Source organism: Algihabitans albus, assembly GCF_003572205.1.
GTDB lineage: Bacteria > Pseudomonadota > Alphaproteobacteria > Kiloniellales > DSM-21159 > Algihabitans > Algihabitans albus.
Genome location: NZ_QXNY01000002.1, coordinates 844,720 through 901,807, shown reverse-complemented (window position 1 = coordinate 901,807; position 57,088 = coordinate 844,720). Strand labels below are relative to the sequence as shown.

Genomic DNA, 57,088 nt, shown 5'->3' with positions numbered 1-57,088 from the left:
GATATCCGCCGCTACCAGCTCGGCACTTTCGTGATCGGCAGCGGGTTGGCCGGCCTCTCCGGGGTTTTCTACACCGCCTGGGGACAGTACATCACCCCCAGCAGCATGGGCCTGACGGCGGCGGCCCTGCCGATCGTCTGGGTTGCCGTGGGCGGGCGCCGCGACCTGACGGCCACCTTGCTCGGCACCCTGGTGGTCCTCTTCGGCTTTCAGAACCTGACGGTCTACGGCAGCCAGTATGCCCTGGTGGTGATGGGGCTGCTGCTGCTGCTGACCGTTTTGCTTGCGCCGGAGGGCTTCATCCCCGGTCTCGTCCGGGTCTTCGCGAAGCTGACCCGCACCGGTCGGGGCGCCCCAGGGGAGCCGGAAAAAGACCGGGAGAGCCAAGCTTGAGCATCGCCGAGACCAGCGCGAGCATCCTCGAGACGGTCGGCCTGCAGAAGAGCTTCGGCGGCGTCCAGGTAGCGCGCGATCTCAGTTTCGAGATGGAGCGCGGGGAGGTCCATTGCCTGATCGGCCCAAACGGTGCGGGCAAGTCGACCTTCTTCCGCCTCGTTCTCGGCGAACACAAGCCAACGGCCGGGCGCATTCTCTTCAATGGCCAGGACATAACCGACCTGGCCTCCTTCGCGCGGATCCGTAAAGGAATCAGCGTCAAGTTCCAGGTGCCGGGTATCTTCAAGGACCTGAGCGTCTGGCAGAACCTGGAGATCGCCCTACAGCACCATCTCGAGGGCCAGAGTCTGTCTGCGGAGATCGCGCAGATCCTGGCTTTCGTCGATCTCAGCTCGGCTGCGGCCGAGCTGGCCGGCAACCTGTCGCACGGTCAGCAGCAGTGGCTGGAAATCGGCATGGCCGTCAGCGTCAAGCCCCGGCTATTGCTGCTCGACGAACCAACGGCGGGCATGTCGCCGGACGAAACCCGCAAAACCGGAGAGATGGTCAAGACGCTGAAGACCGAAGGCGTGTCGGTGTTGGCGGTCGAGCACGACATGGAGTTCGTCCGTCAGATCGCGGACCGCGTGACCGTCCTTCACATGGGCCGGCTTTTCGCACAGGGCTCCATCGCCGAGATCGAGGCCGACGAGCGGGTGGCCGAAATCTATCTGGGGACACCCCATGACACGTGAGGCCGAAACCCAGCTATCGGCGAGGACCCGGACCGGTATAGGATCGGCGCCGCTTCTGCAGGTCGATGCCCTGCGCGGCGGCTACGGCGGCAAGCCGGTATTGCAAGAGGTCGGTTTCTCCGTCGGCCGAGGGGAGATCGTCGCGATCATCGGGCGCAACGGCGTCGGCAAGACCACGCTGATGCGCAGCCTGATCGGGCTGATGCGCGCGGACGCCGGCAGCATCCGTTTCGAGGGAAAGGAGATCGGCAGCCTGCCTGCGGACCGTAGAGCCCGTCTCGGCCTCGGCTATATTCCCCAAGGCCGCGAAGTCTTTCCGCGCATGACCGTACGCGAGAACCTGCAAGTCGGCGAGACGCTGTCGGCGGCGGGAAGCGACCCCGACTATCAGACGGTCTACGATTTCTTTCCCGTGCTCCGCCAGCGCGCCCGGCAACGCGCCGGCACTCTCAGCGGCGGACAGCAGCAGCAGCTTGCGATCGGGCGGGTGATGGTGGGGCGGCCGAAGCTGATGCTGCTCGACGAACCGTCGGAGGGCATCCAACCGTCGATCGTTCAGGACATCGGCCGTGCCATCAAGAAACTCAACGCGTCGCAGGGTCTGACGGTTCTGTTCGTCGAACAGAACCTCGACATGATCCAGTCGATGGCGCAGCGCGGCTACGTCATGGACAAGGGCCGTATCGTCGCCGAGCTGGACGTCGAGGAGCTGCACGACCGGGAGCGCGTGCGCCGCTACCTCTCGGTTTAACGTTCGGGACCGTTCGGGGGACTCGCCACGGAACCGAAACCAACAAGAGGAGAGTAAGAATGTCCTGGCTATCCCAATCAATCATGGCGACCAAGGGCGTGGCCGGCGGCAAGGCCGGTACGCATCATCAACTGAGTGAGGAGAAGCAGGGCGCCTACCACTACGTCCTCGGCGGCTTCGCAACGCCGGTGCTGGAGGTGGATCCGGGTGACGTCGTCGAGGTCGAGACCCGCGATGCCTTCGAGGGAAAGATCACATCAGAAAGCGACAAGCCGACCGAGAAGCTCAAACTGCCCTATCTGAATCCGCAGAACGGCCCGATCTACGTACGCGGGGCCAAGAAGGGCGACGTGCTGGCGGTCCACATCAAATCGGTGCTGCCACGCGGGCCGCAACCGGCCGGGACGACCTGTCTGATTCCCGAGTTCGGCGGCTTGGTCGGCACCGCCAACACGGCGATGCTGAACGCGCCCTTGCCCGAGAAGGTGCGCAAGGTCAGGGTCGACGAGAGCGGTGTCTACTGGAGCGAGCGCGTCACCCTGCCGTTCGAGCCCTTCATCGGCACCATCGGAGTCGCACCGGAAATTGAGGCGATCTCCTCGCTGCAGCCGGACTACTACGGCGGTAACATGGATCTCCCCGACGTGGCGCCGGGGTCCGTAGTCTACTTCCCCGTGCAACACGAGGGGGCCTATCTGCACCTGGGCGACTGCCACGGTGTTCAGGGCGATGGCGAGCTCTGCGGCGTTGCCATCGAGATTCCCTCGACAACCACGGTGCAGATCGATCTGATCAAGGACATGCAGATCGCCTGGCCGCGCTTGGAAACGGACGACAAGATCATGACGATCGGCAGTGCCCGTCCGCTCGAGGACGCGGCGCGAATCGCCTATCGCGAATTGACGCGTTGGATGGCGGCGGACTACGGCTACGAAGAGCTGGAGGCCTATATGCTATTGACTCAGTGCGGGAAGCTACGCCTCGGCAACATGGTGGATCCGAAGTACACCGTCGGCGCCTCGGTGTCGAAACAGTACCTGGCCTGACGTCCGGGTTGCTGGGTTTCTGGAGTTGGGAACGGGCGCTGCGCAGCCGGTCGTGTAAGGGCCGGTCGCGTTCTGCCCGTCTCTTTCGTTCGAACATCACATGGAAACTGGCGGAGGAGGACATCATGGATCTCGGTTTGGCAGGCAAGAAGGCGCTGGTGACTGGCGCGACCAAGGGAATTGGCCGGGCGATCGCCGAAACTCTGGTGGCTGAGGGCGCGCAGGTCGCGGTCTGCGCGCGCAAGGCGGACGAGGTGGAGGGGACCGTGGCGGCGCTCGGCTCCAGCAGCAGAGGGCAAGCCCTGGACGTCGCCGATGCCTCCGCGCTGCGGACCTGGGTGGCCGAGAGCGGCGAGGCCTTCGGCGGTCTGGACATCGTGGTGGCGAACGTCAGCGCGCTGGCTATCGGCGACGACGAAGACTGCTGGCGGCGCAGTTTCGAGGTCGACCTGCTGCACACGGTGAACCTGGTCGAAGCAGCTATGCCCTTTCTGGAGAAGAGCAAGGCCGGAGCCATCGTCGCCATCTCCAGTGTCTCGGGTCGCGAGATCGACTTCGCCGCCGGGCCCTATGGGACCTTCAAGGCGGCGATCATCCACTACATCCAAGGCCTGGCGCACAAGCTGGCACCGCAGGGTATCCGGGCCAACAGCCTGTCGCCGGGCAATACTTATTTCCCGGGCGGCGTCTGGCAGCAGATCGAGCAGAACCAGCCCGATTTCTTCCAGGAGGCCTTGGCCCTCAATCCGACCGGGCGCATGGGCACGCCACAGGAGATGGCCAACGCCGTCGCCTTCCTGGCCAGTCCGGCGGCCAGCTTCGTCACAGGCACTAATCTCGTGGTTGATGGCGCTCTGACACGCGGCGTGCAGTTCTAGAGCGTGTTGTGATCGTGTGGAATCGCTTCGCGGTTCCGCCGATCACAAGAAACAGACTCTCACACTTTGAATTGAGACTGGATCTAACGTAATCGCCGGACCCAATAGGTGGGTCGGATCGATCACTGTCCGGTCTAGTGCGCGATCGTCCTGGTCGGCGCGAGTTCGCTTCCGTCTGGGACGTGAATCGCTCTCTAACGTAGGAGAGAGCTAGTTCAGCGCAGCAGATTCGGCAGAAACAGGGTCACGGCCGGGACGTAGGTCACCAGCATCAGCACGAGGATCTGAACCAGCAGCATGGGCCACAGCGCCTTCGAGATCGCCTCGACGGAAAGCTTGCTGATGGCCGCCCCGACGAAGAGCGAGTAGCCGAACGGCGGGGTTGCCATGCCGATCGCGAAGTTGATGACGACCAGTGCGCCCAGATGGGTAGGATCGAGTCCCAGTTCGGCGCCGAGTGCCGTCAGCACGCCGCCCAGGATGATCATCGCCGCGATGTTGTCCATGACCGCGCCGATGAACAGCAGAAGCAGGTTGATCATCAGCAGGATGAGGATGGGGTTGTCGGAGATGCCGATGATGCCGGCGGCGAGTGCGGCGGGCAGCTGCTCGATGGCGACCAGCCACCCGAAGACGGACGCGGTGGCGATGATGAAGGCGACGATCGTCGTCGTCTTCATCGACTGCAGAACGATGTGGGGCAGGTCTTTGAAGTGGACCTCCTTATGGACGAACAGGCCGACCAGCAAGCCGTAGGCCACGCCGATGGCCGCGGCCTCGGTCGGGGTGAAGATGCCGCCATAGATCCCGCCCAGGATGATGACTGGTGCGGCCAGAGCCCATTTACCGTCCCAGACGGCCTCGCCAAGCTCCTTGATCGTGGCCCGGCGGGACTTGGCCCGGAGACCCATGGCCCGCGCCGAGAGAGCCGAGACGACCATGAGGCCGATGGCGATCATGAGGCCGGGCACGATGCCAGCGAGGAACAGCCTGGTGATCGACTCCTCCGCCACCACGCCCCAGATTACCATCGGTATGGAGGGCGGGATCATCTGACCGATGGGGCCGGAGGCCGTCGCGAGTGCGGTCGAGAAGTCGCGCCGGTAGCCGTTCTTCTCCATCTCCGGCACCATGATGCGGCCGATGGCGGCGGTGGTGGCCGGCGCTGATCCCGAGATGGCCGCGAAGAAGGTGGCGGAGAGGACGGTCACCATCCCGAGACCGCCGGTCAGGTGCTGAACGAGAGTTTGACAGACGCGCACGAGACGCCGGGACAGTCCGCCCGCGGCCATCAGGTCGCCGGCCAGAACGAAACCGGGAATGGCGAGCAGGCTGAAGATCTGCGTGCCGGAGATGGTCCGCTGGGCCAGTACGATCAGATCGATATCGGCGATCAGCAGGCCGATCACCGCCGCCAGGCCGAGCACGAAGACGATGGGGACGCCGCCCAGCAGAAACGCGAGGAAGGCGACGACCAGGGCCAGGCCGACTTCACTCACGGTCGTTGCCGGCGGCGGTCTGCGGGCTGGGGCCGAGTAACAGCGCCAGCGCGTGCAGGACGATCAAGACGCCGCTGACCGGCGCGGCGAGATGAAGGGTTTCGATGGGATAGCGCACGGCGGCCGAGACTTGGCCAAGCGTGGCGTCGACGTAGCTGGCGCCCGAGTAGGCGAGAAGAGCGCCGAAGACCAGTACCGCCGTGATCAGAAGTTTCTCGATCGCAGCCCGCGGTGCGGACGGCAGGAGATCGAGCAGGAAGGTAAGGCGCACGTGAAAGCCTTCGCGCACACCGAGGCTGCCCGTCAGCAGGACCACCCAGGTAAAGAGAAACAACGCGAGCTCCTCCGACCAGATCAGCGCCTGTCCGAGGAGGTAGCGGAACAGAACCTGGAGGATCAGGCTGCCGAGCATGACGCTCGCCATGCCCACCACCAGCCATCCGGTCGTCTGCGCGGCGAGGGCGCTCGCCTTGTCGATGGTCGCTCGCATCCGCGTTGAGACTCCCTTGGCGAGAGACGGCCTGGCGGTAAGGGGACCGGCAGCTGTCCACCGGCCCGCAATTATCCACCGGGCTCTGGGGCCGCGATGTCTCCGTGACGGCGTTACTGAACCGCGGCCAAGGCCTCGTCCATCAGTTCGGCGCCGATTTTGTCTCTGAACATGTCATAGACACCGGTCACCTTGCTGCGGAACGCTGAGGCGTCCGAGATCTGATTGACCTCCATGCCTTGGGCGCGCAGTTCGCTCAGCAGCTCCTCCATATTGACGGCATTCTGCTCACGCTGTGCCGCAATCGCCATCGCGGCGGCCTCGCGCACCGCCTCCTGTTGCGCCTCGGACAGGTCGTCGTAGGTCTTCTTCGAGATCAGGACACCAAGGGCCGAGTAGGTGTGTTTGGTGAGAGACAGGTACTTCGTGACTTCGGAGAACTTGTTGTTGGCGACAACCGCGACCGGGATTTCCAGGCCGTCGATGGTGCCTTGCTGCACGGCGGTGAAGACCTCGCCCCAGGCCATGGGCACGGCATTGCCGCCCAGCGACTGGAACATCTCGATGAACACGGGGTTCTGCATTACCCGGTACTTGACGCCTTCGACGTCCGAGGGCGTGGACACTGGCTTGGCGTTGTTGACCATGTTGCGAAAGCCGCCTTCGGCGAACCCCAGGCCGACGATGCCTCTGTCTTCGAGCTTGGCCAGCAGGGTCTGGCCGACCGGGCCGTCCAGGACGTCATGGGCCTGCGCCTCGTCGCCGTAGAGGAACGGCATGTCGTTGAGTTGGAAGGCCGGCTCGATATTGGCAATGACGGCATTGGTGATGATCGCAACGTCGAGGGTACCGAAGGAAAGACCTTCGAGCATCTCTTTCTCGTCGCCAAGCTGGCGGTTGGGAAAGAGCTGTGTCTCGAAGTCGCCGGGTGCCAGCCTATCGAGAGCCGCCGCGAACTCGCGGGCGGCGATCGCGTAGGGATCCTTGGCACCGTCGGAGGTGGTCCAGCCGAGTTTCAAGGACGTTTGCGCGGACACTCCGCCCGCGATGGCCGTCGCGGCGAGCAGCGCGGCGGCGCCGATCGACGCGGTTTTCAGCAGTTTCGATAGTCCGGACATTGGTTTCCTCCCAGTCTTTTTGATGAATTGCTTGGTCGATCAGAGGGGCCGGCCCGCCTGTTCGAGTGCGGGGAACCCGTAAAGGCGGGCCGGGTTGTCGACGAGGATTCTCTGGCGGTCGTCCGCGTCGGGCGCCCAATCGGTCAGAAGGTCGAGAAGATCTCCGTCGTTGGGCATCGGAATGTTGACGTAGGGGTGCGGCCAGTCGGTGGCCCAGAGCGTCTGCCGAGGGTTCGCCTCGACGATGGCCTGGGCGAAGGGGATCACGTCGACGTAGGGAACGCTGCTTCCGCCGGTGATGCGGTAGGCGCCGGACAGCTTGACCCAACAGCCGCCGTCGCGCAGCAGTGCCAGCATCTCCTGGAAGCCGGGGTGACCGACACCCACGGAGGTCGGCATGTGACCCATGTGATCGATCACGACTTCGACGGGCAAGTCGCCGAGGTTGCGCCGAATGTCCGAGAATTCAGAGACGTCGATCAGAAGCTGCAGATGCCAATCGAAGGGCTTTATCTTCTCCGCCAGCTTGCGGACATCGGACACTTCGATGCCGCTCTTGAAGATGAGGTTGATCCGCACGCCGCGCACGCCGGCTTCGTGCATGCGCTCCATTTCCGCGGTGTCGATGTTTTCGTCGACCACCACGACGCCGCGAAAGTTCGGACCGCCGGCGCTAATCGCATCGAGGGTCGCTCTGTTGTCGGTTCCGTAGACGCTCGGCTGCACGATAACGGCCCGCTCCAGCCCCAGTGTAGAGAGCATGGTCTGATAGGCCTCCAGCGGCGCATCGGGCGGCGTGTAGGTGCGGTGGCGGGTGTAGGGATAGCGTTCGACGGGCCCAAAGACATGCGCGTGACAGTCACAGGCACCCGGGGGAACGGCGAGTATCGGCTTGCGAGGAGTCGGGTCCGCCGGCGCGCAGGCCGGGATGTAACTCTCACCGATCAATGTCATCCTGCTCTCTTCCCATCCTTGGAGTCCTCGCAGCCCGAGCCGATCCGCCGCACGCAGCAGGTGATACCAGGCCGCCCGGCGCGCGAGGTCCGGGTCGCCTTGCTTGATGGCGTCGTAGATGGCTTCGTATTCGCGCAGCACCTTGTCGCCCGCCGTAGCGTTCCGCGACCGTTCCATCGCCAGGCTGACGCCGATGCGTGCCGCCAGGAACTGCATGAAATCGCGGTAGTAGGGATTGTTGGAGGCCTCGGCCACGGCCCTGTGAAAGGCGTGTTCGTCAGCGACGGGGTCTTCGCCCTGGTCCAACGATCCGCGCAGACGGTCGAGCGCGGCGCGCATGCCTTGCAACTGCTTGTGCGAACGCCGCCGGGCGGCCATGGCGGCGCCGCTGACCTCCATTTCCATCCGCAGTTCCAGGACGTGGCGCAGATCCTGGACGGTCCGCAGGGCCTCGGAGTTGATCTGAAAGGCGCGGTCCTGGGGCGAGGTTGAAACGAACGCACCGACGCCTTGACGTGTTTCGACAAGGCCGTCCTGGCGCAACTTGGCGATCGCCTCCCGCACGGCGCTTCGACCGACGCCGAACTCCTCGGTCAGGCGGGCTTCCGTCGGCAGTCGCTCCCCGGGTTTGAAGTCGCCGTCGAGGATTCTGCGCGCAATGCGCTGCGCGATCTCGTCGGACAGACGATAGGGCCGCGACAGCGCTTCGAAACGCGACGCCTCGCCAGGCCCGGTCCGCGACCTGCGCTCGATCATCTCAAATCACCTTTCCGGGGTTCATCAGGCCCAACGGATCGAGGGCGGACTTCAGCCGTCGCATGAGATCGATCTCGATCTCCGGCTTCCGCCGGAGGTTCTCGGCGCGCTTTAGCTGCCCGATGCCGTGTTCGGCCGAAATGCTGCCGCCGAATTCGCTCGCCACGTCGTGAACGCTTCCGGTCAGGGCTTCGGCCTGGGACGCCGTGAGGTCGGCTGCGCCATCGGCCGGGACGCTGAGATTGAAGTGAATATTGCCATCTCCGAGGTGGCCGAAAGCCATGATCTCCACATCGGGACGCAGTGCCGAGACCCGGGTCCCCGCTTCCGCCAGGAACGCCGGCAGGCAACTGACGGGGACGGAGATGTCATGCTTGAGCTGTTGGCCATGGAGACGCTGACCTTCGACGATGGCTTCGCGCAGGAACCAGAGCCGCTGCGCCTGCGCCTCGCTCGTCGCGATGCTGGCATCCAGCAGGTCGCCGGCCTCGTAGGCCTCCGCCAGTGTTGTCTCCAGGCCTTCGCGCAGGCCTGTTTCACGCCGTGCGCTCGCCAGTTCCGCGAGGACGTAGGCAGGGTAGGGCGACGCCAGGGGATCGAAGCTGCCCTCGACATACTTGAGTGCCAGATCGATCCCGAGCCTCGGCACGAGTTCGCAGGCGTTCAGTGTCTCGCCGAATTCTCTTTTCAAGCGCGATAGAAGACGCACCGCGGCTTCAGGGTCTGCCACGGCTGCGAAGCAGGTGACCGTCTCGCCGTGTCGTGGGAACAATTTCAGTGTGGCCGCGGTGATGACCCCAAGCGTCCCTTCCGCGCCGAGGAAAAGTTGTTTCAGGTCGTAACCGGTATTGTCCTTGCGCAGTCGTCTCAGCCCGTTCCAGACAGTCCCGTCCGGCAGAACCACCTCCAGGCCCAGAACGAGATCCCGCGCATTGCCGTAGCGCAGTACGTGAATGCCGCCTGCGTTGGTCGAGAGATTGCCGCCGATCTGGCAGGAGCCTTCGGCGCCCAGGCTGAGCGGAAAGAGCAGCCCGGCCTCGGCCGCGGCCTCCTGAAGACGCGCCAGAACGCAGCCTGCTTCGACGGTGACGGTCTGATCCTCGGGATCGAGGTCGCGGACCCGATCGAGCCGTTTCAGGTTGAGGACGACGGCCTCGCCTGCGCTCGCGGGTGTCGCGGCGCCCACCAGACCGGTGTTGCCGCCTTGGGGGACGATCGGCACGCCGGCTGCGACGCAGGCACGGACGGTTTCCGCCACCTCCTCCGTCGTGCGCGGCAGGACCACGGCCCGCGCGGTGCCTTTATAGAGCCCGCGCCAGTCGACGAGATAGGGAGCCATGTCGTCCGGCACCGTCACCAGGCCTTGGTCGCCGAGACGGCCCGTCAGGTGCTTCAAAAGGCGCTCGGACGCTGCAGGTGCGCTGTTGGCGGAAACAGTGGCGGAACGGGTCACGCAGTCGCCCTTCGATTCAGAGCAGATGCTCTCTGCATAGCGAGACGTCAGTTGTCTGACAACAGGTGTCTGATGATTTTCTTTCCGAGGGATCCTGCTGGTTTCGCCTTGCGGTCGTTCCGACCAAAGCCTTGCCGATAGCGGTGGTTGCAACGCGATGCTCGGTCAAGCCGTGGCCGTCCGAGGCCGCCTGAGAGTTTCGATCTCGGTCGGCATCAGGATCCAAGGCACATCGGTCCCGACGGACGTTGCCGAGGGGGTGTCTACATCAACACCTTCGTCTATTTCGCCGATCCGAAGATGATCGAACGGCTGCGCGGGTGAGGAAGGGCGGAGTGGACCGCCGCGCCCTTGTGGAGATCAGTAACCGGCCAGCCATTCGGCGCGCCGTCGCCACACCGTCCGCCAGGTCCGCCGCCGCTCGGCGGTTCGCGCCGAGGCGCGGAGCATCGGCAGCGACGCGGCTGCGACGCGCAGTGCCGCCCATAGCCAGCCGAGCGGAACGATCGTGAAGTGCCAGCGCTTGGGCCAGTGTCGCCGCATCAGCGTCATCCGCGCCCGGGCGATCTGTACGAGAGGATCGGCCGGTGTTTCGGCCGAGGCTTCGCCGAGGTGCAGGATGGTTGCGAAGGGGACGGCGACGGACCGAAGCCCCAGTCTCGCCGCGCGCAGGCAGAGGTCGGCCTCTTCGCCGTACATAAAGAAGCGTCGGTCGAACCCGCCGAGGCGCCGCCAGTCCGCGGTGGAAATCAGAAACAGGCAGCCGACCACGATATCGACCTCGCGCGGTTGGTCGTCCTGGCTCAGCCGGACGGCTTCCGGATTGAACCAGACCGACCTGCGGAACAGAAAGGTGAGACCGGTCGCAAGGCAGAAGTGGCTCCAGACGCTCGGTCGTCCAAGACAGGAGATGCCGCTGCTGCGCCCGTCGCGCTCCAGGACACGCCCGCCATAGATGCCCGGCGCCGGTTGGGCCTGGGCATAGGCCAGCAAGCGGTCGATGGCTCGATCCCGAACCTCGGCATCGGAATTGAGGAGCAGCAGCCAGGGCGCGGCAAGCTGCCCGCTTGCCAGATTGATGGCTCCGGCAAATCCTAGGTTCTTCGCCGAGCGAAGTAGCAGCACGCTGGGAAAGGCTTCGGCGATCGCATCGGCCGAGCCGTCGCGAGACCCGTTGTCGACCACGATGACGCGATGAGCGACGCTCGTTTCTCTCTCGACGGTCCGCAAACAGGCAAGCGTCAGGTCCCGGGTGTTGTAGCTCACGATCACGATATCGACGACGGCCCGCAGCGGGCTGTCGCCATCGGCTCCAGCGCTTTCCCTCTTGTTTCGGACTACCCTCATCGTGCGCGCAGGGTAAGGTATTCTCCGCGGGTGGCAACGCCCCTCATATTTGCCGGAGCGTTCCGCCGGAGTTCCGTTCTGCAATGCGGCTTGTCTTTTTGGTGCATGAGATTCCCTGGCCGATCAGGGGCGGCCATATGCGCCGCTGGTTCGAGCTGTTGCAGGCCATGCCGGCCGGCTGCGACGTGCATCTGGCGGGATTCGGTGAGTCGGTCGAGGACGAGGACTACCGCGAGCTTCGCCGCCTCGCGCCCTGCCTGGCCTCGGTCGAGGTCTGGCCCTGGTCGATCCGGCTGCGCCGGCGGCCGGTCGCGCTGCTTCGGACGCTCGCGACCGCCGTTGCGAAGGCGGAGCCCTATAGTCTGGCCAAGTTTTCAAGTCCCGGGGTCGCGGAGCGCATAAGGCGCTTCGTTGCGGCGCATCGGCCCGACGCCGTGATCGCCGGCATCCAGATGGCGCAGCATCTGCCGACGTCCGGGCCGCCGTTGCTGCTCGACACCCACAATATCGAGCACGACCTCTGGGTCGCGGCCGCAAAGCTGGGGCCAGCCTTGCTGCGCCCCTTCGCGCGGCATGAGAGCCGCCTTCTGCGCCAAGCCGAACAACGCCTCTGGAGACGTGCCAAGGCGATCATCGCCATTTGTGAGGAAGACGCGGCGGCCATCCGGCTGAATCGCGGCGACGCAGGCGTCTTCACCGTCCCGGTCGCCATCGAAGATCGTCGGGATCCGGCGGCGATAAGGGGAAAGGGCCGCCGTTGGAACGTCGGGTTGTTCGGCTCCTGGTCTTGGGCGCCGAACGAAGTGGCCCTGGACGGCTTTGTACGAGAAATGCTGGTCCCGCTCAGGGAGGCCGGCTTGACGATACGGATTGCCGGCCCCGGTCTGCGGGCCGGAATGGCCGAGCGCCTGCGTGCGGCAGGCGTCGAGGTTTCCGGCTACCTCGAGGATCCCACCGACTTCTATCGCACGGTCGATTGCATCGCTGCACCCTATCCGGTCGGCGGCGGTGTGCGCATGAAGGTGGCGGAGGCGCTGTGCCATGGCGTGCCGGTTATCGGTACGGCCCTGGCTTTTCGCGGTCTCGATCTGCCGATCCCCGTCGCCTGGATCCGCGAGGAGTCCGACGCGGCTCTTGCCGAATTGATCTCCGTCGCGCGCAATCCCGCGCCGGCCCGCGCGCAGGCGGAGTATCTTTTGAGGCAAGCCTCCGAGACGCACGCGCCGCAGTACGCGGCACAGCAGGTCGCCCGCGTCCTTGCCACGGTGCCGCCGGCCCGCGCCTCTGCGGGTTCTTCCTCCTCGCGGGAGGCCGCTGTTGCGCCGGCCAAGCTCCTCAACTTATAGTAAGTTTCTCTGTTCGAGCGACACTCGACTCAACACAGAAAAGCGATGCAAGATCGAGCCAAAGTACTGGTCACCGGCAGCAGCGGAAACCTGGGACGGTTCGTACTCTCCGCGCTCGATTTCACACCTTATGCGAGAAATTTTTGTATCGCAACGCTATCCCGTCGTGCGGCTGCCGCGCGCCGGGACCGCCACTATCGTATCGACTTGACGGACCGCGAGGCCCTGACTGAATGCCTCGCCACCTTCCGGCCGACAAAGATCATACATCTCGCTGCGCTCTCCAGCCCGTCCGAGGCGCACAAGCATCCGCAACTGGCTCGGGCCGTGAACGTGGATGCGGTCGAGACGATCGCCGCTTATGCCGAGAGGGCGGGCGCGCGTTTGATGATGACCTCGTCGGACTATGTCTTCGACGGGACGCTCGGCCGGCCCTACCGGGAGACAGATGCGGCGGAGCCTCAGACCGTCTATGGGCGCTCGAAACTGGCGGCGGAGGCGGCGGTGCTTCGCTCGGGCGGCGTCGTCGCGCGGCTGTCGTTGCTTCACGAGGAGGGCGTTTGCGCCACGACGTTGCAATCGCTTATCCATGACGCACGGCTCGCGCGGCGGCCTGTCTCCATTGCCGCCGACGAGACGCGCTCGCCGTTGCGCTTCTCCGATGCCGCCTCGGCGCTCGTGAGGTTGGCCTTCCTGCCCGACCGTGGGGTGTTTCACGTGTCGGGTCCGGAAAGGCTGTCCCCTTTCGATATCGTGACGCGGGAGCTACGGGCGACGGCGCATGTCCTGCCGGTCTGCAGAATCGGCCGCGACCGCCTGATGCCGCCCGCGCGGCCGGCGGATGTCAGTCTGGATTCATCGAAGCTTCGCGCGGCCTGCCCGGATCTGCACTTCGCGCGCGTGGCACCGCCCGTTGCGGAGCGGGCCATCGGCCAGACTGCGCTCGACGGGGTCGCGGATTGACCGGCCGAGCGCCGCTCCTCGTCGCCATCCCGGTTCACAACGGTGAGGCCCCGTTGGCCGCAACCCTGCGCGCGCTGTCGCAGCAGCGAGATCTCGCGGAGGTCTCGGTCCTCGTTGTCTGCAACGGCTGCCACGACCGCTCGGCCGAGATCGCGCGCGAGGCGGCCCGCCTGTTCGACCGCTGTGCCGGTTACGAGGTGCTGGAGCTTCCGGCGGTCGGACGCGGCGGCGCGCTGCAGCTTGCCCTGAGGCGCCGTCGCGGCGGCTTGGCCGTGCTGGACCAAGACGCGGTGCTGTCGCCCGGAGCGCTCGCCGCCATCCGCGCTGCCTTCGACGCGGGGCGGCACTTCGCGACTCTGCGCCCGCGGCCGCGGCGCAGCGGCTCGCGGCTGGTACGGGCCTACTACCGCTTCTGGCTGGCGCTCGACTACGTCCGCCGCTCCCCCGCGACGATCGGCTTCTATGCCGTCTCGGTGCAGGGCCTCGGAAGGGTGACTGGTCTGCCTCCGGTCCACTCCGACGACAAGTATGTGCGCTTGAAGTTCGCGCCGGCGGAGCGGGTCCGGATCGAAAGCGAATGGTATCGGGTCGACCCGCAGCGCAGCTTCTGCGCCTTGGTGCGCGATCGGGCGCGCTACAACCGGGGCAACCTTGAACTGGCTCGGCTGTTGCCGGTCCGGGAGAGCGAGGACGCGCCGCGCCATGTGCGTGCCGACTGTCTGGCGGCCCTGCGGCAGCCCGGCGATGGCCTGGCCTTCGCCGCCACCGTCCTCCTGTCCCGACTCTACGGCGCGTTCCCGCGCCCCTGAGCCGGCGGCGGGCAAGGCCAGCCTCGGCACGCAGTCGCTCTGCCCGACGTTCACCCCTTGTCGTGCGCCAGGAACCCGCCCGACTGGCGCGTCCAGAGCTGGGCGTAGAGGCCGTTGTGGCGCAGCAGGCTGGCGTGGTCGCCGTCCTCGATGATGCGGCCCTGGTCCATCACGATCAGGCGGTCCATCGCCGCGATGGTCGAAAGACGGTGGGCGATGGCGATCACGGTCTTGCCGGTCATCAGGTGGGCGAGCTGCTCCTGCACCGCCGCCTCGACTTCGGAGTCCAGGGCCGAGGTCGCCTCGTCGAGGATCAGGATGGGAGCATCCTTCAACAACACACGGGCGAGGGCGACACGCTGGCGCTGTCCGCCGGACAGCTTGACGCCGCGCTCGCCGACGCGGGCGGCGTAGCCCCGGTGACCGTGGCCGTCCCGCAGGTCCTGCACGAAGCTGTGGGCGTGGGCCTGATCGGCGGCGGAGATCACCTGCTCCTGACTGGCCTCGGGCCGTCCGTAGCGGATGTTCTCCAGAACCGAGCGGTGCAGCAGGGACGGGTCCTGAGTGACCACGCCGATCTGGGCGCGCAGGCTCTCCTGCGTGACCTCGGCGATGTCCTGGCCGTCGATCAGGATGCGTCCGGCCTCCAGGTCGTGGAAGCGCAGCAGCAGGTTGACCAGGGTCGACTTACCGGCACCGGAGCGCCCGACCAGCCCGACCTTCTGGCCTGGGCGGATGGTCAGCGAGAGATCGTCGATCACCCCACCGCCTTTGCCGTAATGAAAGCGGATGCCCTCGTAGCGAATCTCGCCGCTGGTGACGGCCAGCGGCCGGGCGGCGGGGCGGTCCGTGACATGCTGCGGCTTGGCGATGGTCTCCATGCCTTCCTGCACGGTCCCCAGGTTCTCGAAGATCCCGGTCACGACCCACATGATCCAGCCGGCCATGTTGTTGATCCGCAGCACCAGTCCGGTCGCCAGGGCGATGGCGCCGAGGGTGATCTGGCCCTGGCTCCAGAGCAGCAGCGCCAGGCCGCAGGTGCTGACGATCAAGGCACCGCCGATCACCCAGATGGTGAACTCCATCAGTGTGATCATGCGCATCTCGGCACGGAAGACCTCGGTGTGCTCGGTCAGGGCCTCGCGCGCGAAAGCCTCTTCCCGCTCGGCATGCGCGAAGAGCTTGACCGTCAGGATGTTGGTGTAGCCGTCGACGATCCGGCCGGTCAGGGCCGAGCGCGCCTCCGAGACCAGGAACGAGCGCTGCTTGATGCGCGGCACGAAATAGGACAGCGCGCCGACGAAGGCGATCACCCAGAGCAGCAGCGGCAGGATGAGCTGCGGATCGATCTCCAGGAACAGCAGCAGCGCGCTGACGGTGTAGATCGCCACGAACCAGAGGGCGTCCACGGTCTGCACCACCGACTCGCGCAGGGAAGGGCCGGTCTGCATGATCTTGTTGGCGATGCGTCCGGCGAAGTCGTCCTGAAAGAAGGAGAGGCTCTGGCGCAGCACGTAGCGGTGCGTCTGCCAGCGTACCAGGTTCGTCAGGCTGGGCACGATGGCCTGGTTGACCAGCAGGGTATGCAGGCCGAACACCAGCGGGCGCAGGATCAGGGCGACGAAGGCCATCACGGCCAGCATGGCGCCGTGCTCCGCGAAAAAGGCCGAAGGGGTCTCGGCCGCCCGCACCAGATCGACGATTTCGCCAAGGAAAGCGAAGAGCGCGACCTCGACCAGCGCGGCGCAGAAACCGACCAGCATGACGGCGGCGAGCAGCGGCCAGACCTGCCGGGCGTAATGCCAATAAAAGGCGGCCAGCCGGGCAGGCGGCTGTTCGTCGGACGTGGGAGCAAAGTGGTCGACTAGATGCTCGAACCGGCGAAACATCGCTCGCTCCTAACCGCAGGGGACTCGTCGAGGCCGAAAGGCCTTCGGAGATCGCGCGGCGGCGCGAGCGGAGCTGGCTTTGGGTCTGTAGGGGCTGGGTTGGGCCTAGACCGGTCGAGGCTGCTCGCTCAAAGGGCGCGGACGCGCGTCAATGATTTCGATAAAATTCGAGATGCATCTGTAAGGCCCCCTTACGTTGCCTGAGGGTCGGTCCAATCGACCGTGGCAACCTATAACGCAGGCCGCCCCGAGAGTAAATCCTTCAAGACCGAAGAGCCAGGCTTGCGGAAGCTCCAGGCGGGAGGAGCTCTTCGCCGGAAGCCAAAAACAGGGTCTGTAACACGCCGTTTGGATGCCGTTCACATCGAGTTCGGTGCAAGCGGCGACACTTGGAAACCACAACACGCCAAGCGTTCAAGACAGGACTTTGGAGACTTCGATGCAGACCTCGGCCACAGGAACCCGGACGAGGTGGCTCGCCCGCGCAGCAGACAGGTCTTGGGCCGGCCTCGATGACCGGTCGCGTGATCGGTCGCAGCCGAGTTCCGCCGTGGGTTCGAACGGAGTGAATCCGAGCGGGACGGGTTTGGAGGCTACGGGGCTTCCGAAGGGCGACTTCGCACGGCTTTACGACAGTTGGCTCCACCCGCTTGGCCGACTGTCGGATGAGCAACCTCCGCAGGAAAGGGCAACAGGGGGGGCGACGATATCGGATGGATTGGCTTCGGACGGAGTGGCGCAAGGGTTGGCGGCGTCGCAGCAGGCAGACCGGCTCCTCCAGCGCTTGTCGGCTTGCACCTCCATCGTTGCCCATCTGTCTCTTATCGAACGACGGGGCGACGCTGGAGAGCGTCTCTTCTACCGCTTCGCCGGGAGCGAGGCCGAACGGGCGGCGGGCCGCACCATGGCCGGGCGCAGCCTCGCCCTCCTGCCGACCCGCAATGGCTGGATCGAGCAGGTGATGCGCAACGTCGCCATCGTCCAGCACACAGGGCGGCCGCTCTACAGCGAAGGGGCCTTTCTAACCTTCCGCAACGGGGGTGCCGGCGTTCGGGCGAGCTGCGAGCTGCTGCTGCCGCTGTTCGACGCGGCGGCTGCGCCGTCCTCTACTCTGATGCTTCAAAAGGTCTGTCTGCTGGACCGTGCGCACAGCGAGCCCTTTCTCTTCGCCGACGATTTTCGGCCTGGCCGCCGGGTCCTGGTCGGACAGCGGAGCGCGAAACAGCCTGGAGCGCGAGCATTCGAGGGGCAAGCGGGTTCGCTTCCGCCTCGAACGTGAATTGCACTCTGACCCTTATGAGAGAGCAGGGCGTCGCCGCCGAGCCGTGAGCGCTGGAAACCCGGAATGCCTGTAGTCTTGCGGCCGTCGCCGGTCGCCAAATCGCAAGGGGACGCTGTCAGGCCTTCAGTAGATGCTGAAGGGAAAGTACTTTTGATTGATCTCTTGATAGGTCCCGTTGATGATCAGGAGCGTGATGGCCCGGTTGATGCTTTGCCTGAGATCCTCGTCGCCCTTGCGGACGGCGATCGCAATCTCGGTGTCCGTGTAGATCGGGTCGCCCACGAAGGAGAAGGCCTGTCCCGGTTCGGACTTCAGGAAATCCCAGGCAACGAGGCTATCCGTCAGAACTGCCTCGACCTCGCCGGTGAGCAGGGCGGCATAGGCCTCTTCCATGGTCTCGAAGGCGTACAGACCCTGGCCGAAGGGATAGCCATCCTTGAGATAGTCGAACGACGTCGTCTCCGCCTGGGCGCCGACGGCCCGTCCCTTCACCTCGGTTTTGCCGACAAAGCTGTCCCGTTTCGCGACGAAGCGCATCGGCGTGCTGTAGTACTTGTCAGTGAAGGCGACCCGGCTCTTGCGTTCCTCGGTGACCGACATGCTGGCGACGATGGCGTCGTAGCGATTCTCGACGAGGCCGTCGATGATGCTGTTCCAGGGCTCGGCGACCAGGATGCACTCGACCTCCATCACGGCGCAGAGCGCCCAGGTAAAGTCGACGTCGAAGCCGCCGAGGTCGCCGCTCTCGTCGACATAGTTGAAGGGCGGATAGGCGCCTTCGGTCGCAATACGCAGAACACGGACGTCTTCCGACGTTTCCGCCGCACGGCCAGGGGCCGTCGTGCCGACGACGGCAGCAAGCGCGATCACCAGCGCTGCAGTGCAAAAAAGAACCCTGTGTGCCAGACGTCCAAGCGGTTTCGTCTGCCGCCTCGGGTCTCGTGCGATCCTCTCAGGGGCGTGGAGGTGTTGTCGTGATTGCATTGCTCAATCGCATCCGCTTCCGCACAAAGCTGCCTCTGTTGATCGCTTTCGCAGCCTTGCTCGGAGGAACTGCGGTTGGCTTGATCTCCGACCGGGCGGCCACAGAACAGATCAAGTCGTCGATCGACGGTCAGCTTCGTGCACACACTAGCACACGCATCGAAGCCTTGCGTACCCTCTCCGAAAGCATTGCCCGGGATCTTCAAGTCTTCAAGTCGTCGCCCGCCGTCAGTCAGGCCCTGACCAGTTTCGTCGCGGGCTGGACGGACCTGGGGGCGGATGCCGAGGGTCAGCTCCGGACGCTCTACGTCGAGAGCAACCCTCATGCTCCGCGCCAGCGCGATCACCTGGAGCACGCCGAAGACGCCTCGCTCTACTCGGTCGCGCACAGTTTCTATCACCCCCGGCTGCGGCGTCATCGCAACATCATGGGCTATGCCGACCTGCTCCTGCTCTCGCCCGAAGGCCTGGTGCTCTACAGCGTGGCAAAGGCCAACGACTTCGCTCATCGCATCGACGACGAGAGCTTCGCGGGCGAGCCGGTTCAGGCCGCCTTTCTGGCCGCGCGGAAGCAGGACGACGCGCCCTACGTCTTCACGGATCTTGCCGAGACCTATCGCCTCGGCGACCGATCGATCATCGGCGGTGTCGCAAGCGCGCTCAAGCGGCCGGACGGCGCGCTGCTGGGCTTCCTGGTCTTTGTCATCGATGTCGAGCGGGTGAACGACACACTGGCCGACGGCCAAGGCTTCGGCGAGACCGGCCAGACCCTTCTCGTCGGGGCGGACGGTTTGCTGCGCAGCCGCTTGCGCTCGCCGCAGGAACCGCGAGTCCTGCAGCAGGCGGTCGAGATCGATCCGGTCGGCTGGGCGATCGGCGGTGCATCCGGTGTCGAGCAGATCGATTGGCAGCCTCCGGGCGCCGCCGCGGGACGCGACACCATCGTGGCCTACGGGCCGGCGGACCTGTTGGGCGTTCGCTATGCCGTGATTGCCGAGACGCCGGCTTCGGAAGTTTTCGCACCGCTGACCTCGATGCGCCATGTCGGCCTGGCCGCGGGCTTCGGCGTGCTGCTCGTGCTTGCCGTTCTCGCCTTCGTGCTGGCGCGTGCCATTACGCAGCCGCTCGACCGCAGCACCTCCGCCCTGCGCCGGTTGATGAACGGCGATCTGTCGGTGGAGACGCCGATGGCGAACCGGACCGACGAGATCGGCGATCTGGAAAGCGCCGTTGCCGCCTTCAAATCGGCGATTGCCACGCGCGAGATGGCGGAGCGCAGGCTCCGGCGCGCGAAGGAGGAGGCGGACGATGCCAATCGGGCGAAATCCGATTTTCTCGCCGTCATGAGCCATGAGGTGCGAACGCCGCTGCATGGCGTGCTGGGGCTCCTGGACCTTATCGAGGAGGACTCTCTGACCCGCCGGCAAAGCGATGCGCTGGACCGCGCGAAGCGCTCCTCCCAAACCCTCCTGGGTATCCTGAACGACATCCTCGATCTTTCGAAGATCGAAGCCGGCGAATTGCTGGTCGCCAACGAAGCCGTCGATCTCCGCGAGTTGGCGCGCAGCGTGACGGATGCCTATTCAGGTGTCGCCCTGCAGAAAGGTTTGGATCTCTCCTGCAAGGTTGAGCCCGATGTTCCGGCACGCCTTCTGACCGATCCTCTCCGGCTGCGGCAGATTCTCTGGAACCTGGTCAACAACGCGATCAAGTTCACCGATGCCGGCGCGGTGCTGCTGAACGTCCGCCGCAGCGGCGAGCGGGTCGTCTTCTGCGTCAGCGACACCGGCATCGGGATCGCATCGGAGTCGCTGACGCGCCTGTTCGAGCCCTTTCAGCAAGCGGATGCCTCCACCACGCGCCGCTTCGGCGGAACCGGGCTCGGCCTCAGCATCTCGCAGCGCCTCGCCGAGCTTCTGGGCGGTACGATAGAAGCCGAGAGCGAGCTCGGTCGCGGCGCCCGCTTCAGCCTCAGCGTGCCCGCGCTGGCGGCCGAGGAGCAACGCGGTGGGGCGTCGCTCCGCCAAGATGTCAGGCCGGTGGTTTTGGAGGACCTGCAGAGCGGGCTGAAGCTGTCGGCCGAGGGTGAGGCCTCCCCCGGACCCTTGCGTGGGCGCGTCCTGATCGCCGAGGACGATCCGACCGGCGCCTTCGTTCTGCAGCAGGTTCTGACGCGCGAGGGGTACGCCGCGACGGTGGCGCGTGACGGCAAGGATGCGCTGCGGGTTCTCCGTGACGGAATCTACGACCTGCTGATCACCGACTACCATATGCCGGACCTGAACGGGATCGACCTGATGCGGCAGCTTCGGGCGAGCCCTCAAAGCGCGCGCTTGCCGATTATCGCGCTGACGGCGGATGCCCGGGAGAGCGCGACCGCGAAGTGCCGCGCCGCCGGTGCGAGCGTGACCCTGACCAAGCCGGTTGCAAAAGGTCGGCTCGTCCAGACCATCGGCGACCTGATCGGCGGCGCAAAGGCCCGGCCGGTCGCCCCTGCCGAGGAGCGCGGCGATCCGGACGACGAGGAGTTTGCCGTTTTCGACCCGGCCTATCTGCGCGAGATCTTCGCATCTTTCGAGGAAGCGCGCGGGACCATCGACGAGTTTCTGGAAGACATGAGCGGGAAGGTCGAGCGGGCGGCCCAAGCGCTCGCCGCCGAGGCCGAGAGCGAACTCGCGGCCGAGGCGCATCGCGCCGCCAGCGCCTGCTTTTTCATGGGAGCCATGCGCCTCGGCGCCTGTTGGCGCGCCTTGGAAACGGCGGCCTCCGACGGCGATCTGGACGGTGGCGCGTCGCAGCATGCCGAGCTGGTACGGGAGCTGTCCGTCTTGCGTCGCGAGATCGGGCGGGGCCTGCTGAACTGATCGACTGGTTTGTCTGGCCGCTTTGTCCGCGTCCCGACCGCCTGGCTGTGCCGAATCAGCTCACGGCCAAGCGGTAGCCGTAGCGCGGAACCGTGATGATCAAATCCGGCTCCTGAGGGTTCGCTTCGACTTTGCGCCGCAGACGGCTGATCAGAACGTCGACGGATCGTTCGGTCAGGGCATCCTCCGGACTTCCGACGGCATCGATTAGTTGCGCCCGGCTCAGGACGCGACCGTTGGCCATGGCCAGGGCGGACAGCAGATGGAATTCCCCCGCCGTAAGTTGAACTTCCTCGCCCTGCGGATCGGTCAGGCGATGACGTTGAAGGTCCAAGGTATGACCCCGGAAGGCGATCGGCGCGGCGGGATCCTTGTCGTCGGGCTTGGAGGAGCGGTTCAGGATCGCCCGCACGCGCGCCAGCAACTCGTTGGGATTGCAAGGTTTGGTGACATAGTCGTCGGCGCCCAGCTCGAAGCCGACCAAGCGGTTGGTTTCGTCGTCGCGACTTGTCAGCATCAGGATCGGCACGCGCGAGCGAGCACGGAGCTGGCGCGTCAGGACCAGGCCGTCTTCGTCCGGCAGATTGAGGTCGAGAACGATCAGATCGAACGCGGTGTCCCGCGTGCGGGCATGCAGGTCCTTGCCGTCGCCGCCCTCGGTGACGACGAATCCGGACTTCTCCAGAAAGGCGGCCAGCAGACGCCGCGTGAACTCGTCGTCCTCGATGATCAGGATGCGTTGGCTCTTCATGGTCGTCAGCAAACAATCTGTTGCGAAAGGCCGAAGAGGATCGACCTCACCATTGTAGTGAGTTCCCCACAGTAAAAAGCAACATGTAGATTGGATACGAAACGCTACCGCAAAGTGCAGGGAGGGCGAAACGCCCGCTGTCGTAGAGTTCTCAGGCGGCCCGCCCGAGCGCAGCCAAGTCCGGCGATACCCGTTTTGGGCGGCAGTTTCCGTGCGTTTGCGGGTCTAGCGCGTTCGCACGATGGCCATCCGCCCGGACTGGAAGTCGTCGGCTTGCAGGAACGGTGCATGGTTGAGGTTGCGCAGCGTCCCGAAGGTCTGGGCGGTGAGCACGTAGCGGATCGCCCCGGCGTCGTCGGCGAGCGGCAGCATCAGATGGCAGGTCGTCCGCAGGCCGGTCCGGTCGTCGACACAGGTCAGGTAGGCACCTTCCGCGTAGACAGGTGCTTCCAGCTCGGTCAGCAACCGCAGCTGCCGGTGAACCTGTGCTCCGTAGCCCTTGGCCGGCAGGATCTCGTCGAGATAGGCCCAGGTGAGACTGCGACCGGCGGCCTGCTCGATGGCCGTGCCTGCCAGACGGTAACGAAAGCGCTCTCCGTCGACGGAGATCAGCCGTTCGATGATGGAGATGTTTTGCAGCAGCTTGCGCGGCAACAAGGTCGGATCGATGGCCGAGCGCAAGGGCACGGCCCCGAGACCCTTAAAGCCCTGCCAGCAACTGAAGAGGTTGATGAAGTCGGGTTCCGGGAAACAGGCCGGGTGTATTGTCGCCGGGCGGGGCTGGTCCGCTCCGCCGATTTCGGGATCGCCCACGACGGCAAGGTGGTCTCGCGCCGTCGTGTTGCTGCCGAGGGTATTCCAAGTCATCGCCTTCTCCATTCCCTGTGCCTCCAATTCCATGAGCTGCAGTTGCCGTCCGTTCTGCTCCGGGCCTTTTCCGATTGGCGCCGGCGCAGCTTGCCGGGCTGAGCTTCTTATGGCTTCGCATGCCGGTGCGGCGCTGTGTGTGAACGAGAACCTCGCCGCCTGTGAACTAGAGCATCGCCAGTCGCTGCGAACGCAGTGTCAATCGCGCTTGAACGATCTGTTACAGCCCTCGACGGTGCGGCGCAGGGGCAGGTCCTGTTAGAAGGGAGCCTGAGCCGGGACTCGGCGCCTGGCGGTCGGCGGCAGCGAAAATCAGGCCGCTGTCGGCTCGAGGTGCCCAGTCTATGGACGGAGTTGACGGCCGCTCATGACGACCGCCGCTATTGAGTTACCGGCTTTGACTGTGTACTGGCGGTTCCAAGCTCGCGCCGCTGGACGGCGATTCGAATCGATAGGTCGAGGGTTTGCAGTCGACCTGCAGCGCGTTTCACGAAAATAAAAGAGCTGAAGGACCAACGGTGAAGTTCAAAAATCTGGGTAAGACCTTGCGCTTCGGCATCGGCCCCCGGGGACGGGAGCGTGAGAAGGCGGCGAAACGGAAACTGCGCGACGCCAAGTTCCGGGACGACGGCATCTGGTCGCACGAGGGTGATATCGTCCAGCGCAGATATGCCTCCTACGAGGCTTACGTGGAACACCAAGCCTCCAAACTGGAGGGCATCAGGTCCCGCCTCAATGACACGATCGACGAGGACTACCAGGACTTCCTTCGCCGTTTTCGCGACTGTACCGTTTTGAACGAGGCCGCCAACGTGCTGTGCCTCGGCGCGCGCCTGGGTACGGAGGTGCGCGCCCTCCACGCGCTGGGTATCTTCTCCGTCGGCATCGACCTCAATCCCGGCACCGACAATCGCCATGTCTTGCCGGGCGATTTCCATGCCGTTGCCTTTCCCGACCGGTCGGTCCAGGCGATCTATACCAATGCCCTGGACCACGTCTTCACCATCGAACAGTTCATGGCCGAGGTCCGTCGTCTGCTGGTACCCGGCGGTCACTTCGTCGTCGACATGGTGGACGGCTACGCGGAGGGCTTCACGCCCGGTGACTTCGAGGCGACTGCTTGGCGGGACAAGGGCGTCCTCATGGATCGTATCGCTTCCTGCGGCGGTCTGACCCGTCTCGAGGTGCGCGACCTCGGCACATTGCGCATGGAACATTGGATGCAGGCGGTGTTTCAATCTCCCGCCGACTAGCCGACTAGCTGGGAAGTTCCGACGAGCGGAGGATCCGTGCGCCCGCTGCTTCCATGGCCGATACCGCAGCAGCGCGGGAGTCCCCGAGATCGATGGCGCGGCAGGCATCCTCGATCAGGACGGCTTGGAAACCGGCGGCACGCGCATCCTCCACCGACCAGCCTACGCAGAAGTCCGTCGCCAGCCCGGCGAAGAACAGTCTCCGGAAGCCGCGAGCTCGCAAGTAGCCCTCCAGACCGGTCGTCGTACTGCGGTCGTTTTCCGTGAAGGCGGAGTAGGAATCGATGCCCGGACGAAAGCCCTTTCGCAGAATCAGTTCGACCCGCTCGGGATTGAAGTCGCCATGAAAGGCCGCGCCGGACGTGCCTTGAACGCAGTGGTCCGGCCAGAGCGTCTGTTCGCCGTAGGCCGCCTGGATCGTCTCGAAGGGCGACCGGCCCGGGTGCGCGGAAGCGAAAGAGCTGTGGCCGGCCGGATGCCAGTCCTGGGTTGCGATGACATGTTGGAAGCGCGCGGCGATACGGTTGATCACCGGCACCACGGCGTCTCCGTCCGGAACGGCCAGCGCGCCGCCCGGCATGAAGTCGTTCTGCAGGTCGATCACTACCAGGCAGTCGGACTCGCCAAGCGTTACCGTCGTCATGCTCCGCTGTCTCCCGTTCGGCTTTCGGTTCGACCTTGGCGAGACTATAGCGGGTCGAGCCTGGCGTCACGTCGCGTGCTGCGCGCAAGCGGGTCGGGCGCGTTTCAATAAGGCAGGCCGACGTAGTTCTCGGCGAGTGATGTCGCGGCGGCGCGTGAGCCGACCAGATAGTCCAACTCGGCTTCCTGGATCTTCTGGCCGAAGGGGCCGTCGTCGGGGAAGCGGTGCATCATGGTGGTGAACCACCAGGAGAAGCGCTCGGCCTTCCAGACCCGGGCCAGGGCGGCGGCGGAATAGCCGTCGATGCCGGCCTCGGAGCCGTCCCGGTAGTAGGCGGCCAGGGCTTCGTAGAGATAGTGCACGTCGCTGGCGGCGAGGTTCAGGCCCTTGGCGCCGGTCGGCGGTACGATATGTCCGGCATCGCCGCAGAGGAACAGGCGGCCGAAGCGCAGGGGCTCGGCGACGAAGGAACGCAGCGGCGCGATCGATTTCTCGATCGAAGGGCCCGTGGTCACGCACTGGGCGAGCCGATCCGGCAGACGATGACGCAACTCGTCCCAGAAGGCCTCGTCCGACCAGGCTTCGACCGCGTCGTTCAGATCGCACTGGATGTAATAGCGGCTGCGCTCCAGCGACCGCATCGAGCAGAGGGCGAAGCCGCGCGCGCTGTTGGCGTAGACCAGCTCGTGATTTGCCGGCGGCACGTCGGCCAACAGACCCAGCCAGCCGAAAGGATAAATCCGCTCGTAGGTCTTCAGGATGTTCTGCGGCGCGGACTGTCGGCTGATCCCGTGGTAGCCGTCGCAACCGGCGATGAAGTCGCAGTCGAGGCGATGGCTCCGACCGTCCTTCTCGTAGGTCAGGTAAGGGCTCTGCCCGTCGAAGTCGTGCGGCTGGACCTTATCCGCTTCGTAGATCGTCGGGGCCCCCACCTCCGCGCGGGCATCCATCAGGTCGTGGGTGACCTCGGTCTGTCCGTAGACCATGACGGTGTCGCCGCCGGTCAGCTCCTCCAGATCGATCCGGTGCAGCTCGCCGTCGAAGGCGAGGTTGACCCCGGCATGGACCAGCCCTTCGCTGTGCAGGCGCGTGCCGCAGCCGGCCTTGTCCATCAGGCCGACCGCGCCCTGTTCAAGCACGCCGGCCCGGATACGGCCGAGGACGTAGTCCTGGGAGCGGCGCTCCAGGATGACCGTCTCGATGCCGGCCCGATGCAGCAGTTGACCCAACAGGAGACCGGCCGGACCGGACCCGATGATTCCCACTTTGACGCGCTTGCTCATGGTTGCCGCCTGCTCAGAAGAGGGCCGAAACGAGGAAGAGTGTGATACCCGGGAAAAGCACCAGCAGCGCGACCCGAAGGAAGTCGCTGCAGATGAACGGCAGGGCGCCGCGATAGGTTTGCCCGATCGGGACGCCCCCCGACATGGAGTTGATGACGAAGAGGTTCATGCCGACGGGTGGCGTGATCAGTCCGACCTCGACCACGATCAGAACCAGGATGCCGAACCAGAGCGCGGTCTGTTCCGGCGTCATGCCGAAGTCCAGCGCCATGATGATCGGAAAGAAAATCGGAATGGTCAGCAGGATCATCGACAGGGAGTCCATGACGCAGCCGAACACCAGGTAGCAAAGCAGAATGGCGAGCAGGACCAGCCAGGGGCTATAGCCGCTGTCGCCGATGAAGCGGGCCGCCTCCTGCGGAAGCTGGGAGAAGGCGAGGAAGGAGTTGAAGACCGCGGCGCCAAGCAGGATGAAGAAGATCATACCGGTGGAGACCGCGGTCGCCAGGATCGCGTCGCGCAACCCACGCCAGTCGAGGCCGCCATTGACCCAGGCGACGATGCCGGTTCCGGCCGCGCCGACGGCGGCTCCTTCGGTCGGCGTGAACCAGCCCGCGTAGATTCCGCCGATCACCAGCAGGAAGATCGCAAGCACCGGCCAGACTTGGACCAGAGCCCGCCAACGCTCGTCCATCGGGCTCGCTGCGCGTCGCCCGGCGGACTCCGGGAAGACGCGAACATATATGGCGATAGTGAGCATGTAGCCGAGCGCGGCCAGGATGCCGGGCACGAAGGCCGCGACGAAGAGCTTGGCGATGTTCTGTTCGGTCAGGATCGCGTAGATCACCAGAATGACCGAGGGCGGAATCAGAATGCCCAAGGTGCCGCCGGCCGCGAGACTCGCGGTCGAAAGGGCGCCGGAGTAGCCGAAGCGTTTGAGCTCCGGTAGCGCAACCTGTCCCATCGTAGCGGCCGTGGCGAGCGAGGAGCCGCAGATCGCCCCGAAGGCGCCGCAGGCGCCGACCGAGGCCATCGCGATTCCGCCGCGCCGATGTCCCAGCCAGGCGGCGGCGGCCTGAAAGAGCGCGCGGGACATGCCGCCGCGCGTCGCGAACTGTCCCATCAGCAGGAACAGCGGCACGATGGAGAGGGAGTAGTTGGAGAAGGTGTCGTAGGGGACCGACTTGAGCTGGGCCAGGATCGGCCGCTCGCTGCCGGTGATGATCCAGACTCCGAAAAAGCCGATCAGCAGCATTGCCAGCCCGATCGGGATGCGGAGGAAGATCAGGAGAATGAGAATCGGGAAGGCCAGCAGACCCAGCTCGATGCCGCTCATGACGGCCAGCCCTTGCCCGGGGGTGGGCCCGAGGTCGGAGCGGCCGTCGTCTCCCGCAGCTCCCGCAGGCTGCGCAAGGCCGTATAGGCGCTGACGACCACGAAGAGCGCCGCGCCGAGAGCCGCGAAGACGTAGCCGATCCACAGGGGGATGCCCAAGATGAAGCTCGTCTCCCCGAAGGACAGCCGATCCTGGAGACCGAGCCAGAGGCGCCACGCGATCACGCCCGCCGCCGCGGTCAGGAGAAGGTTGCCGATCAGATCCGCGGCCAGGTTCACCCGTCGGCCCAGGGGTGCCATGAAGAGGTCGACCGTCACATGGCCGCGCTGGAGCTGGCACCAGGGTAGGAAGCTGAAGATCGCAAAGGCCGCCGCCATCTCGACCAGTTCGTAGTCGCCGGGCACCGGTCCGAGGCCGAGGGCGATCAGGCCCCGTCCGGTGACGCTCACGACGGTCAGGCCGGTCATGGCCAGCAAGGCGCCGCCGCCGGCGAGCGCCAGGCTCAGCGCGGCTCTGTGGATCAAACGTTCGATCACGGCTCGATCCTGGCTCCGGATGATTGAGGGAGAGACGGCGGGGCGGCCGCCGAGACCGCCCCGCCGCCGCGGAAACTCACGGGGCCGAGTGTTCGGCGATCAGTGCGCGGGCCCGCTCGACCAGCGCGGTGCCGTCCGCGCCGCTGTCGTTCATGTCTGCGATCCAGGCGTCGATGATGGGTTCGGCTGCCGTCCGCCAGCGGTCCGTCTCGGCGGCGTCGAGCATGACGATGCTGTTGCCGGCTTCCTCCGCGCGCTGCCGGCCCACGATGTCGCCGGCGTCCATGGCGCTGCCGAACAGGGCGGCCGCCTCGACGCCGGAGTTCGCGTCGATCACCGCCTTCAGGTCGTCGGGCAAGCTCTCATAACTGTCCCGGTTCATGACCATGGCGAAGGTCGCCGTGTAGAGGCCGTGATCGCCGTCGAAGCCCGTGTGGGTTTCGACCAGCTCGGACACCCTCAGGGGCACGGTGACCTCCCAGGGAATCACCGCGCCGTCGATCACGCCCTTGGACAGGGATTCCGGAACGGCCGGCACCGGCATGCCGATCGCCGTGGCGCCCAGGCGATCCAGCACCGCGGTGATCACCCGGGTCGGTCCGCGCAGCTTCAGGCCGTCCATGTCCTCGATCGCGCGAACGCCGTCGCCCTTCACGTGCAGCAGGCCGGGCCCGTGAGTATGGAACACCAGCGGCTGAACGTCGGCGAACTCGTCGAGCGCCGCCTCGGTGACGTACTCGTGGAAGGCGCGCGACGTCGCCTCGCCGGTCGTCACCATGAAGGGCAGCTCGAAGGCCTCGGTCTTGTTGAAGCGCCCCGGCGTATAGCCCAGCACGGTCCAGACGATGTCCACCACGCCGTCGCGGGCCTGATCGAACAGCGAGGGCGGAGCGCCGCCCAGTTGCATGGCCGGGAAGTGCTGGATTTCGATCCGACCGCCGGATTCGGTCTCCACGCGCTCGATCCAGGGATCGATGGCCTTCGAGGGGATGGTGGCCTGCGGCGGCAGGAACTGATGCAGCCGCAGCGTCACGTCCTGGGCTTGCGCGGCGGTAGCTCCGAAGAGCAGGGCGGCGGCGATCAGCCCGCCCGACAGCAGTTTGGCTCGCATGGTTCCGATGTCCTCCCTTTGTGTTTTTTCCGCCGATGCTTCGGTCGGATCCGCTTTTCCTGCAGTTTGCATCACGCAATGCCGAAGGAAAAATGAGGATTTCACGGGTTTGGATAACCTGAGCGTTATTGATGCGGGGCGCTTCCATTGAATGGCAGCCGCCAAGCTAGCGTCGAGGTCATGCGTCGGGGGCAACCGTCGGGCCATATCGCGGGTGCCGTTCGATCTCGCGCAAAAGCCATTGCCGAAACGGGGCGGCTCTGGCTTTGGCCGAGCGGTCGTGCGGGAACACCAAGTAGTACAGGTTGGGCGAGGCGAAGGCGGGGCCGAAGGGGCTGATCAAGCGGCCGTCCGAGAGGTGCTTGGCCGTCAGGAAATCGTCTCCGATCGCAACGCCCTGGCCATGCGCCGCTGCTTCCAGACATAGGAGGGTGTCGCTGAAGAGGGAGCCTGCCGTGCAGTCGATTCGGTCGCTCAGGCCGCAGAGCGCCACGAAGCGACACCATTCCTCCGTCGTGCGGTCATGCAGGAGCGTGCGGCCCGTCAGGCCGTCCGCCGCGCCAAGGCTGTCGTGGTCTTCCAGCAGTGCGGGACTGCAGACCGGAAAGAGCGACGGGCGGAAGAGCAGGTCGCAATGCAGGTCCGGCGGCGCTTCCTTGGCATAACGAATGCTGCAGTCGACCCGGTGGTTCGGTGAGTCGACTTGGTCGCGGGTCGCGGCGATTTCGATAGAGATATCCGGTACGGCCGCGCGAAACGCCGCCAGCCGGGGCACCAGCCAAAGGCTGGCGAAATCGGCGTCGACCGCGAGCACCAGACGCTCGTTTGGAGGCTTGCCCCGCAGTCCGCCAATGCCGGACTCCAACTGGTCGAATGCCGTTCCGACGATCGCCAGCAACTGCCGGCCGTGACTCGTCAGGATCACTTTCCGGTGGTGACGTTCGAAGAGGCGGAGACCCATCGCCTGTTCGAGATGCCGGATATGTCGGCTAACCGCACCCTGGGTCACGCTCAATTCGTTGGCGGCCTGTGTGAAGCTTTGCTTCCGCGCGGCAGCCTCGAAGGCCTTGAGGGCGTTGAGCGGGGGCAGATTGCGCGCCATTTGCGTGAGTTTTTCTCCTGCAAACACAGCTTTAATTTGGTTTGTCAGCGGCTTTGCCGATCGATCAGATGGTCCGGCTTTGCGGCGTTGGATGCAACCCGCTAAAGGCGCGTTCCAGAGTTCCTCTTCCAGAATAGCCTTCGGCCGGAGACCTCCATGTGCCCGTCTTTGCGCTCTACCGACGGACGACCTTCGGGCAGGGCGACGGACTGGCCCCTTCTGATCAATACCCTGATCTCCGTCACGGCCTTCGGCGTCGCCCTCGGCATGAGCTATCCCCTGCTGGCGATCAATCTCAAGGTCCAAGGGGCGAGCGCGACGCTGATCGGCCTCAATAGCGCGGCAATGGGCGCGGGTATACTCGCCTCCAGTTTTGCGCTGCCTGCCTTGCTCAAGGGGTTCGGGCCAAGGACGGTCATGCTGTTCGGCCTGCTCGGCAGCGCGGTAGCGATCGCCGGTTTCGCGTTGATATCCGACCTCGCCGTCTGGTTCTTCTTGAGAGTTCTGCTAGGATTCTGCCTGAACGCTACCTTTGTGATCGCGGAAGCCTTGATCAATGCGCGCGTCGACCCTGCCGTGCGCGGGCGGGTCGTAGGGCTCTACACGTCTTTGTCCGCACTCGGCTTCGGCATCGGACCTCTTCTGCTGATCTTGACCGGCACCTCGGGTCTGGCGCCCTACCTGGTTGTCATCGGTCTGATTGCCCTGAGCCTGCTCGCCGTGTTGCGGATCGAGGCGGCGGCCGTCTCCTCGTCTCTGCCGTCCGTGGGGGTTCGGCGAATGGCGGCCGTTGCGCTCGCCGCGCCTGGCCTGCTGCTGCTCGTTGGGGTTCACGCGGTCTTCGACATGAGCATGATGCAGCTCCTGCCGGTCTATGTGATCGAGAAGGGCTTGTCGGCCGAACGGGCCCCAGTGACCCTGACCGCCTTCTTGATCGGTATGGTGACCTCCCAGATCTTTATCGGCTGGCTGCTCGATATCACGTCCAAAACGGCGGTCGTCTTCGGCTGTTCCCTCGCGACTGCGGTCGCCTGTCTGCTTTTGCCGGTCGCCGTCGGCAGCGAGGTCTGGCTTTGGGTGGCGATCGCGGCATCCGGTGCCGCCTCCTTCGGGCTCTACACAGTGGCCCTGGCCGGGCTCGGGGCCCGTTTCAGCGGTGGCGCCTTGCTCTCGGGAACCGTGGTGTTCGGCCTGATCTACGGAGCGGGCAGTGTCGTCGGACCGGCCGCGTCCGGAGCGGCCATGGGGGCCATGGGACCGGATGCGGCGCCCTTGCTGTTCGCGGCTCTCTTTCTCTGCCTGGCACTCTCTTCGGTTCTCAAGCGACGTGGGATATCCTAGGGCGTCGCCGGATTTCAGCGGTCATGATCGAAGCCCTGTCCGGCCGTCACGGCGCCGCCGCGTCGACGATCCTGCGCAGGATGCCGGCGAAGAGAGTCATTGGCGGCGTCATGGCGATCTCCGCCCGCACGGTCAGGCCGACCGGACCCAGGGTCTGGTCGATGTTGAAGGGCAGTTCGACAAGCAGCCCGTCGGCTATATCGAGGGCGACGACGCCGTAAGAGATGAACCAGACGGCATCGGTTTTGCGCAGATAAGTCCGCCCGAAGGTGGCGGCGACCGTCTCGATCCGGTCGGGCAGGCGGGCGATCCCGCTGGTGATGAGAAGCTGTTCGCACAGCTCGCGGATCGCCGCGCCGGGATTGGGGAACAGTACGGTGTAGTCCGCGATCCGCGTCACGTCGTTCGTGGTCAGCAGCGGGTGGCCGGGACGGACCACCACCGCGACCCGCTCCGAATAGAGGTGATTGAAGCTCAGGCCGGTCATGCTCTCCTGCGGTCCCAGACGACCGACCACCAGGTCCAGCTCACCGTCGCGCAGCAGGTCGAGGATGTAGGGATTGGGGCCGGAGACGATGCGAATCGTCATCTCCGGCGTGGCCTCCTTGAAGCTCGCGACGGCGCCGGGAATGATACGGGCGGCCACGCTGGGCAGGGCGCCGACGGTCAGGATGTCCTGACCCTGCTGCCGGGCTTGGGCGATACCGTCCATGCCTTGTACCAGGGAGGCGAGGGCGGAGGCCGCATAGTGGAGAAAGGTTTCGCCGACCGGCGTCGTCGCGGCGCCGGCACGGCCGCGCTCCAGCAGCCGCGCCTCCACGATCTCCTCCAATTCCTTCAGGGTCTTGGAGACGGCCGGTTGGGTCACCGCGAGGGCGTCGGCGGCCTGCTTGACGCTGCCGCGTCGGGCTACCTCAACGAAGGTCCGCAGATGGCGAAGCTTGATTCTCGGGTCCAGCATGACTCACCAACATGACGCGGGGGTTATCGGTCCGCTCCAAAACCTAATTTTACATAACGGATCGGATCGCGCAGTCTGGAAAGAAAACGTGGTGATGGAGGAGGGTCCAAATGCAGTCAGCCCTGATCGACGGGCGGGTTATCGAGTACCGGATCGAGGGACCGGGTGACGGATCCAACGGCGGGCCGGTTCTGGTCTTCTCCAACTCGCTCGGCACCGATCTGCGGGTTTGGGACGCGCTCTTGCCGTTTTTGCCGGCCGGGCTGAGGATCCTGCGCTATTCCAAGGCCGGTCACGGGCTGAGCGATCTCGCCGGGGAGCGCCCGATCCTGGCTCACGCCGGCGATCTGCTGTCCTTGATGAACCAACTCGGCATCGCCAAGGCAACGCTTGTCGGTCTCTCGGTCGGCGGCATGATCGCCCAGTCCTTGGCGGCTGCCGCGCCGGAGCGCGTGACTGGGCTCGTGCTCTGCTGCACGGCGCAGAAGATCGGCACGGCGGAGATCTGGAACGAGCGCATCGCCGGCATTCGCGCGGGCGGGCTCGAGTCCCTGGCGGATGCCGTCATGGAGCGCTGGTTCTCCCCGGCTTTCCGCGAGACCCGCGCCGCCGAGCTGGCGCTCTGGCGCAACATGCTGCTGCGTACGCCGGCCAAGGGCTACAGCGCGCTCTGTGCCGCGATCCGCGACGCGGACCTGACCGCCGGGACCAAGTCTCTGTCGGTCCCGACGCTCTGCGTCGCCGGCAGCGTCGACGGCTCGACGCCGCCCGAGGTGGTGCGCGGCCTGACCGATCTGATCCCGGGCGCCGGTTTCGAGGTGATCGAGGGTGTCGGTCACATTCCCTGCGTCGAGGCGCCGGAGCGGCTCGGCCATCTGATCTCCGGAGTCCTGAAGGAGCATGGCCTTGGCTGAGCGCGACGGACAGATCTACGGCAAGACCTACGACGACGGCATGGCGACCCGCCGGCGGGTTCTCGGCGATGCGCACGTCGACCGGGCCGAAGCCTGCAAGACCGGCTTCGACGACGACTTCCAACGTTTCATCACCGAAGGGGCTTGGGGCTCGGTTTGGTCGCGGCCCGGGCTGACGCCCCGCGAACGCTCGCTGATCACCTTGGCCTTGCTCGCCGCCGGCGGTCATCAGGAGGAGATTGCGATGCACACCCGCGCGACCGCCAACACGGGAGCCACGCCCGACGATCTCAAGGAAGCGTTGCTGCATGTGGCGGTCTACGCCGGCGTGCCGGCGGCCAACGAGGCGATCCGCATCGTCAAGCAGACCCTGGAGGAAAGCGGCCGGCTGGAACCGGCTGCGGGAGAGCGGCCGGCATGAGCGACCCTTCGGCGACCAATCTGCGACCGCAGCCCGATCCGCTGATCCCACGCGATCACGCCTGGCATCCGCCGGCCCTGGCACCGGCCTACAAGACCTCGGTCCTGCGGTCGCCGCAGCGGCCCTTGGTCGCTCACGAGTCGACCCTGTCGGAGGGCACGGGGCCTGTCTTCGGCACGGAGGCGATCGGGCCCCTGGATAACGACCTGCTGCGGAACTTTGCCCAACAAGGCGCGCCGATCGGCCCTCGCATTCTGGTCCACGGGCGGCTCTGCGATGAGACAGGGCGCGGGGTGCCGGGCGCGATGATCGAGATCTGGCAAGCCAATGCCGGCGGGCGCTACCGTCATCGCAACGACGGCTATCTGGCGGCGCTCGACCCAAACTTCGGCGGTTGCGGCCGCACGCTGACGGACGACCGGGGCGCCTATGTCTTCCGCACGGTCATGCCGGGGCCTTACCCCTGGCCGAACAACGTCAACGACTGGCGGCCTGCGCATATCCATTTCTCGATCTTCGGGTCGGGCTTCGGTCAGAGACTGATCACCCAGATGTACTTCGAGGGCGATCCTCATATTCCGCTTTGCCCGATCCTCAACGCGATCCCGGACGCCCGGGCGGTCGATCAGTTGATCGCGCCTCTGGACATGGCCGCGACCGCACCGATGGATGCGCGCGCCTATCGGTTCGACCTGGTGCTGCGCGGGCGCCGCTCGACCTACTTCGAGACCCGGCCGGAGGGCAACTGACATGCCGCAAGCGCTCGACCGTCTAAGGGAAACACCCTCCCAAACCGCCGGTCCCTACGTCCATATCGGCCTGGTGCCGAGCCTGGCCGGCGTCGCGGGTGTCTATCCCATCGATCCGGGCGGCGTCATCGCAGGACCGGAGACGCCCGGCGAGCGCATTCGGGTGGAGGGCCGCGTCTTCGACGGCGACGGCGGTCTGGTCCGCGACGCGCTGATCGAGACCTGGCAGGCCGATGCCAACGGAGTCTACAACGCGCCACTCGATCCGCGGCACGGCCGTTGCGCCCCGGACTTCATCGGTTGGGGCCGCTGCGCTACCGACTTCGACAGCGGCGTTTTCGCCTTCGAGACCGTTAAGCCGGGGCCGGCGCCGGGACCGCGCGACAGCATGATGGCACCGCATATCTCCTTTTGGATCGTTGCCCGCGGCATCAATCTCGGCCTCTCCACCCGCCTCTACTTTCCCGAAGAGGAGACCGCCAACGCCGCCGATCCGGTTTTGCGGCGGATCGAGAACCCAGCGCGCCGAGCCACCCTGATCGCGCAATCGTCCGAAACCGGAGGCGACAACAAGCTCTACCGCTTCGATATCCGCTTGCAGGGCGAGGGCGAGACCGTCTTCTTCGCGACCTGACGGCGCCGGCTGAACCCATGCACAGCCGCAGAGTCTTTCCGGCCTACCTCGACGGTCTTCTCGGCGATCCGGAGACCGAGACGGCGCTCTCTGCCGAATCCCAGATCCGGGCCATGCTGCGGGTCGAAGCGGAGCTGGCCGCCGTGCAGGCGGAATTGAGACTCATTCCGTTCGAGGCGGCTGAAGTCATTGCCGGTCTCTGCGCGCGCCACCCGATCGCGCCGGAGGCTCTGCAAGAGGCCACCGCGCGCGACGGGGTCGTGGTGCCGGGCCTCGTGGCACAGCTTCGCGAGGCCTTGCCGCCCGAACTAGCCGCCTATCTGCACTGGGGCGCGACCAGCCAGGACATCCTCGATACCGCCGCCTGCCTGACCTTGCGGACGACGCTCGAGATTCAATCGGCGCGTCTGCAGGCCGTCATGGACCGATTGGCGGCTCTGGCGGATGCCCACCGGACCACGGTCATGCCGGCGCGCACGCGCGGACAGCAGGCAACCCCGACGACCTTCGGCTTGAAAGCGGCCGGCTGGTTGATGCCGCTCATCCGCCACGCGGCGCGCCTGACGGCGTTACGCCGGGACGCGCTCGCCGTTTCGCTCGGCGGCGCGAGCGGCACCCAGGCAGCCTTCGGCGTGCAGGCCGAGGAGATCGAGCGGCGTCTCGCCTTGCGGCTCGGCTTAGCCGTTCCGGTCCTGCCCTGGCACACACAGCGCGAGCGCTTCGTCGAGATCGGCAGCTGGATGACGGGTGTGGCCGGCGCGCTCGGAAAACTGGCCGGCGACGTCCTCCTGTTGGCGCAGTCCGAGGTCGGGGAGGTCGCACTGGCCGGCTCTGGCGGGTCCTCCACCATGCCCAACAAGGCCAACCCGACCAAAGCTGAAGCGGTCGTCGCTCTGGCGCGCCATACGGCGACGGAAATCTCGATGCTGCACCAGGCCGTCCTGCATGACCATGAGCGGGGCGGTGCGGCCTGGCAACTCGAATGGCTGACCTTGCCATCTGTGGCCGTCTCCTGCGGTGCCGCGTTGCGGCAGGCGCTCGGGCTGCTCGAGACGCTGGAGGTCAAGGCCGAGCGAATGAAGGCGAATGTCGAAGGTGCCAAGGGGCTGCTGCTCGCCGAGGCGGCCAGCTTCGCCTTGGCGGTCCATCTGCCGCGCCCGGACGCCCAAGCGCTCGTCGAGCAGGCCTGCGCCGAGGTCCGCGACAGCGGCCTGCACCTGATCGACAGCCTGCAACGCCGCTGCGACCTTCCGATCGACTGGGAGGCTCTGCGCGACCCCCTGGCTCAGACCGGGCGCAGCGATGCCCTGATCGATCGCGTGCTGGCCGCGCATCGGGATCTGCGGACGAGCGACCCCACGTAGCGAACACGCGGCAAGCGCGTCTCCGACACGGCTCCGGCGGTTTCTTCCCCGTAGATCCGCGCAGATCTGCCGGTCGGATTTCACCGCCCCGCAGGTCGCACTTCTCCTCTATGGTCCCTGCCTCTCTTGGGGAGTCGTGGGAGTCGCGACGGGTATGCCGGCCCTTGTTGCAGGTGCGCGCAAGCTGAGTGACTGGATGGGCGGCAACGCCTATCTGCTGCTAATCCTGACGGCGGCGGCCTGGGGCGGCAATGCCGTCGCCGGGCGGTTCGCCGTCGGCGAAGTTTCGCCCATGGCGCTGGTGGCCCTGCGCTGGGTTGGCGTGGTTCTGCTGGTGCTGATCTTCGCGCGCCGTCAGATGGTCTCCGAGCTGCCGGTGCTGCGCGTGCACTGGCGCTTCATGGCGCTGCTCGGGACGATCGGCTTCACGATCTTCAACGCGCTTTTCTACACGGCGGCCCAGACCACCACGGCCATCAACATCGGGATTCTCCAGGGCTCGATTCCGGTCTTCGTGCTGATTGGCGCCTTCCTGCTCGACCGTACGCCGGTGACGCCGCTGCAGATGCTCGGCGTGGCCGTCACGACGCTCGGCGTGGTGACCGTGACCGCCGCCGGCGAGCTGCAGCGCCTGCTGCAGATGAGTTTCGCGGAAGGCGATCTGATCATGCTGGTCGCCTGCGGTTTCTATGCCGCCTACACCGTCGCCCTGCGCCGCCGCCCGAAGGTCTCGGGGTTGGCGATGTTCTCGGTCATGGCTTTCGCTGCCTTCCTGGCCGCCTTGCCGCTGGCGGTGGCCGAAGCGGCGGCCGGCGCCTTCGTCTGGCCGAGCTTGACCGGCTGGGCGGTCGTGGCTTTCGTCATGGTCTTCCCCTCTTTCCTGGCTCAGCTTTCTTTCATGCAAGGGGTCAAGTTGATCGGGCCGGGCCGGGCCGGGGTGTTCGTCAACCTGGTGCCGATCTTCGCCGCGCTCTTCTCCGTGCTGCTGCTGGGGGAAACCTTCGCGCTTTTCCATGCGGTTGCTTTGGTGCTGGTGCTCGGCGGCATCTGGATCGCCGAGCGCGCGAAGTCCCGGCAAAGCTAGAGCCGGGACGGTTCCAGCCGGCCCTGGCCTTCGCCCAGTCTCCCTGCAAATCCCATCCGATCTTGCGAGTTTGCTTGACCCGCCGGCTGCTTGCCGAGCAGTGTCTGGCTCCTACGATCGCGTCATGACACTCATTGCTGTGTCGTTCGGGCGTAAACTCAACCGAAGAGATAAAGAGCGCCGGCAGAGGTCAAGCCGGCCCTTGAGGGAGGAAGACTTTTAATGCAGCTGCGCAAACTTTTGGCCGCCGGCGTGGGCGCCTTGGCCGGTCTCTCCTTGCTGGCGGGCGGCGCCAGTGCCGAGTCGCGTATCACCCTGAAGTCGGCGAAATCGACCTCGTCCTACTACGTGATGATGGTCCAGCTCGCCGAGATGCTGAAGGACGCCAGCGGCGGCGATATCCTGCCGACGGTGGAGGAGAGCCAGGGCTCTGTCCAGAACGTCAAGGAGTCGAAGGTCCGTCCCGGCAACTTCTTCTTCACCTCGCCGCCCAGTCTGCTGGCCGCGGCGCGCGAGGGCCGCAAGCCCTTCGAGGGCGAGTCCTTCGATACCGCGCGGACCCTCTTCGTCATGCCCTTCGTGACGATCCATTTCGTCGTGCGCGAGGACGCCGAGGTCGCGACCTTGAGCGATCTTGCCGGCAAGGACTTCATTGCGGGCGGCAAGGGTTCCTTCTGCGAGCGTCGGGCCAAGTCGATCCTCGATGCCCTGGAGCTGACCGATAAGATCGACCTGGTGGACGTCGAGCTGGATGCCGCGGCCCCCGCCGTGCGCAACGCCAAGGTGGACGGTTTCGTCACCTGCAGTTCGCACCCGACTCCGGGTCTGGTCGAGCTGGCCACCACCACGCCGGTCGAAGTGCTCTCGCTGACGGCCGAGGAGCGGCAGACCATCGTCGAACTGGACCCGCTGTCCGGGCCGGTCACCATCGGCGCCGGAACCTACAAGGGCCAGGATCGGGAGGTTTCGACCGTCGGCGTGCCGGTCGGCGGGTACGGTACGGCCGGAATGGACGAGGAGGTCGCCTACTTCCTGACCAAGACCTTCTGGGAATGGAAGGATCGGCTGGCCGGCGAGAACCCCTGGTGGGACGGCGTCACGGTCGATCTCTTGAGTCAGATGGGGGCGCCGCTACATCCGGGCGCGCGGCGCTACTACGAGGAACAGGGCATCGACCTGCCGGACGCCCTGCTTTGATGCGGCCTGCGGGCCTCTAGCCGATGGCGGGTCCGGTTGCCGCCACCGTGGAGACTCACGGCACCGTTCTCGTGGTGTCGGAGGAGCGCGGTATTCCAGACGATTCTCCCCTGGCCGGACCGCTGTCGCGGCTCGGCCTGCGGGACTGGGCGATGCTGGCCTGCGGTCTGATCTCGGTCGGGTTCCACCTTTACCTCGTCTTTTCGGGCTTGATCCCGAACCTCATCACGCGGCCGCTGCATTTCGCGCTGGCGCTGCCCTGGATCTTCTTTCTCGCGCTGACGCCCAACCGATTCGCCCGCTGGTCGGGTTATGCACTGGGCTTTATCGGATTGCTCGCAGCCGGCTTCATCGCGGCGGAGAGCGACCGCTTGGTCGATCAGTACGGCTCTCTGCAGGGGACTTTGCAGCGCGCGGTCGCTCTGGCGGTGATCCTGGTGGCGCTGGAGATGGCGCGGCGCGCCATCAAGTGGGTCTTACCGGCCATCACACTGCTGGTGCTGCTCTACGGCTACTTCGGCGACCTGATTCCCGGCACTTTCGGTCACGGCGGACTACCGTTCGACTACTATTTCGGAACGCTCGTGATCACCGGCGGTGGCATGTGGTCCAGCCTCACCGGCATCTCGGCGGAGATGATCGCGCCCTTCATCATCCTCGGCGCCTTCATCTCGGCCGGAACGGCGGGCACCGGCTTCATGGCCGTGGCGACCCAACTGGCCGGCCGCTTCCGGGCCGGAGCGGCCAAGATCGCGGTGCTTTCCAGCGCCCTCTACGGCACCATCTCCGGGGTCGCCGCCGCCAACACGGCCTCGACCGGAATGGTGACCATCCCGGCCATGAAGCGGCTGGGCTATCCGCCCTCCATGGCGGCGGCGACGGAGGCCGTGGCCTCGACCGGCGGCCAGATCATGCCGCCGCTGATGGGGGCCGGGATCTTCGTGATGGCGGAGCTGCTGCGCAGCGACTACACGACCATCATGGTCGCCGCGACCCCGCCGGCGCTGCTCTTCTTCCTGACGGCCTGGATGGGGGTGCATGCCTACGCGCTGCGCTTCGGCCTGCGCGGTCTGCGGCGCGACGAGTTGCCGGGCTGGTCGCTGGTGCTGCGCAGCGTCCCCTTCTTCCTGCTGCCCTTCGGCATCCTGGTCTACATGCTGGTCTTCACGGCCTACACCGCGCCTTACGCCGCCTTCTTCGCGACGCTGGCGGCGCTCTTGCTGCTGGCCACCGACTCCATCGGCAGCTTCGACCTGCGCCGCTGGCTGCATCGGCTTTGGACCGGCTGCGTCAGTGCCGGGCGGCAGATCGCCTCCATCGCCGCGATCATCGTCTGCGCCAGCCTGATCGTCGGCGTGTTTCACATGACCGGTCTGGGCGTGAAGATCACTTCGCTGATTCTCTCGGCCTCCGGCGGGGAGTTGTGGATCGCCTTGCTGCTGACGGCGCTCGCCAGCCTGGTGCTGGGGATGGAGCTGCCGACGACGGCCGCCTATGTGATCTGCGTGGCGGTGGCCGGTCCGGCTCTGGTCGAGCTGGGCTTGCCCGAACTCTACGCGCACCTCTTCGTCTTCTGGTATGCGCTGCTCTGCACGATCACCCCGCCGGTCTGCGGCAACGTCTTTATCGCCGCCGGCATCGCCGAGACGCCCTGGATCCCCGTGGCCTTGCGCTCCATGGCGCTCGGGCTCGGCCTGTTTCTCGTACCGCTCGGCTTCGTCGCCAACCCGGCCCTGCTGATGCTCGCCGAGGCGCCGCTGCTGACTCTGGCCGCCTTGGTCAAGGTCGCGGCCGCGCTGTTCCTGCTGTCCTACGCCGTGATCGGCCCGACGCCGAAGGCCTGGCTGCGCCTTCCGGCCTTCGCGGGCGGGATCGTCCTGTTGTTCGCCTTCGGAATCTGACGACCGGCAGCCCGTCCTAGCGCTGCTGGCTTTCCCACTGCGGGTGGATCCAGACGGCCGCTTCCGAGGGAGGCAGGGCCTGGCGCCCGCGGAGGTCGTCGGCGATCTTCTCGGCCAGCATCACGGTGGGTGCATTGAGATTGCCGCTGACGATGTCCGGCATGATCGAGGCGTCCACCACGCGCAGCCCCTCGACCCCATAGACCCGACCGGCGCCGTCGACCACCGCCAGGGGATCGCTGTCGGGGCCCATCTTGCAAGTGCAGGAGGGGTGGTAGGCGCTCTCGCCCTCGGCGCGCACGAAGGCGTCCAGGTCCGCGTCACTGGTGACGGTCGGGCCTGGGCTCAGTTCCGCTCCACGCAGAGGGTCGAAGGCCGCTTGCGCGAAGATTTCACGGGTCAGCTTGATGCCTTCGCGCATCTCCCGGCGATCCTGCTCGCTGGCCATATAGTTGAACAGGATCGAGGGCGCCGCCTTCGGGTCGGCGGAACGGAGCTTCAGCTTGCCGCGGCTCGTCGGCCGCACCGGCCCGACATGGGCCTGGAAGCCGTGACCGCCGGCCGGGCTGCTGCCGTCGTAGTTTATGGCGATGGGCAGGAAGTGATACTGCAGATCGGGGTGCTCGACGCCGGCGCGGCTGCGAATGAAGCCACCGGCCTCGAAGTGGCTGGTGGTGCCGAGGCCCTTGCGGAAGAACACCCAGTCCATGCCGATCTTCAGCTTGTTCCAGGGTTTGAGCGACGGGTAGAGGGTCACCGGTTTCGTGCAGGCGTGCTGGACGTAGACCTCCAGATGGTCCTGCAGGTTGTCGCCAACGCCGGGGCGGTCCGCCACGATCTCGATCCCCAGCGCGCGCAGCTCGTCGGCCGGGCCGATGCCGGAGAGCAGCAGCAGTTGCGGCGAGTTGATCGCGCCGCCCGCCAGGATCACCTCGCGCTCGGCCCGGACGGACCGTTCCAGGCCGCGGCGCTTGTAGGTCACGCCGGTCGCGCGGCCGCCCTCGACCCCGATCTTGGTGACCAGGGCGCGGTCGATCACGCTCAGGTTCGGCCGGGTCGTCGCCGGCTGCAGGTAGCCCTTAGCGGCCGACCAGCGCTCGCCGGCCCAGGTGGTGCGGTCCAGGCGCGACAGCCCCTCCTGCTGTGCGCCGTTCATATCTTCGGTAATGGGGTAGCCTGCTTGCCGGCCGGCTTCGATCCAGGCGTTGTAGAGGGGGTGATCGAGTCGGCCCGCCGTCACCCGAAGCGGGCCATCGCCGCCGTGATAGGCGTCCTCGCCCGCTTCGTGCGTCTCCGCCTTGCGGAAGTAAGGCAGCACATGACTGTAGTCCCAGCCCCGCAAGCCTTTCTGTGCCCAGCGGTCGTAGTCGCGCGCGTGTCCGCGCACGTAGGCCATGCCGTTGATCGAACTCGATCCGCCGATCACGCGGCCGCGCGGCTGATAGATCTGCCGGCCGTCCATGTAGGGCTCGGGCTCGGACTGGTAGGCCCAGTTGTAGCGTTTGCCCTTCAGCGGTTCGGCCAGGGCCGCCGGCATATGGATCATCCAAGACATCAGGCCGCGGTCCGGGCCGCCGGCCTCCAGCAGCAGCACGGAGACGGCGGGATCTTCGCTCAGCCGGGCGGCCAGCACGCAGCCGGCCGAACCGGCCCCGACGATGACGTAGTCGTAGGCTTGCTCGCGCATTTTTTTGTCTTCTATCTCGAGAGTCTCAATAAGGAGAGTCGACGTCGCCCATCTCGACGTAGACGGATTTCAGTTGGCTGTAGTGTTCGATCGCGGCCCGGCCGTTCTCGCGGCCGAGACCGGATTGCCGGTAGCCGCCGAAGGGCATTTCGATGGGCGTGAGGTTGTAGGTGTTGATCCAGCACGTGCCCGCCTGCAGCCGGGCGATCACCCGGTGCGCGCGTCTCAGGTCGCGGGTGAAGATGCCGGCTGCCAGACCGAAGGGCGTCGCGTTCGCGCGGGCGACGACCTCCTCTTCCTCGGTAAAGGTGAGGAGGGAGAGCAGGGGGCCGAAGACTTCCTCGCGCACGATGCTCATCTCGTCGTTGCAGCCGTCGAAGATGGCCGGCGCCATGTAGTTGCCGTTGGCCAGGGCCGGCTCCTCCGGCGCGCCGCCGCCCGCGACCAGCCTGGCGCCGGCTGCGACGCCGGCCTGGACGTAGGCAAGCACCTTGTCGCGGTGTTCCGCCGAGATCAGCGCCCCCACCTGGGTCGCGGGGTCCATCGGATCGCCGATCCGCATGGCCTTCGTGCGGGCGACCAGCTTCTCCAGAAAGGCATCCTTGACGGGGGCTTCGACGAAGACGCGGGTGCCGTTCGAGCAGATCTCGCCCTGGGTAAAGAAGTTCGCCAGCAGCGCGGCCGAGACGGCGTTGTCGAGATCGGCGTCGGCGAAGACGATCAGCGGCGACTTGCCGCCCAATTCCAAGGTGACTTCCTTGAGGGTCTTGGCGGCGTCGGCCATCACCTTCTTTCCGGTCCCGACTTCACCGGTCAGAGAAACCTTGGCGATCCGCTCGTGCCGCGTCAGCAACTGCCCGGTCTCCGCGAAGCCCTGGACCACGTTGAACACGCCGTCCGGCAGTCCGGCCTCCTTGAAGACCTCGGCTAGCTTCAACGCGGTCAAGGGTGTCAGTTCCGCCGGCTTGAAGATCATGGCGTTGCCGCAGGCCAGGGCCGGCGCGGCTTTCCAGCAGGCGATCTGGAGCGGGTAGTTCCAGGCGCCGATCCCGGCGCAGATCCCGAGCGGCTCCCGCCGCGTGTAGAAGAAACTGTGGTTCCATTCGGCGCCCAGATCGACGTGCTCTCCGCCCAGCGTCGCCGCCAGCCCGCCGTAGTACTCCAGGCAGTCGGCGCCGGAGTGAACGTCGACCGTCTCCGACTCCGAAATCGGCTTCCCACTGTCCAGCGTCTCCAGGACCGCCAGCTCGCGATTGCGTGCGCGCAGAAGATCGGCCGCGCGTTTCAGCACGCGGCCTCGGGCCGTGCCGCCCATGTCGGACCAGGCGGCGAAGCCGGCTTCCGCCGCCGCGACCGCCGCTTCGATCTCGGCGGCGCCGGAGATCTGTACGTCGCAGAGCGCTTGGTTGGTCGCCGGGTTGAGGGTCTCGAAGGTTCGGCCGTCGCCGTTGTCGAGCGGGTGGCCGCCGATCCAGGCCTTCTGGGTCGTGAGGGTCGGCAGAAGGGTCGCGTCAGGCATCGACGGGCTCCCGTGCGAGTTGGGTGTGCAGATAGTCGCGGACGATCCGCCGCGCGGAGCTGCTGCCCGGCCGGCCGCCGGCCAGGGTGGCGCGCAGCCAGAGGCCGTCGATCAGTCCGGCCAGGCCCTCGGCGAGATCGCGTGCCGGGCGCTCTCGCATGAGCTGCTTCGCGGCGTGGAAGAGATTGGCGAACATACGCCGTTGATAGACGCGCTGAATGCGCTCCAGGGCTGGGACATGCAGGGACTGCGCCCAGAAGGCGAGCCAGACCTTGGCGAGGCGCGGGTCGAACTGATTGGTCGCCAGGTTCGCGTCGATCACCGCCTCCATGCGCGCACGAGGAGTCCTTGCCGCCGTCAGGCGCGCGACCAGGTCTCGGTTCAGGTCTTCGAAGAGGGCGCGCAAGGTCGCTTCCAGCAGGCCGTTCTTGTCGGTGAAGTAGTGGGCCACCAAGCCGGGCGAGACGCCGGCGCGCTTGGCGATGGCTTGCAGGCTGGCGGCGGCGAAGCCGACTTCGTGGATCGTGTCGATCGTCGCCTCGATCAGTTGGCGCCGACGTAGCCGTTCCATGCCGAGCTTTGGCATCTCTGCCGTCCCGAATCTGCCGTCCCGAACCGGCGTTTTCCTATCGGCCAGGCCCCGAGTCCCGCGAGGCAGAATCCGACTTCGCTGCGAAATTAACATTTTTGATTGAACGTTCAATCAAAAACAGCTTGAATTATGGTCAGTTACACGCGGGACGACAGGCGTTGGGCCAGCGCGACTGAGGTTGTTCGCGGTCCGGACCAGTCACAGCTCAAACCGTGACGATCGCCGCATCCGGATGAAAATCGGAACAAGCGCCGGGCCGCTACGGCTCAAGGCACGGATTGGGGAAGGCAGGGAGATATTCCATGAAGACGAAAAGGCTCATCGCAGGCGTTGCCGTGGCGGCCACAGCCACAGCGATTCTGACGGCGACGGCGCAGGCAGAGGCCCCCGAGGCTTGCCGAACGGTCGTCTTCTCCGATGTCGGCTGGACTGACATCACCGCGACCACCGCGCTGGCGACCACCGTGCTCGAAGGCTTGGGCTACGAAACCGATACGGAAGTACTGTCGGTCCCTGTCACCTACGCCTCGATGAAGAACGGCGACGTGGACGTCTTCCTCGGCAACTGGATGCCGACCATGGAAGCGGACCTCGCGCCTTACCGCGAGGACGGATCGGTCGAGGTGGTCGGCGCCAACCTGGAAGGCGCGAAGTACACTCTGGCCACCCTTCGCTACACGGCCGATGACGGCCTCGAGGATTTCGCGGACATTGCCGGCTTCGCGGAGGAGCTGGACGGCCGGATCTACGGCATCGAGCCGGGCAACGACGGCAACCGTCTGATCCAGGACATGATCGACGGCGGTCTCTTCGGCCTCGCCGACTTCGAGGTGGTGGAGTCGAGCGAGCAGGGCATGCTGTCTCAGGTTCGCCGGGCCGAGCGCGAGGAGGAGCCGGTGGTCTTCCTCGCCTGGGAGCCGCACCCCATGAATGCCAACCATGAGATTGTCTATCTGACCGGCGGCGACGAGGTCTTCGGACCGGACTTCGGCGGCGCAACGGTCTATACCAACGTTCGCACCGGCTATTTGGAGGCTTGCCCGAACGTCGGCCGCTTTCTCACCAACCTGACCTTCACCCTGACCATGGAAAACGAGGTCATGGGCGCCATCCTGGACGAGGGAGAGGACCCCGCCGAAGCGGCCGAGGCTTGGCTTCAGGCCAATCCCGGGACGCTCGACGGCTGGCTTGCCGAGGTGACGACGGTCGATGGCGAAGCCGGCCTGCCGGCCGTCAAGGCGGCGCTGGGACTTTAGAGGTTACGGGCGTGAGGTCGGGGCTCCGGCGGCTCTAGCGGCTGGCTGACCCCGAGCTGTTCCGTAACGCTCCACCGGCGCTCCTGCGAACGGAAGGGAAGACGGGCATGGAAGACTGGATCACCTCCTGGAAGATCCCGATCGGGGAGGTCGGCGAGACACTTTTCGATCTCCTGCAGACCCACTTTTATTGGTTCTTCCGGGCGCTGTCAGACGGGCTGGGCTTCGTGGTCGAGGGCGTCAACGACGGACTGCAGACGATCCCGCCGCTGCTGCTGATCGCGCTTCTGGCGGGGCTGGCCTGGTGGCTGCACCGAAGCTGGAAACTGCCCGCTGCCGTGGTGGCCTCGCTGCTGCTGGTGGTGAACCTCGGCTATTGGGAGGCCACGGTCGAAACGCTGACCCTGGTGCTCTTCGCCACCACGGCCTGCATGGTGGTCGGCGTGCCGCTCGGGATCGCCGCCGCTCACAGGCCCTGGCTCTACACGGTTCTGCGCCCGGTGCTCGATCTGATGCAGACCATCCCGACCTTCGTCTATCTGATCCCGACCCTGATCCTCTTCGGCCTCGGCATGGTGCCGGGCCTGATCTCGACGGTGATCTTCGCGATTCCGGCACCGATTCGCTTGACCTATCTCGGTGTCTCCTCGGTGCCGAAGCAGTTGATCGAGGCCGGAGAGGCCTTCGGGGCGACGCGCCGCCAGCTTTTGTGGAAGATCGAGCTGCCGCATGCCCTGCCGACGATCATGGCGGGTCTGACCCAGTGCATCATGCTGTCGCTCTCCATGGTCGTGATCGCCGCCCTGGTCGGCGCCGATGGCCTCGGCAAACCGGTGGTACGCGCGCTCAATACGGTCAACGTCGAGATGGGGATCGAGGCCGGTCTGGCCATCGTGATCCTGGCAATTCTGCTCGACCGTTTTTGTAAGCCGCCGAAGCTCGGGGGGGAGCGCTAGGCCATGTCCGCACTCGCCTTTCAAGCCGTCGACATCGTCTTCGGCGAGGAGTCCGGGCGCGCGCTGCCGCTGATCGACCAGGGCCGCACCCGCGACGAGATCCTGGAGGAGACCGGCTGCGTGCTCGGTGTCGCTCAGGCGGATCTGGAGGTTCAATCCGGCGAAATCTGTGTGCTGATGGGCTTGTCCGGTTCCGGCAAGTCGACCTTGCTGCGCGCCGTCAACGGCCTCAACCGGGTCACGCGCGGCCGCGTGCTCGTGCGCGACGAAGACGCCGAAATCGATGTTGCGGCCTGCGACGAGGCCACGCTGCGCCGCCTGCGAACCGAGCGTATCGCCATGGTGTTTCAGCAGTTCGCGCTGCTGCCCTGGCGTACGGTGCGCGAGAACGTCGGTTTGGGGCTGGAACTGCGCGGTTTGCCCAAGGCGGAACGCAGTCGCATCGTCGCGGAGAAGCTGGAGCTGGTCGGTCTCGACCAGTGGGGCGACAAGTACGCGCACGAGCTGTCGGGCGGGATGCAGCAACGGGTGGGCTTGGCACGCGCCTTCGCCACCGATGGCGATCTGCTGCTGATGGACGAGCCCTTCAGTGCGCTCGACCCCCTGATCCGCACGCACCTGCAGGACGAGTTGCTCGCGCTCCAGGCGGATCTGCGCAAGACCATTCTCTTCGTCAGCCACGATCTCGACGAGGCTCTCAAGCTCGGCAATCGCATCGCCATCATGGAGGGCGGCCGCGTGGTCCAGGTCGGCCGTCCGGAGGAGATCGTGCTGCAGCCGGCCAACGACTACGTGCGCGAGTTCGTGGCCCACATGAATCCGATCAACGTTCTGCGCGGGGCTTCGATGATGACGCCTTTCGCGGAGTTGCCGCGTCAGGGCGATGCCCTGGCGTTGGATTCTGGCGGGCGCTGCCTGCTTCGAATGAATGGCGCGGGCATCGCCGACGTTCAAGAGGACGGCCGGCCTCTGGCCTTGCATAGCTGGGACCCCGACCAGCCGACCTCCGATCTGCCCGAGGCGGCTTTGGTGCTGGCGCCGGCGGAGACGACGCTGCGGCAGGTGATGGAACTCCGCCAAGTGAGCGGGCGGCCCGTCATTCTCTGCGAGGGACGGCAGCCGGTCGGGCTCTGCGGCGATACCGAGATCTACCGTGCGATCCTGCGCCAGGAGGCCGACGGCGGCTTCTGATCGGCAAGAATTCCGGAACGCCGGGGTGCGCAAGCCGAGGCGTCTGCGTAGAATGCAAGGCTATGTCTCCGATCTTTCTCGCTTCGAAACCGGCGGTTCGCGCCGCCGCGCTCCGCTCTCTCGCGCTGTTGCTGGCCGCTAGCCTGCTGTTCCCGAGCGCTCCGCATGCGCTGGAGGTAGCGCAGGCGGAAACCGCGCCGGAGGACGGGATTCCTGTGGCACCTCCTCCGCCGCCGCTCGGCGGCACGCCGCAACGGAGCGATCCTTCGCCGCCGCGCGAACCGGAGCAGGCCGCGCCCCGCCCCTTGTTGCCCGCCGATCCGCCTCTCGCCGATCCATCCCAGGTCGAGCCACCTCCAGCCGACCCGCTTCCGCCCGCCGAGCTCCCCGATGCATCTGAGCCGGTCTCCGGTCCCGCGGCGGCTCCTGTCGGCGACAGGGTTCCGCTGCCGCCCCGCCGGCCGACCCCGCCGCCGGATTTCGCGGCGTCGCCGCCGTCGCCCGCTCCAGCCGGGGAGGCCGAAACCTTTACCGACGACGGTTCCCAACGTTTCGCCCGGGATCTCGAGCTTCCGCGCGCCGGCTTTAGCCGTGTCGAGGGCGATATGCATTGGGAACGCGCCGCGGTTCCGCCGGCGATCAAGACCGCTTGCACGACGAAGGTGGCGCGTCTCGGCTCCAGTCTGGCCGCCAGCTTCAAGGACCAGGAGCTTTGGCCGCCGGCCGAGACACTCAGTCTGACGGTCGACTGCGACGACGGCGAGGGCCGGCCGATCGGCACCTTCGTATGTCAGGCTCAGGACTTCGCGCCGGTGCTCGATCTGAGCTGCCGTCTGGAACGGCCGGGTCAGTAAACCCTTCGCTTTCGGTCATGAATCGCCGCTTTGTCATGAAACTGTCGTGGCTCCTGGGCTAGGAAACGCTGGCCCCATCCGGCTTTCGGAGGCTGCCGAATGGCGGCCCTTTTCACTTCATCCTCCATGACGGGAGCGACTGAAAGATGCGTAAAACGCTTCTCGCCGCAGCTCTCTGCGCCACCCTTGGGTCGGCGCCGGCGGCGGCTCAGAACGGTGAGTTGATGCTCTACACCTCGCAGCCTCAGGACCTCCTGGTCCAGATGATCGAAGTTTTCAACGAGACTCACCCGGAGATCGAAGTCTCGTTCTTCCGGTCCGGCACGACCGAGGTGATGAACAAGCTGGAGGCCGAGTTCGCGGCCGGCGATCCGCAGCCCGACGTCTTGTTGGTGGCCAATTCCCTGGTCATGACCGGCCTCAAGAACGACGGCCGGCTGCTGCCCTATCCGGAGGCGCCGACCGAGGCCTACGATTCCGCGATCATGGACCCCGACGGGGCCTTCGTCGGAACCAAGCTGATCACCACCGGTATCGTCTACAACACCGAGCTGGTCAGCGAGCCGCCCACGAGCTGGGCGGACCTGACCGACGCGCGCTTCGAAAACCAGGTGATCATGCCGAGCCCGCTCTATTCCGGCGCGGCTGCCTTGCATGTCGGAACCATGACGGCGCACGAGTCATTCGGCTGGGACTACTACGAGGCGCTGGCCGACAACGGGGCGATTGCGGGCCGTGGCAACGGTTCCGTGCTCGAGGCCGTGGCGACCGGTCAGAACGCGGTTGGAATCATCGTTGAGTTCATGGCCTTCAACGCCAAGGCCGAGGGGTCGCCGGTGGATTTCGCCTTTCCCTCCGAGGGCGTGACCGCGATCACCGAACCGGCGGCCATCCTCTCGACCGCCGAAAACCCGGTTGCCGCCGAAATCTTCATCGACTGGCTGTTGAGCGAGGCGGGGCAGCGGTTTTCCGCCGAGCAGGGGTATCTGCCGGCTCTGCCGGGCGCGCCCACACCTTCGACCTTTCCCGACGAGGTCGAGCTTGAAATCATCGCGGTCGAGCCGGGGACGCTGATCGCCAACGACGAAGAGATGAAGAAGAGTTTCGCCAACCTCTTCGGCGGCTGATGTCGCTCAAGGGAGTAGTGCCGTCCAGGGACGAAGAAGAGGGCGCCCGCAGCCACGTGACGCGGCCGGGCGCCCTTCGCCGTTTGACCCGGCCGGGGGCCGGCGATCGCCAGGAAGGGCTGCTGCTCGGCCTGGTCGCGGCCTTCGTTCTACTCTTTTGCCTGCTGCCCTTGCTGCGTCTCTTCGCGGAGGTTTTCGCCGCCGGCCCGGCCGAAGGCCTCGAGATCGCTCGGGATCTCCTGGACAACCGTTTCGCCCGCCAGGCCGTGATCAATACTTTGGAGGCGGGCCTGCTCTCGACGTTGGTCTCGGTCCTGCTCGGCGCCGGTCTGGCCCTGGCGATCGGACTGACCGATCTCCGCGCCAAGGCGCTGCTGACCTTTTTGGCCTTGATGCCACTGCTGATCCCGGCTCAGATCGCGGCGCTGGCCTGGCTGGAACTGATCGGCCCCTCCAGCTTTCTCTGGCAACTGCCCGGACTCGACTACCCGGCGGGCAGCCGCAACCCGCTCTACGGGCGCGAGGGGGTCGTGATCCTGATGGGGGTGGAGCATGCGCCCATGGTCTTCCTGACCGTCCGGGCCGGTTTGCGTGCTCTGCCCGACGAGTTGATCGAGGCGGCGCGTGCGGCCGGTGCCCGACCGCTGCGGCTGACCTTCGGAATCCTGCTGCCTCTGTTGCGTCCGGCCTTGCTCGCCGGCGCCGCTCTGGCCTTCGTCTCGGCTATCGGCAATTTCGGCGTGCCGGCCTTGCTCGGGATTCCGGGGCGCTACACGATGCTCACGACCTTCATCTATCAGCGTCTCAACGGCTTCGGTCCCAGTGTCCTGGGCGAGGTCGCCTTGCTGGCGGCGCTCCTGGCGCTGTTCGCGGCGGTCGGGCTCGCGGTTCAGGCGGCGGCGGGCCGGCGTGGCAAGTTGAGCTTGGAGCGCGGCGGCCGGGTCCTGCAGCCGTTTCCGCTCGGCGCTGGACGTTGGCGGCTCGAGGCGGCGGTCTGGAGTCTGCTGATCCTGACCGGCGTCCTGCCGCTTCTGGCGCTGCTCAACAGCTCGATTGCCCAGGCGCTGGGCGTGGCGGTGACCCTCGAGACCGCGACCCTGCGGCACTATGCCGACGTGATCGCCAATCAGGTTACGGCCCGGGCCTTCGTCAACTCGACCCTTCTGGCCGCCCTGGCCGCCCTGTCCTGCGTTCTGGTCTCCATCCCGCTCGCTTATCTGGCGGTCGTGCGCCGCCGCGCGCTGGCGCGCCTGCTGACACTGGTCTCCGACGCACCCTACGCGCTGCCGGGGATCGTCCTCTCGATTGCCTGCATCCTGCTCTATCTGCGTCCGCTTCCCTTGCTCGAGATCAGTCTCTACGGCAGCTTCTGGATCCTCGCCGTGGCCTATCTCGGACGCTTTCTGGCGCTGGCGCTGCGGCCGGCCATCTCCGGTGTCGAGCAGCTGGATCCCCGGCTGGAGGAAGCCGCGCAGATCGCCGGCGCCAGGGGCTGGCGGCGTCTGCGCGACATCGTGCTGCCGTTGGCCGCGCCTCCGGCGGCGGCCGGCGGTATGCTGGTCTTCATGGCGGCCTTCAACGAACTGACGGTCTCCGCGCTGCTTTGGTCGGCCGGGAGCGAGACGCTCGGCGTCGTGATCTTCGCGCTCTACGACGAGGGAAATTCCAATGCTGCGGCGGCTGTCTCGGTCCTGACGGTGATCGTCACCTTGGCCATTGCCGCCGCCGCAACGGCTTTCGTCCGCTGGACAAAGATGCCGCGTGGAGTGTTGCCATGGCAGACCTGAGTCTCGATGCCGTCAGCAAGCGCTTCGGCACTCATGCCGCCGTGGACTCCGCGAGCCTGGCGCTGCGCTCGGGCGAGTTCGTCGCCCTGCTGGGACCCTCCGGTTGCGGCAAGACGACCTTATTGCGGCTGATCGCCGGTTTCGAGGCGCCGGACACCGGAACCATCCGCCTGCGCGGCGAGACGATCGCCACGCCGGAAAGGGGGCTGCCGCCCGAGGCGCGACAGGTCGCGATGGTGTTCCAGGCCTATGCGCTTTGGCCGCACATGAGCGTGGCCGAGAATGTCGGCTATGCGCTGAAGCTGCGTGGCCTGCCGGCGGCGGCGCGGCGGGAGCGCGTGATGGGCTGCCTGGAGACGGTCGGGCTCGGGCATCTGGCCGACCGGCGGCCCGAGCTCCTGTCCGGCGGTCAGCGCCAACGGGTGGCTCTGGCCCGCTGCCTGGCGACCGATCCCTCGCTGGTTCTGCTGGACGAGCCGCTTGCCAATCTCGACGCCCATCTGCGCGAGGAGATGCAGGCGGAGTTTCGCCGGCTGCACCGCGAAACCGGTGCTACGATGGTCTACGTGACCCACGATCAGGCGGAGGCGATGGCCCTGGCCGACCGGGTCGCGGTGATGGACCGCGGCGTGATTCAGCAGGTCGCGCCACCGCGCGAGCTCTATGCGCGACCGGCGACGGAGATGGTGGCCCGCTTCATTGGTCAGGGCGTTCCCGTGCCGGGCCGGATTCTCGGATCTCTATCGGACGGACGTGTGGCGGCCGAGATCTTCGGTCTGCGGGTGACCTGCCGCAGCGCTGGCGACCGGACGGAAGGACCCGCGACCATCGTGCTGCGGCCCGAGACCCTCGAACTGACCGGGCCGGAGGCATCGGACAGCCTGGCTGCGACGGTTTCGGCGACCACCTTTCGTGGCGACCATACCAGTGTAGAAGCCGTCCCCACCGCCGACCCATCGCTTCGTCTGCTCCTGCGAACCGAAGCCGAGCCTGAAGTCGGCGTGTCGGTCGGCCTGCGCATTCGCGACGGCTGGGTGCTACCCCAGTCGGCCGTCTCCGCCGAAGGCTAAGCGGCCTTCAACTGCGGCGCGGCCTCCGCGCCGCTTTGCGGTTCAGGCGCGCGCGGCCGGCCCGTCACCAGGCTGAACATTGGCGGCGTGAAGTAGAAGGAGACGATGCTGGATAGCAGCACGCCGCCGGCGATCGCCATCGCGAAGGGCGGCCAGAAACCACCGCCGGCCAGGATCAGCGGAAGAAAGCCGCCGAAGGTGGTGACGGTGGTGGAGAGGATGTGGCGGCTGGAGCCGGCAACCACCTCGCGCATGCGAACCGGGTCCCCGCGCGCCGCCTCGGGGTCCGCCTGCAACCCGGTCATGATGATGATCGCGGCATTGATCGATACGCCGATGGAGCCGATCACTCCGATCAGCGCCTGAATGCCGAAAGGGTAGTCGAAGATGGCAAGGCACAGCAAGCTGAGGCCGACCGCGAGCAGGCTGACCGCCCCGGCAATCAACGACAGCCGGAAGGAGCGGAAGGTCAGCACGATCGTCGCCACTGTCAGGGTCACTACCAGCCCTAGCGTCGAGACGAGGTTGTTCACCGTCTCCTGCCGCGCGTCGGCATCGCCGCCGACTTCCAGGCGGTAGCCGACGGGCAGGGCGACGGGGCTGCGCTCGAGCGCGTCCAGCACCTGCTGCAGAGCTTCCTCCGGCAGCACGCCCATGCGAATGTAGCCTTGTACGGTATTGACCCGCTCGCCGTCTCGCCGCGTGATCGGCGTCTCCGCCGGCTCCAGGACCGTGCGACCGAGGGCGGAGAGCGGCACGGCGGGATAGGCGCCTTGAGAGACCCGTGCGGCGGCCTGCGGGCCAAGCACGTCCATGTTGGCGATTTCTGCCAGGGAGCTGCGCGTTTCCGACCCGACGCGGACGCGGACCGGGAGTTCTTCGCTGCCCTCGACCAAAGAACCGCCGAGCATGCCCTCCAGTCTGGCGTCCAACTGGCGGGCGACGCTGCTCATCTCCAGGCCGGCAAGGCGCACCCGCTCCTCGCTCAGATCGAAGGTGAGTTGCGGTGCGCCGCTGGACAGACTGGTGCGGGTATGGGTGATGTCGGAGACTTCGACCATGCGTCGGCGGATCTCCTCGCCCAGGGTGCGTAGCGCGCTCAGTTCGGGGCCGTACAGCCGCAGTTCGACTGGGGCGTTGACGGGCGGGCCTTGCACCAGATCCCGGACCAGCACCTGGGACTGCGGGAGTTCCGCATCGAAGCGCGCTTGCAGATCGGGGATCAGGGCGGCTGCGGCCTCGGGCGATACCGTCGTGACCAGCGCTTCTGCGAAGGTCGGCTGACCGTCCTGATTCATCATCATGTTGTAGTAGAAGGCCGGGGCGCTTTCGCCGACCACCCAGTCCACCTTGGCGACGCGCTCGTCCCCGCGCAGCAGTGCGTCGGCTGCCAAAACCTGACGTTCGGTTTCCCGGATCGACGCCAGGCGCGGCGCGTTGAGCTGGACGTAGAATTGGTCGCGTTCGACGCCGGGAAAGAACTGTGCCGTCAGGGTCGGGAAAGCGCCGAAGCCGATCAGCGGTAAGGCGACGGCGGCCAGGATCGCCAGCCAGCGATGTCTCAGGGAGAGGTCGAGCGAGCGCTCGAAGAGACGCCGGGCCGCCGGCAGGTCGACCCCATGCTGCAACCAGGCGAATCGATCCGACCGCTCCTGACTCGGCAGCATCCAGCCGGCCAGCGCCGGTGTGATCGTGAGCGCCAGTCCGAAGGAGACGATCAGCATGACGATCACCGACAGTGCGATCGACCCGACGAAGTCGCCGGCCGGTCCGGGGAGCAGGGCCATCGGCAGGAAGGCGAGTACCGTCGTGAGCGTGGAAGCGAACAGCGGGACGGCCAGGCGGCGCACGGCGCCGCTCACGGCGGCTTCGCGATCCTTCCCCTCGTTCAAGCGGTGACGAACCTGATCGACCATGACGATGGCGGCGTCGACCAGCAGGCCGAGGGCGACGATCAGGCCGGTCACCGACATCTGATGGATCGCCACTCCGGCAGCCTGTAGGATCGCGATCGTCCCGAGACTGGTCAACGGCAGGACGGCCCCGACGATGATCGCTCCGCGCCAGCCTAGCGTGAGCAGAACCACGGACACCACGATCCCGACACCGATGGCCATGTTGCCGATCAGATCGTTCAGGCGGTTCGCCGTGTAGCCGGACTGGTCGAACACCAGCGCGTGCGTCAGGCCCGCCGGCAGGGTCTCTTCGAAAGCCGTCAGTTCCCTCTGCAGGCGCCCGGCCCAGGTATCGACCTGCAGGCCTTCCTCCATCTTCGCTGCGACCAGGATGGCGCGCTGGCCGTCCGCATAGGCGATACTGGAGGGGGGGTCCGCCGTGCTGCGGCTTACCTCGGCGATGTCGCCGACCCGCAGGATGCGGCCGTCTCGCCCCTCGACCAAGGCGATGTTGCGAACCCGCGCCAGACTGTCGATTTCGCCTTCGACTTCGACCAGCAGGTCGATGGCAGCGCCGCGCAGCTGCCCGGCCGGAACCTTGCTGTCGCCGCCGGCGATGGCTTGAGAGACCGCTTCCGCGGTGAGGCCGACGGAGGCCAGACGCCGCGGGTCGATCTGCACGAGCACCTCCTCGCTCGGCGCGCCGTAGACGCGGACCAGTTCCGTGCCAGGCATGCGGCGCAGACGGTCCTGCAGGCGCTCGGCGCTGCGCCGCAGGATCGACAGCGGTACGTCGCGTCCCTCGCTGGCGGTCACGGCCGAGATCGCGGTGAAGGCGCCGGTGCGGTCGTTGTCGAAATCGGGTTCGGGCACGCCGCTCGGAAGCTGGCGGGCGGCGTCGGCGAGCGCATCGCGAATTTCCGACCAGGCCTGTTCGATCTCCGTGTCGGATATGAACTCGCTGAGTTCGACCTGCACCACCGAGATGCCGCTGCTGGAGGTCGAGGTGATTTCCTCGATCTCCGCAATCTCGCGCAGCTCCTCCTCGATCTTCTCCGTCACCAGGGATTCCACCCGCGCCGGGTCGGCGCCCGGATAGGGCGTTACGATGGTGGCGAAGAGATTGGTGATGGTCGGATCTTCCTGGCGGCCGATGGTCGTGAGCGCCGCCACGCCCAAAACCACCAACATACCGACGGCCAAGACGAAGAGGCGCCAGTCTCGGAAAAACAGCGTGGTCACGAAGCCGGTACTCCCGCGACTTCGGTCGGTGGCACCGGCCTGACGCGCTGGCCCGGCACCACCCGTTCGGCATTCCCGACCACCACGTCGGCTTGGGCCGCCAGGGTACCGCGCACGAAGGCCTGGCCGTCTTCCGCATGCAGAACCTCGACGGTTTCGCGCGCCACGAGGCTGTCGCCGTCTCGCTCTATCAGCGTGAAGACGGACCAGAGGCCTTTTTCGTCTTCATAGAGAGCGGTCAGGGGCAGCCAGAACCCGGAGCCGTCGATCTCGCGCGCCAGACGCAGGGTTACGACTTCGCCGAAGGGCACGTCCTGCCTGTCTGCGAGATCGAACAGCAGCTCGATGCTGCGTGTCTCGGGCGCAATGTCGGGCCGCGTCGCCGCCAGACGCCCTTCCAGGTCTTTGCCGCTCGCTTGCAGCGCGAAGGTGGCTCCGGCGAAGATCCGACGGGCGGCTTCGGGTGTCACGCCGATCCGCGCTTGCGGGCGGCTGCTCTCCAGCAGATCCAGAACCGCACCGCCGGGCGAGACCACCGCGCCCTCGTCGAGGTGGCGCGCCGCGAGCTGGCCGCTGAAGGGCGCGCGCAGGGTGGACTTGTCGATGTCGATGTCGAGCGCGCGCAAATCGGCGGCCAGGGCGCGGGCGCGGGCGGCCAGAGCATCGGCCGAAAGCCGAGCCTCGTCGAGCCGTTGGCTACTGACATGGCCTTGATCGAAGAGGTCGCGCTGGCGACGGAGGGTTCGCCGGGCGAGGTCGAGATCCGCTGCGACTTGGGCCTGCTGTGCCGTCACGGCATCGCGCTGGGCCAGCAGGGGGTCGATGTCGAGCTGGGCCAGCAGTTGACCGGTCTCGACCCTGTCGCCTTCCTCGACCATCACCTCGATCAGCAGGCCGGCACGCTC

At 66.2% G+C, this 57,088-nt stretch carries 49 protein-coding genes (2 of these 49 running past the window's edge); 27 read left to right on the top strand and 22 right to left on the bottom strand.

Going from position 1 to position 57,088, the window contains the following annotated elements; all coding sequences use genetic code 11:
* From DBZ32_RS05805 to DBZ32_RS05785, 5 genes are all read left to right on the top strand, one after another.
* A protein-coding gene (locus DBZ32_RS05805) for an ABC transporter permease subunit (RefSeq protein WP_208539108.1) crosses the window boundary here: on the top strand, window positions 1-393 show its end. 765 nt of this gene lie to the left of the window's left edge; 393 of the gene's 1,158 nt are visible here — the last part of the coding sequence; the start codon falls outside the window, past its left edge; the stop codon is at window positions 391-393.
* A complete protein-coding gene (locus DBZ32_RS05800) occupies window positions 390-1,130 on the top strand; it encodes an ABC transporter ATP-binding protein (RefSeq protein WP_208539107.1) in 741 nt (246 codons plus the stop codon). Before DBZ32_RS05805 ends, DBZ32_RS05800 begins: the two co-directional genes overlap by 4 nt.
* The gene (locus tag DBZ32_RS05795; protein WP_119166120.1) at window positions 1,120-1,881 is read left to right on the top strand and encodes an ABC transporter ATP-binding protein; all 762 of its coding nucleotides are present in this window, start codon (window positions 1,120-1,122) and stop codon (window positions 1,879-1,881) included. The genes DBZ32_RS05800 and DBZ32_RS05795 overlap by 11 nt, the downstream gene beginning before the upstream one ends.
* A 59-nt stretch (window positions 1,882-1,940) precedes the next feature.
* The gene (locus DBZ32_RS05790) at window positions 1,941-2,927 is read left to right on the top strand and encodes an acetamidase/formamidase family protein (protein ID WP_119166119.1); all 987 of its coding nucleotides are present in this window, start codon (window positions 1,941-1,943) and stop codon (window positions 2,925-2,927) included.
* A 125-nt stretch (window positions 2,928-3,052) separates the two neighbouring features.
* Window positions 3,053-3,805 carry an SDR family NAD(P)-dependent oxidoreductase gene (locus tag DBZ32_RS05785; protein WP_119166118.1) on the top strand — a complete coding sequence of 251 codons (753 nt, stop codon included), beginning with the start codon at window positions 3,053-3,055 and terminating at the stop codon, window positions 3,803-3,805.
* 215 nt (window positions 3,806-4,020) lie between these two features.
* Here the strand turns inward: DBZ32_RS05785 and DBZ32_RS05780 are convergent, their stop codons facing one another.
* From DBZ32_RS05780 to DBZ32_RS05755, 6 genes are all read right to left on the bottom strand, one after another.
* A complete protein-coding gene (locus DBZ32_RS05780; protein ID WP_119166117.1) occupies window positions 4,021-5,304 on the bottom strand; it encodes a TRAP transporter large permease in 1,284 nt (427 codons plus the stop codon).
* Window positions 5,297-5,794 (bottom strand): TRAP transporter small permease, encoded by a 498-nt coding sequence (locus DBZ32_RS05775; protein ID WP_119166116.1) that lies wholly within the window; start codon window positions 5,792-5,794, stop codon window positions 5,297-5,299. The genes DBZ32_RS05780 and DBZ32_RS05775 overlap by 8 nt, the downstream gene beginning before the upstream one ends.
* 113 nt (window positions 5,795-5,907) lie before the next feature.
* A complete protein-coding gene (locus DBZ32_RS05770) occupies window positions 5,908-6,912 on the bottom strand; it encodes a DctP family TRAP transporter solute-binding subunit (RefSeq protein WP_119166115.1) in 1,005 nt (334 codons plus the stop codon).
* A gap of 39 nt (window positions 6,913-6,951) precedes the next feature.
* Window positions 6,952-8,622 (bottom strand): amidohydrolase family protein, encoded by a 1,671-nt coding sequence (locus DBZ32_RS05765; protein ID WP_119166114.1) that lies wholly within the window; start codon window positions 8,620-8,622, stop codon window positions 6,952-6,954.
* Between the two features lies 1 nt (window position 8,623).
* Window positions 8,624-10,075 (bottom strand): FAD-binding oxidoreductase, encoded by a 1,452-nt coding sequence (locus DBZ32_RS05760; RefSeq protein WP_235830057.1) that lies wholly within the window; start codon window positions 10,073-10,075, stop codon window positions 8,624-8,626.
* Window positions 10,076-10,435: 360 nt separating this feature from the next.
* Entirely contained in the window at window positions 10,436-11,422 is a 987-nt protein-coding gene (locus tag DBZ32_RS05755) for a glycosyltransferase family 2 protein (RefSeq protein ID WP_208539106.1), read from the bottom strand.
* 83 nt (window positions 11,423-11,505) lie between these two features.
* Here DBZ32_RS05755 and DBZ32_RS05750 point away from each other — a divergent pair, with 83 nt between their 5' ends.
* From DBZ32_RS05750 to DBZ32_RS05740, 3 genes are read left to right on the top strand one after another with little or no spacing between them, the layout of a single operon-like run.
* Window positions 11,506-12,768 (top strand): glycosyltransferase, encoded by a 1,263-nt coding sequence (locus DBZ32_RS05750; protein ID WP_119166113.1) that lies wholly within the window; start codon window positions 11,506-11,508, stop codon window positions 12,766-12,768.
* A 45-nt stretch (window positions 12,769-12,813) separates the two neighbouring features.
* Entirely contained in the window at window positions 12,814-13,731 is a 918-nt protein-coding gene (locus DBZ32_RS05745) for an SDR family oxidoreductase (RefSeq protein WP_119166112.1), read from the top strand.
* On the top strand, window positions 13,728-14,540 hold the full coding sequence (locus tag DBZ32_RS05740; protein ID WP_162906587.1) for a glycosyltransferase family A protein: 813 nt from the start codon (window positions 13,728-13,730) through the stop codon (window positions 14,538-14,540). Before DBZ32_RS05745 ends, DBZ32_RS05740 begins: the two co-directional genes overlap by 4 nt.
* Before the next feature lie 50 nt (window positions 14,541-14,590).
* On the opposite strand, the gene DBZ32_RS05735 is transcribed toward DBZ32_RS05740, so the two are convergent.
* On the bottom strand, window positions 14,591-16,429 hold the full coding sequence (locus DBZ32_RS05735; RefSeq protein ID WP_119166110.1) for an ABC transporter ATP-binding protein: 1,839 nt from the start codon (window positions 16,427-16,429) through the stop codon (window positions 14,591-14,593).
* 733 nt (window positions 16,430-17,162) lie between these two features.
* Here DBZ32_RS05735 and DBZ32_RS05730 point away from each other — a divergent pair.
* The gene (locus DBZ32_RS05730) at window positions 17,163-17,708 is read left to right on the top strand and encodes a PAS domain-containing protein (RefSeq protein ID WP_162906586.1); all 546 of its coding nucleotides are present in this window, start codon (window positions 17,163-17,165) and stop codon (window positions 17,706-17,708) included.
* 126 nt (window positions 17,709-17,834) lie between these two features.
* Here DBZ32_RS05730 and DBZ32_RS05725 read toward each other — a convergent pair whose 3' ends face one another.
* Window positions 17,835-18,581 (bottom strand): transporter substrate-binding domain-containing protein, encoded by a 747-nt coding sequence (locus tag DBZ32_RS05725; RefSeq protein ID WP_162906585.1) that lies wholly within the window; start codon window positions 18,579-18,581, stop codon window positions 17,835-17,837.
* Window positions 18,582-18,685: 104 nt separating this feature from the next.
* On the opposite strand from DBZ32_RS05725, the gene DBZ32_RS05720 reads away from it, so the two are divergent.
* Window positions 18,686-21,559: a hybrid sensor histidine kinase/response regulator gene (locus DBZ32_RS05720; protein WP_162906584.1), complete on the top strand. Its 2,874-nt coding sequence runs from the start codon at window positions 18,686-18,688 to the stop codon at window positions 21,557-21,559.
* Window positions 21,560-21,614: 55 nt separating this feature from the next.
* On the opposite strand, the gene DBZ32_RS05715 is transcribed toward DBZ32_RS05720, so the two are convergent.
* Entirely contained in the window at window positions 21,615-22,310 is a 696-nt protein-coding gene (locus tag DBZ32_RS05715; protein ID WP_119166106.1) for a response regulator transcription factor, read from the bottom strand.
* Between the two features lie 225 nt (window positions 22,311-22,535).
* Window positions 22,536-23,177 carry a PAS domain-containing protein gene (locus DBZ32_RS05710; RefSeq protein WP_162906583.1) on the bottom strand — a complete coding sequence of 214 codons (642 nt, stop codon included), beginning with the start codon at window positions 23,175-23,177 and terminating at the stop codon, window positions 22,536-22,538.
* A gap of 518 nt (window positions 23,178-23,695) precedes the next feature.
* Between DBZ32_RS05710 and DBZ32_RS05705 the strand changes: the two genes are divergently transcribed.
* Window positions 23,696-24,430: a class I SAM-dependent methyltransferase gene (locus tag DBZ32_RS05705; protein WP_162906582.1), complete on the top strand. Its 735-nt coding sequence runs from the start codon at window positions 23,696-23,698 to the stop codon at window positions 24,428-24,430.
* Window positions 24,431-24,434: 4 nt separating this feature from the next.
* Here the strand turns inward: DBZ32_RS05705 and pncA are convergent, their stop codons facing one another.
* The 6 genes from pncA to gcvA all read right to left on the bottom strand — a co-directional run bounded on the left by pncA (window position 24,435) and on the right by gcvA (window position 30,441).
* Complete coding sequence (gene pncA / locus DBZ32_RS05700) at window positions 24,435-25,073, bottom strand: bifunctional nicotinamidase/pyrazinamidase (protein ID WP_119166103.1); 639 nt, start codon at window positions 25,071-25,073, stop codon at window positions 24,435-24,437.
* A gap of 104 nt (window positions 25,074-25,177) precedes the next feature.
* On the bottom strand, window positions 25,178-26,356 hold the full coding sequence (gene pobA / locus DBZ32_RS05695) for a 4-hydroxybenzoate 3-monooxygenase (protein WP_119166102.1): 1,179 nt from the start codon (window positions 26,354-26,356) through the stop codon (window positions 25,178-25,180).
* A 13-nt stretch (window positions 26,357-26,369) separates the two neighbouring features.
* Complete coding sequence (locus DBZ32_RS05690; protein WP_119166101.1) at window positions 26,370-27,692, bottom strand: TRAP transporter large permease; 1,323 nt, start codon at window positions 27,690-27,692, stop codon at window positions 26,370-26,372.
* Entirely contained in the window at window positions 27,689-28,228 is a 540-nt protein-coding gene (locus tag DBZ32_RS05685; protein WP_119166100.1) for a TRAP transporter small permease, read from the bottom strand. Before DBZ32_RS05685 ends, DBZ32_RS05690 begins: the two co-directional genes overlap by 4 nt.
* 76 nt (window positions 28,229-28,304) lie before the next feature.
* Window positions 28,305-29,339, bottom strand: coding sequence for a TRAP transporter substrate-binding protein (locus DBZ32_RS05680; RefSeq protein WP_119166099.1), 1,035 nt, complete (start codon window positions 29,337-29,339; stop codon window positions 28,305-28,307).
* 178 nt (window positions 29,340-29,517) lie between these two features.
* Window positions 29,518-30,441 carry a transcriptional regulator GcvA gene (gcvA, locus tag DBZ32_RS05675; RefSeq protein ID WP_119166098.1) on the bottom strand — a complete coding sequence of 308 codons (924 nt, stop codon included), beginning with the start codon at window positions 30,439-30,441 and terminating at the stop codon, window positions 29,518-29,520.
* A 156-nt stretch (window positions 30,442-30,597) separates the two neighbouring features.
* On the opposite strand from gcvA, the gene DBZ32_RS05670 reads away from it, so the two are divergent.
* Window positions 30,598-31,782 carry an MFS transporter gene (locus DBZ32_RS05670; protein ID WP_119166097.1) on the top strand — a complete coding sequence of 395 codons (1,185 nt, stop codon included), beginning with the start codon at window positions 30,598-30,600 and terminating at the stop codon, window positions 31,780-31,782.
* 46 nt (window positions 31,783-31,828) lie between these two features.
* Here the strand turns inward: DBZ32_RS05670 and pcaQ are convergent, their stop codons facing one another.
* On the bottom strand, window positions 31,829-32,743 hold the full coding sequence (gene pcaQ / locus DBZ32_RS05665; RefSeq protein ID WP_119166096.1) for a pca operon transcription factor PcaQ: 915 nt from the start codon (window positions 32,741-32,743) through the stop codon (window positions 31,829-31,831).
* A 110-nt stretch (window positions 32,744-32,853) separates the two neighbouring features.
* Between pcaQ and pcaD the strand changes: the two genes are divergently transcribed.
* From pcaD to DBZ32_RS05625, 8 genes are all read left to right on the top strand, one after another.
* Window positions 32,854-33,657, top strand: a complete 804-nt coding sequence (pcaD, locus tag DBZ32_RS05660) for a 3-oxoadipate enol-lactonase (RefSeq protein ID WP_119166095.1) — start codon at window positions 32,854-32,856, stop codon at window positions 33,655-33,657.
* Window positions 33,650-34,078 carry a 4-carboxymuconolactone decarboxylase gene (pcaC, locus tag DBZ32_RS05655; protein ID WP_268877934.1) on the top strand — a complete coding sequence of 143 codons (429 nt, stop codon included), beginning with the start codon at window positions 33,650-33,652 and terminating at the stop codon, window positions 34,076-34,078. Before pcaD ends, pcaC begins: the two co-directional genes overlap by 8 nt.
* Window positions 34,075-34,827, top strand: coding sequence for a protocatechuate 3,4-dioxygenase subunit beta (pcaH, locus tag DBZ32_RS05650; protein WP_119166093.1), 753 nt, complete (start codon window positions 34,075-34,077; stop codon window positions 34,825-34,827). Before pcaC ends, pcaH begins: the two co-directional genes overlap by 4 nt.
* Window position 34,828: 1 nt before the next feature.
* A complete protein-coding gene (gene pcaG, locus DBZ32_RS05645) occupies window positions 34,829-35,461 on the top strand; it encodes a protocatechuate 3,4-dioxygenase subunit alpha (protein ID WP_119166092.1) in 633 nt (210 codons plus the stop codon).
* A 17-nt stretch (window positions 35,462-35,478) separates the two neighbouring features.
* Window positions 35,479-36,825: a 3-carboxy-cis,cis-muconate cycloisomerase gene (pcaB, locus tag DBZ32_RS05640; RefSeq protein ID WP_119166091.1), complete on the top strand. Its 1,347-nt coding sequence runs from the start codon at window positions 35,479-35,481 to the stop codon at window positions 36,823-36,825.
* Window positions 36,826-36,979: 154 nt separating this feature from the next.
* Window positions 36,980-37,909: a DMT family transporter gene (locus tag DBZ32_RS05635; RefSeq protein ID WP_119166090.1), complete on the top strand. Its 930-nt coding sequence runs from the start codon at window positions 36,980-36,982 to the stop codon at window positions 37,907-37,909.
* A 222-nt stretch (window positions 37,910-38,131) separates the two neighbouring features.
* Window positions 38,132-39,106, top strand: a complete 975-nt coding sequence (locus DBZ32_RS05630; protein ID WP_119166089.1) for a TAXI family TRAP transporter solute-binding subunit — start codon at window positions 38,132-38,134, stop codon at window positions 39,104-39,106.
* 23 nt (window positions 39,107-39,129) lie between these two features.
* Window positions 39,130-41,007, top strand: coding sequence for a TRAP transporter permease (locus tag DBZ32_RS05625; protein ID WP_235830056.1), 1,878 nt, complete (start codon window positions 39,130-39,132; stop codon window positions 41,005-41,007).
* A gap of 16 nt (window positions 41,008-41,023) precedes the next feature.
* Here DBZ32_RS05625 and betA read toward each other — a convergent pair whose 3' ends face one another.
* The 3 genes from betA to betI are packed head-to-tail and all read right to left on the bottom strand — an operon-like array spanning window position 41,024 to window position 44,799.
* Entirely contained in the window at window positions 41,024-42,694 is a 1,671-nt protein-coding gene (gene betA / locus DBZ32_RS05620; RefSeq protein WP_119166088.1) for a choline dehydrogenase, read from the bottom strand.
* 25 nt (window positions 42,695-42,719) lie between these two features.
* Window positions 42,720-44,213: a betaine-aldehyde dehydrogenase gene (gene betB, locus DBZ32_RS05615; protein ID WP_119166087.1), complete on the bottom strand. Its 1,494-nt coding sequence runs from the start codon at window positions 44,211-44,213 to the stop codon at window positions 42,720-42,722.
* The gene (gene betI / locus DBZ32_RS05610; protein ID WP_119166086.1) at window positions 44,206-44,799 is read right to left on the bottom strand and encodes a transcriptional regulator BetI; all 594 of its coding nucleotides are present in this window, start codon (window positions 44,797-44,799) and stop codon (window positions 44,206-44,208) included. Before betI ends, betB begins: the two co-directional genes overlap by 8 nt.
* A 308-nt stretch (window positions 44,800-45,107) precedes the next feature.
* On the opposite strand from betI, the gene DBZ32_RS05605 reads away from it, so the two are divergent.
* The 7 genes from DBZ32_RS05605 (at window position 45,108) to DBZ32_RS05575 (ending at window position 53,046) form a co-directional block, all read left to right on the top strand.
* Window positions 45,108-46,061, top strand: coding sequence for a choline ABC transporter substrate-binding protein (locus DBZ32_RS05605; protein ID WP_119166085.1), 954 nt, complete (start codon window positions 45,108-45,110; stop codon window positions 46,059-46,061).
* 107 nt (window positions 46,062-46,168) lie between these two features.
* Complete coding sequence (gene choW / locus DBZ32_RS05600) at window positions 46,169-47,017, top strand: choline ABC transporter permease subunit (protein WP_119166084.1); 849 nt, start codon at window positions 46,169-46,171, stop codon at window positions 47,015-47,017.
* A 3-nt stretch (window positions 47,018-47,020) separates the two neighbouring features.
* On the top strand, window positions 47,021-48,208 hold the full coding sequence (gene choV, locus DBZ32_RS05595) for a choline ABC transporter ATP-binding protein (RefSeq protein ID WP_119166083.1): 1,188 nt from the start codon (window positions 47,021-47,023) through the stop codon (window positions 48,206-48,208).
* Between the two features lie 62 nt (window positions 48,209-48,270).
* On the top strand, window positions 48,271-49,062 hold the full coding sequence (locus DBZ32_RS05590) for a hypothetical protein (protein WP_119166082.1): 792 nt from the start codon (window positions 48,271-48,273) through the stop codon (window positions 49,060-49,062).
* A 146-nt stretch (window positions 49,063-49,208) separates the two neighbouring features.
* Entirely contained in the window at window positions 49,209-50,189 is a 981-nt protein-coding gene (locus tag DBZ32_RS05585; RefSeq protein WP_119166081.1) for an ABC transporter substrate-binding protein, read from the top strand.
* Window positions 50,190-50,206: 17 nt separating this feature from the next.
* Window positions 50,207-51,976 carry an ABC transporter permease gene (locus DBZ32_RS05580; protein ID WP_235830055.1) on the top strand — a complete coding sequence of 590 codons (1,770 nt, stop codon included), beginning with the start codon at window positions 50,207-50,209 and terminating at the stop codon, window positions 51,974-51,976.
* Window positions 51,964-53,046, top strand: coding sequence for an ABC transporter ATP-binding protein (locus tag DBZ32_RS05575; protein WP_119166079.1), 1,083 nt, complete (start codon window positions 51,964-51,966; stop codon window positions 53,044-53,046). Before DBZ32_RS05580 ends, DBZ32_RS05575 begins: the two co-directional genes overlap by 13 nt.
* Here the strand turns inward: DBZ32_RS05575 and DBZ32_RS05570 are convergent.
* Together DBZ32_RS05570 and DBZ32_RS05565 are read right to left on the bottom strand one after the other, a co-directional pair.
* Complete coding sequence (locus tag DBZ32_RS05570) at window positions 53,043-56,183, bottom strand: efflux RND transporter permease subunit (RefSeq protein WP_119166078.1); 3,141 nt, start codon at window positions 56,181-56,183, stop codon at window positions 53,043-53,045. The genes DBZ32_RS05575 and DBZ32_RS05570 overlap by 4 nt on opposite strands.
* Window positions 56,180-57,088, bottom strand: partial view of an efflux RND transporter periplasmic adaptor subunit gene (locus tag DBZ32_RS05565; RefSeq protein ID WP_119166077.1) — the 3' portion only. 258 nt of this gene lie beyond the right edge of the window; only the last 909 of its 1,167 coding nucleotides appear in the window; its start codon lies off the right edge, out of view; the stop codon is at window positions 56,180-56,182. Before DBZ32_RS05565 ends, DBZ32_RS05570 begins: the two co-directional genes overlap by 4 nt.

What these genes read in the sequence shown, in the direction of transcription:
- DBZ32_RS05795 (WP_119166120.1), top strand. Translation starts at nt 1,120, where the DNA reads ATGACACGTGAGGCCGAAACCCAGCTATCGGCGAGGACCCGGACCGGT.
- DBZ32_RS05790 (WP_119166119.1), top strand. Translation starts at nt 1,941, where the DNA reads ATGTCCTGGCTATCCCAATCAATCATGGCGACCAAGGGCGTGGCCGGC.
- DBZ32_RS05785 (WP_119166118.1), top strand. Translation starts at nt 3,053, where the DNA reads ATGGATCTCGGTTTGGCAGGCAAGAAGGCGCTGGTGACTGGCGCGACC.
- DBZ32_RS05775 (WP_119166116.1), bottom strand. Translation starts at nt 5,794, where the DNA reads ATGCGAGCGACCATCGACAAGGCGAGCGCCCTCGCCGCGCAGACGACC.
- DBZ32_RS05770 (WP_119166115.1), bottom strand. Translation starts at nt 6,912, where the DNA reads ATGTCCGGACTATCGAAACTGCTGAAAACCGCGTCGATCGGCGCCGCC.
- DBZ32_RS05765 (WP_119166114.1), bottom strand. Translation starts at nt 8,622, where the DNA reads ATGATCGAGCGCAGGTCGCGGACCGGGCCTGGCGAGGCGTCGCGTTTC.
- DBZ32_RS05755 (WP_208539106.1), bottom strand. Translation starts at nt 11,422, where the DNA reads ATGAGGGTAGTCCGAAACAAGAGGGAAAGCGCTGGAGCCGATGGCGAC.
- DBZ32_RS05750 (WP_119166113.1), top strand. Translation starts at nt 11,506, where the DNA reads ATGCGGCTTGTCTTTTTGGTGCATGAGATTCCCTGGCCGATCAGGGGC.
- DBZ32_RS05745 (WP_119166112.1), top strand. Translation starts at nt 12,814, where the DNA reads ATGCAAGATCGAGCCAAAGTACTGGTCACCGGCAGCAGCGGAAACCTG.
- DBZ32_RS05735 (WP_119166110.1), bottom strand. Translation starts at nt 16,429, where the DNA reads ATGTTTCGCCGGTTCGAGCATCTAGTCGACCACTTTGCTCCCACGTCC.
- DBZ32_RS05715 (WP_119166106.1), bottom strand. Translation starts at nt 22,310, where the DNA reads ATGAAGAGCCAACGCATCCTGATCATCGAGGACGACGAGTTCACGCGG.
- DBZ32_RS05710 (WP_162906583.1), bottom strand. Translation starts at nt 23,177, where the DNA reads ATGACTTGGAATACCCTCGGCAGCAACACGACGGCGCGAGACCACCTT.
- pncA (WP_119166103.1), bottom strand. Translation starts at nt 25,073, where the DNA reads ATGACGACGGTAACGCTTGGCGAGTCCGACTGCCTGGTAGTGATCGAC.
- pobA (WP_119166102.1), bottom strand. Translation starts at nt 26,356, where the DNA reads ATGAGCAAGCGCGTCAAAGTGGGAATCATCGGGTCCGGTCCGGCCGGT.
- DBZ32_RS05690 (WP_119166101.1), bottom strand. Translation starts at nt 27,692, where the DNA reads ATGAGCGGCATCGAGCTGGGTCTGCTGGCCTTCCCGATTCTCATTCTC.
- DBZ32_RS05680 (WP_119166099.1), bottom strand. Translation starts at nt 29,339, where the DNA reads ATGCGAGCCAAACTGCTGTCGGGCGGGCTGATCGCCGCCGCCCTGCTC.
- gcvA (WP_119166098.1), bottom strand. Translation starts at nt 30,441, where the DNA reads ATGGCGCGCAATCTGCCCCCGCTCAACGCCCTCAAGGCCTTCGAGGCT.
- DBZ32_RS05670 (WP_119166097.1), top strand. Translation starts at nt 30,598, where the DNA reads ATGTGCCCGTCTTTGCGCTCTACCGACGGACGACCTTCGGGCAGGGCG.
- pcaQ (WP_119166096.1), bottom strand. Translation starts at nt 32,743, where the DNA reads ATGCTGGACCCGAGAATCAAGCTTCGCCATCTGCGGACCTTCGTTGAG.
- pcaD (WP_119166095.1), top strand. Translation starts at nt 32,854, where the DNA reads ATGCAGTCAGCCCTGATCGACGGGCGGGTTATCGAGTACCGGATCGAG.
- pcaH (WP_119166093.1), top strand. Translation starts at nt 34,075, where the DNA reads ATGAGCGACCCTTCGGCGACCAATCTGCGACCGCAGCCCGATCCGCTG.
- pcaG (WP_119166092.1), top strand. Translation starts at nt 34,829, where the DNA reads ATGCCGCAAGCGCTCGACCGTCTAAGGGAAACACCCTCCCAAACCGCC.
- pcaB (WP_119166091.1), top strand. Translation starts at nt 35,479, where the DNA reads ATGCACAGCCGCAGAGTCTTTCCGGCCTACCTCGACGGTCTTCTCGGC.
- DBZ32_RS05635 (WP_119166090.1), top strand. Translation starts at nt 36,980, where the DNA reads ATGCCGGCCCTTGTTGCAGGTGCGCGCAAGCTGAGTGACTGGATGGGC.
- DBZ32_RS05630 (WP_119166089.1), top strand. Translation starts at nt 38,132, where the DNA reads ATGCAGCTGCGCAAACTTTTGGCCGCCGGCGTGGGCGCCTTGGCCGGT.
- DBZ32_RS05625 (WP_235830056.1), top strand. Translation starts at nt 39,130, where the DNA reads ATGGCGGGTCCGGTTGCCGCCACCGTGGAGACTCACGGCACCGTTCTC.
- betA (WP_119166088.1), bottom strand. Translation starts at nt 42,694, where the DNA reads ATGCGCGAGCAAGCCTACGACTACGTCATCGTCGGGGCCGGTTCGGCC.
- betB (WP_119166087.1), bottom strand. Translation starts at nt 44,213, where the DNA reads ATGCCTGACGCGACCCTTCTGCCGACCCTCACGACCCAGAAGGCCTGG.
- betI (WP_119166086.1), bottom strand. Translation starts at nt 44,799, where the DNA reads ATGCCAAAGCTCGGCATGGAACGGCTACGTCGGCGCCAACTGATCGAG.
- DBZ32_RS05605 (WP_119166085.1), top strand. Translation starts at nt 45,108, where the DNA reads ATGAAGACGAAAAGGCTCATCGCAGGCGTTGCCGTGGCGGCCACAGCC.
- choW (WP_119166084.1), top strand. Translation starts at nt 46,169, where the DNA reads ATGGAAGACTGGATCACCTCCTGGAAGATCCCGATCGGGGAGGTCGGC.
- choV (WP_119166083.1), top strand. Translation starts at nt 47,021, where the DNA reads ATGTCCGCACTCGCCTTTCAAGCCGTCGACATCGTCTTCGGCGAGGAG.
- DBZ32_RS05590 (WP_119166082.1), top strand. Translation starts at nt 48,271, where the DNA reads ATGTCTCCGATCTTTCTCGCTTCGAAACCGGCGGTTCGCGCCGCCGCG.
- DBZ32_RS05585 (WP_119166081.1), top strand. Translation starts at nt 49,209, where the DNA reads ATGCGTAAAACGCTTCTCGCCGCAGCTCTCTGCGCCACCCTTGGGTCG.
- DBZ32_RS05575 (WP_119166079.1), top strand. Translation starts at nt 51,964, where the DNA reads ATGGCAGACCTGAGTCTCGATGCCGTCAGCAAGCGCTTCGGCACTCAT.